Here is a 57671-nt window from a genome sequence, read left to right on the forward strand (position 1 = left end):
TTGGGGCCTCCAGAAATCACTAAGCCTGTTGCATCTAGGGCAGTTGTGCCTGCCTTTAAGCTCGTTAATGTAACATCCTTAGCTAAATCAAATTTTACCTTATTATCCTTATCACCTTTTGTAATGTTAAGATTTGTACTTCCAGTGGAAAAATCTACTCCGCTATCCATAATGACTGTTTTAGCATTTTTACCGTCAACAGACAGTTTCCAACCATTTTTTCTTACGACATCTTCTAAGTCTTGCAATTGTCTTAGATTCACTGCGTCTGCATCTTCACTACCAGCCGCTACACCTGTAATTTGGCGCGTTTTTTTAGTATCAGCATCACCAACACTGACAGCACCTAATGTAGATTTCCAATAAGATACCTCATTCGTTGCAGGCCCCTGCAGCATAGAAGTATATCCTGAAACACCAGCAGCCCTATTGGCTACAGAATTGCTTCCTATAGCAACACCCCCTACTACCTTCACTTGCGATTTAAAGCCTAAAGCTGTACCGCTGTCCACCTCCACCCGTACAAAACGACCAACAGCAACCGCGTCATTCTTTAGTGCCACTATATCTGCACCAACAGCAACGGATCCACCTCTATGGATCTCAGATTTAGAACCTATGATAACAGATGCCGCTAGATTTTTATCTCCTTCAGCTAATACCGCCTTCGCTTTATAACCAATAACAACACTGTCCACGGTTTTCGCATTAACATTTTCACCAAAGATGACATTACTTCCCGATACACCACGTTGCATTCCCTCTGTTGAACCACTCCGTAAGATATTAGACACATTAATAATATCTGTATTTTCATCATCCTGTACAAGCTGTTGGTTTAAAGAGCTATCAACCACAAATGACCGTGGACTGACGAGAGACTTTTTATATTGCCCTCCTGCATCTAGGGTTCTTGCCAATACATTTTTGCTATCCGCCATCAAAACATTCACGACAGGACTATAATCACTTACACCAGAGAGGGTTTTAGTTAAAAAATTTGCATAGTCATCGACAGCATTAATCTTTTCTAATCCCGCTTGATTGAGTGCTGTTAAATAATTGTCTTTTGAAACAGAAGAAGCATTCAAACCAGCAACAGAGATAATGCTTTGCGGATAAGAGACACCAGCACTGTTAACACCTTCGAGAAAGGTGTTTCTAAAATCAGGATTTGCTGAAAAAACAGGTGTAACATTCGATAAAAATGTAGCCGCTGTAGCCAATGAAAGAACTTTAACAAAAGAAAAACGAGAAAATTTTAAATCGCTCCCTACTAATTTTGTATATAATTTTTTCATAATGAACTCCCCAATGAAAAAATAACTATAACCACAAAAAAAACACATTTAAACGCTACAAAGTTCTCTGAAATTGGTTTTTCTAAATATATTCAAAAGCTTAATGACTGATTGAAAAGATAGAGAAGTTGATGTTTTGTAGTTAACGTGCTTTGTTCTCTTACCTTTCCTAAAAAGGTAAGTTTTCTTGTGGTGGTTGGTTTTTTTAATCTTTAAACCTGTTGGTTGTTTTTTGCAAGGGGTAGAATTGGTTTAGTATATTGTTTTTATAACTTCCTCCAGTAAAATTGAAATACATTTAAATATATACCTTTGTATTACTAGAAAGTTTTTTAATAGATTTTTAGAGAGTGGAAGATTTTTTAGATTTAAAAGTTAAAGCAGAAAATAATGGACTTATAATTTATGAAAAAACTCATTATCTTATTTTGAAATAAGAAGTTCATTTTGTTGAAATCGTCCGGTTTTTCTGTTTTTTAAACCTGTATTTATCGTTATAGCGCTTATCAATTTATATATATATATGTATTTTTACATACGTAATAACAATTCACCCCTGCCTCATGAGACAGGGGTGAAAAGGAATTTTTTATGTATTTTGTTTATTATCAATTCAATGTCATATTGAATCCCGCACCTACACCCCAGTGACCTCCAGAAGTTGTTGCAGATATGTTAGAGCGGTATTTTCCATTTTCTGAGGTGTAACCTGCACCAAAGGCAAATGCAGACTGACTACGCCATAAACCAGTACCAAATCCAACGCTTAATTTTCCAGGTGTATCATTGTAGCGTAAGTTAGACACCGCAAGACCAATAGCCGCTGCTTGTCTTGCCTCTTTTTTCACACTCTCAATACTATAGTTTAAAACATCAAACTTCATATCTGTATATTGCTTAGCCCGATCAACAGCATCATCAATCGCATCAATCACAATATTATTAACCCGTTGATCTGTATACTGCTTGGATTCATCAAGAATAATCTTCATCTGTTCTTTAGTATAATCATGAAGTTGACCACCATTTACAGCCTCTTTCGAGCCTTTTTCAATTTTACCATCAGCGACATTATCAATCAGAACAGGTTCACTGGCATCCCCCCCCGCTAATGTGATTTTATTGGTTTTTTTGCCGTTTTCATCTCTATCATAACGAACAGCGTCCTCTTCAATGCCGTCAACTCTATTATTGATGTTATCAACTTTGGCATCAATATTGATAACTGTATCACCAATATCAGCAATCGTATTGGAAATGGTATCAACTCTGTTGGTAAGATGCTTCACATCTTTTTCGACACCAGTGACACGTTCATTGGTTTCCCAAAGTTGCCCACCATTGACGGCATCTTTCGAGCCTTTTTCAACTTTACCATCAGCTACATTGATAATTTTATTCGGCTTTCCATCGCGACCAGCATCATAGGCTTTTTCTTTATCATTCCACTTTAAAGCATCTGAATCGACCTTGTTGATGACATCATCAATACGGTTATTAATATTTGACATATTTTTATTGACGTCACCAAAAGCATCAGCGACATTATGGTGCTCTGTCTCAACAGTCGTACCATCAGCATTGACTTGAACAATCTTAAAAGTAGGATCTGTCCATTTGCCATTCTCATATTTAGCACCGCCACCGAAATAATTCGCAAGTTGGTTATTCATGGAATAAAGTTGGTTGCCCGTAATGGCATCTGTTGAACCTTGAGCAATCTCACCATCTAAAAGATACTTCAATTTGCTGTTTGTTTTCTGCCCATCTTTTTCATGACGTGCAACAAATGCTTCTTCCTCATCATCCCACAGTAAAGCATCTTTAGAGAAATTTTCAATTTTCTGATTAAACTCATTGGATACATTCGTTAAGCGTTGATTCACATCTTGAACATTATTATCAAGACCTGTTAAAGCATCACCAACATTGTAAAAATTAGCCTTCCCTACTTCACCACCTACAATAGCGGATAAAGTATATTTCAGCCCTTCAAAAGCACCGTTAATGAACTTTGCACCACCGCCAAAAAACTTTGCAATATCTGCTGATATTTTATTAATCTGACTACCATTGATTGCATCGTTGGAATTTTCAGAAATGCTACCATCTTTCACGTTACGAAGAGCAACTGGTCCGTTGTTCTTATCGCCGCCCAAAGTTACACTACCATAATTAACACTATTATCGTCATTCTTATCATAGAGAACCGCAGCAGCAGTTACTGTCTCAATATCTTTCGTAATATCCTTTATGCTTTTATCAAGTTGGTCTTTGTTAACAGCTTCATCCCCCTTCTCTGCTGCCTTAACACCAGAAATGGAACGCGCTACACCAGCATATCCCGCAATATTGATCTCAGTACCAGCTGTATCCTTACCTATGGTAATAACATCTGTATTTTTCTCTTGCTTAACAAGACTATTTTTTACCACTTCGGAAATCTTATTATCAATATTTGTGATAGAAGTATTAACACCTGTAAACGCTTCCGTAACATTATGATAGGTCTCCCCCTGAATAAGGAAAGCTGGTTCTATACCGTTCAATACATCTGTACTACCACCAAAATATTTCGATGTATTTTGAGCAACTTTTGATAAATTATCAGTCACAGCAGTAACATTCTTATTCGTAGCAAACAACTGTGAACCATTTACCGCTTCCGTTGATGTTTGAGAAAGTTCTCCATCTTCTACACCGGAAAGTGTACGATCCATACCACTTTTATTTACAATGCTGATTTCAGTACCACCTGTTGCCTTACCGATAGTGATAAGACCTGACCCATTTTCTTGCTTCACAAGACTATTTTTTGTCACATTATTAATCTGATTATAAATATCTGTGATAGAATTATCGACACCTTCAAAAGCATCAGCGACATTATGGTGTTTTTTCTGAGTAATGGTACCATTCGCTTCACGCTGAGAAATTTTGAACGTAGGATCTATCCACTCTCCATTCTCATAGCTCGCACCACCACCAAAATAATTCGCAATCTGATCACCCATCGTATAAAGTTGGGAACCATTTATTGCATCTGTTGAATCTTCTGAAACATCACCATCTAAAAGATACTTCAGCTTGCTATTTGTTTTCTGTCCATCTGTTCCATGACGTGCAACAAATGCTTGATCCTTTTCACTCCACAGTAAAGCATTTTGAGACAATTTATCAAACTCATTGGTTACATGCTGTATATTTTTATTTACATTTTTAACATTTGCATCGAGCCCTGTCAAAGCTTCGCCAACGTTGTAAAAGGTCTTCTGTTCTACTTTACCATCTGTAGAAACTCTAGATAAGTTATATTGTGGACCTGAAAAAACTCCGTTATTAAATTCTGTACCACCACCGAAAAATTCTGCAATATCCTTGGATATTTTATTAATCTGGCTACCATTTATCGCGTCTGTTGACTCTTCTGAAATATCACCATTTAAAAGGTGGGTAATCTTACTATCTGTTTTACGTCCATCTTTTTCATGACGTGCAGCAAATGCTTGTTTACCATCATCCCATAATAAGGCATCTTGAGAGAACTTATCAAATTTATTATCTACATATTTTATACGACTATTCACATTTTTGACATTCGCATCAAGCTTTGTTAAAGCATCACCAACATTTTCAGCTATATACTGAGCTACTTCACCATCTGTAGAAACTGTAGATACGTTATATTGTGGACCTACAAAAGCACCATCCTGAAATGCTGCATCCCCACCAAAGAATTTTGCAATATCTCCAGAAATTGTATTAATCTGGCTACCATTTATAGCTTCTTTCGAGGACTTTCCGATATTACCATCCGCAATACCAGAGATAACTCGATTTTCACTATTAGAATTGGCAACATTGATTTTGGTACCATCTTTTTGCGCACCAATTGTAATGAGCTTTTGCCCTTCATCCCATTTAACAAGACTATTTGCTGTTACATTGTTAATCTGTGTATAAATATCTGTTATAGAATTATCGACATCTTTAAAAGCATCCGTTACATTATGGTGTTCGTTACCCTGAACAGTAAAAGTTGGCTTGAAACCATCAATCACATCTGTACTACCACCAAAATATTTTGATATATTATCAGCATAATTGAAAAGCTGATGACCATTTATTGCTTCTGTTGAATCAGAACTGACTTTTCCAACTGCAACGCCAGAAATAATTCGATCCTTGCCTTCAGAGTTGGCAATATTGATTTCGATACCTTCTTTTTCAGCACCAATGGTAATATTTTTTTTACTTTTACTCCATTTAACAAGACTATTGTCTTCTATCTCAAACTTCATTTTATATAATTGTGAAAGATTAACAGCATCATGCTCATTGCTACCATCTGCGACTCCTGTAATTTTTGTATTGGCGGCATGAATACCACCCTTGGTCATTCTTGGTCCATCTTTGATCATGAAACCGGCATTACTCATTCTGCTATCCCCTGTTTCTACACGACCAACTTTAATATATTCGCTTAAATCAAACTTTACTTCATTGTTATCACCTCTGGTAATTTTTATATTTGTGTTCTCACTCTCATTATTATCATCGTCTTTCTGCTTAACTGCAACAAAATTCACCGTACTATCAGCTTTAACATCTGTAGCATTATCACCATCAACAGAAAGCTTCCAGCCTGTTTTAATTCCTGCTGTAAAATCTTGTAACTGTTTATAATTTACTGCATCAGTATCATCAGTACCAGCTTTCACTTTTGTAATCTTTTTACTACCAGCATCAATACCATTGGCTGTTATGCTTGGACCACCATCAACAAACTTAAAGCCATCGTTGCTCATAATGCTGTTGCCTGTCGTAACACTCGTGAGCTTAAGAGTATCATTCAAAGAAAATGTGACTTTGTTATTGTCTTTTACAATTTTGATATTTTTGCTTCCATCATCACTCGCACCAGCAACAAGATCTACTGTACTCCCAGCTTTAACATCTGTAGAATTGTTACCATCAACAGAAAGCTTCCAGCCATTTTCTGCAAGTGTTCTTACCTCTGTCAACTGCTTATAATTTACAGCATCGGTTTCTTCTTCTCCCTTAGCTACTCCTGTAATTTTTTTATCACCAGCATTAATACCATTCAAAGTTATGCTTGGTCCATTACCATCAATAAACTTAAAGCCATCGTTGCTTATAATGCTGTTGCCTGTCGTGACACTCGTGAGCTTAAGAGTATCATTCAAAGAAAATGTGACTTTGTTATTGTCTTTTACAATTTTGATATTTTTGCTTCCATCATCACTCGCACCAGCAACAAGATCTACTGTACTCCCAGCTTTAACATCTGTAGAATTGTTACCATCAACAGAAAGTTGCCAGCCCGTTTTCATTCCTGCTGTGAATTCTTTCAGTTGCGCAACATTCACTGCATCGGTATCATCTTCTCCTTTTGCCACTCCCGTGATCACTTGCTCTCCAGCATCAATACCATCAATAGTCATGCGTGGCCCCTCATTAATAATAAAGCCATCACCGCTCATAGAGCTTGTTCCTGTAGTGACACTTATCAATTTAAGATTATCACTTAAAGCAAAGTGCATTTTCTGCTTCTTGTTTTCATTGTTTTTTTCAATCGTTAAGTTATCTTGCCCTACTTCACTATTTTTCACTGAAAAATCTACGGTATTGCCTGAATTCACATCTGTAGGATCGGTATCGTTAGCAGAAAGTTTCCACCCCCCTCCCCCTGCTATGATATCTCTCATAGCTTTTAGTTGCGCCACGTTTACCGCATCAGTATCTTCACTTCCAGCTGCAACCCCTGTAATTTGTCGTGTTAGCGTACCATTACCACGACCACCAACTTCACCAACGCTAAAAGCGCCTGTGGTGCTCTTCCATGCTATACTGGTTTTTGTTGTCCCTTTACCTGTTGCAGGATCATAACCAGCAACCCCCTTCTCTCTATCAGAGATAGCCCCACCACCTACAGCAACACCATCTTTAACAAGCACTTGCGAATTTACACCAATGGCAACCGAATCTTCTTTTTCAGCATAAGCTTGCGTGCCTATAGCTATCGCATTTTCAGCATTCGCGATTACTTTTCTGTTAGGATCATTTTCTTCGGTTCTGTCAGAGCGCCTGCCCCCTATTGCAATAGCACCTGAAGCTTTAGCTTCAGCATCTGTACCTATAGCAATCGTATAACTCTTTTCTGCCTTTACCTTTGTACCTAAAGCAATACTACTGTCACCAGAAGCAGTTGCAAGCCCTCCAATAGAAACTGAAGATTTGCCCGATGCTTCTGAGCCTACACCCATAGCAACACTTGCTATACCACTTGCAAGTGCGGAAACACCAAAAGCTTGTGCACCCCCTGCCTTTGCTGTCGCACCTGCACCAAATACGGTTGAATAATTACCCGTCGCTGCAGATCCACAACCCGTTGCAAAAGAATAAACACCATAAGCCTCAGGCATTGCATTAACGATACCACCAGTCGGTGTCCCCATATAACCACCTAAAACTCTACCATTAGCGCTACTCGTGTATCCATCACCCGCCCAATTAACCTGTTCAGTCGTCGTGCCATAAGGTTTACGATTTCCAAAAACTTTCTCACCAACAAATCTCTCATATTGTTGCTCTGCGGTTATTCGTTGACTATCAGCAATTCCTTGTTGTTGTTTGCCGCCACGACCAATAACGTTGTCTACACCACAGAAATCATCATCACCAGCAAAAACAACACTACCATGACTACCGTGTGGATACATGACATTACCACCATTTGTGCTCCTAACTGTCTGTCCTGTTATTGAGAGATTCGCAGCAAAAACAGGAGAAACACTCGATAAGAGTGTGGCCATTACCGTACTAAGAGAGACAACTTTAATTAAATTTGGTGTGGAATATTTTTTTTTCATAAGAATCTCCTCCTACAGAGTTCAACATCATCACAACGCGCGAAAACACACATGGCAAAACCCTTAGTTTGCGCACTTCAAAAACCAATAAATCAAGACAAAACTCCCCCCTACGATACCGATACTTATCGGGCATCGACCTAAAATCTCTGCAACAACATCGAATCTAGAAAAGTCCCCAACCCTTTTAGCTAGAGGGATTCAAGCTAAAAAATAAATAAAAACACAAGACTTTGAAAATATACCGTAATCTCCATTCAAAAACACTGCGATTTATCTCTTAACAAAAATAGTTTCACTAAAGAGCAATTCTACTTTTCAAATAAAGCGCATCAGAAGAATGGCAAGAGTGTAAAAATAATTTTTTATAAATTTGTAAAAATACTTCTCAATAAATTAGCTGTTCTTATAAGCACAAATTTATGATTTTTTTAACTTATCGCACAATGTAATAATGACGATTATCATGATAATCTCACTTTTTGTTGCGAGGTAAACTGTTTCAATATATTATACATCCCTTTGAAAGAAATCTGTCTTAAATATAATGATGCACGCTCTGTAAAAAGTTTTAACGTACTCATCTTATCATCTTCATAAAAAGACAAAAGTGCATCTATAAATAGTCTTTCGTTCTTCTCTCTTATATATCTGTTACCCTTCTATAGGAACAAAACATCGTCATTGTATTTTCACTATTGTATAAATTTTTTAATATCACAAACCTAAAAGAAGCTGTTTTCTAAACTCTTTCCTCTCACATAACCCACTGTATTTTCACTGTTGTCCGTATCTTTTCTTCAACCAACAAATATTTCAGGAATGATGCTATACTCGCTTCTTTTTGAATCAATTTTGTTTGTATTGCTACCTGTCGTTCTTTTTATGAACCGTTTTATTTTTAATCAGAACAGTCTATTGATTTATAATGATAGTTTCTCGTTTTTCAGGTTGAATAAGAGACTCGAAGATCGTGAGATTCTCACATTCCAAACTTGGTTATACAGCAGAAAACCAAAAAAGTTTTATTTTTTAAAAGGCTGTTCATTCGTATCTTATGAAATTTCTAGATGTGCTTTTCAGTTTCGATTTTACGCTTTAAATGTAATTTTAAAAGTGGCAAAATGGCTTCGACTTCTTCTATATCATTGAGGTTTTGAATAAGCTCTTGCAATCTTCCATAAAGCTCTGCTGCTAATTCCGCAACATCTTCAGGAGAAAGTGTTATTTTTGCATCATGATAGGTCGTATAAACTAAATGTCCAAGCTTTTTCATCAGCCCAACAGGTATCGCTTGCGGTTTAAAACCAGCTGCTTTTGCCTTTGCCATATCTGAAAACATCTCGCCATTTCCCGTTACTAGCCAATCTAATGAAACACCACAAATTTCTTGATATTTGGAGAGCGCAGAGGCTGTAGGCTCACTTATACCAGTTTCATAAGTTCCTATAGAGCCAGCAGTGATACCAAGATGTTCAGCAAACTGCTTACGCTCTGTAAAACCAAGAGCGTGACGCACTTCACGAAAACGTTTTGCCAACTCAGTTTTAGGTTTTGCTTCCGGACGAGCCAAAAAAACACTCCAGGATCAATATAATTGCTGACTAAATAATTATATTGATTTATATCTATTATTACTGCCCCTTAAGAAGAGCAGTTATCACATACATAACCCCACAAAAACGGATGTTACAGCATCCATTTAAGCAGGAGCGAAAATTATGACAATTACAAAAAAATGCAATCGCCGTGGTACTTTTCTGAGCTGCGCCCCTGTAATATAACCTTGGAAAAACTCAAGCCTATCAGAGGCTATTTTCCAGAGTCAAAAACATTTGGACACAGGCCAATGAAAAAACTAAATGCGCCACTGCCAACTCTATCAGTTTGCATGCCAAGCCAATTCTTGCCAACTGCTTTCTCAAAAGTTGCAGTCATATTCTTTCAAAAGCAAAAAGCCTAATACGATTCTCTTCATTTCATGCTGTGCAATATACCACTGAAATCTTATTACAAAAATATGCTAATGCATTTCCCATAGGTTTTTATAAGGTAAAAAGTTTATCAATGTCTAAAAATCAATATAAAATAGGCAAAATAATTGGTATTCTACAAAAAACGAGATTATCACTCGTTATTAAAAAGTTAGACGTTTACAAACCCTGTTTGCTTATTTTATATATTAATGGCACTGATTTAGCTGTAACTGGTAATAGAGATTTCAGGGTGTTTGGTTTATCGTCAGAATACTCTTCCTCTACGCATATTAAAAGCCTTTTGGCAATGTATTTTAAATGCTATAAATTCTATAGTAAACACATTGCCATCCATATTTACAATTGGGCGCTTCAAAATCTTGGAGTAATAAAATCTTTAATAGGCTTTGATTTAAAAGCGCGTATTTTGCAGAAAATTGACAAAACCATGAGGTTCGTATACATGGCAATTCTAAGTGATGATAGTGGAGTGATACTTAAAAAAGCTGCATGGAAACCCGCAACGTTGAGGAATTAAGCATGACCTCTTTATGCGATAAAGAATTATCTGATACACTGGTTGGTCTTTATGACGACTATCAACGCGGTTTCGACATTGGAGAAGAGCTTAAATTGTGCGTGGATTTGGCGTTATCTCTTGAATTGGAACTCAGTATTCACCGTTTAAGTGAAACAGATGCTGTTTTAAAAAAAGAGATTGTGCAAACCTTGCATCGTCGTAGAAATACTCATTCCAGTGAAGATGAAATTGATACAATTTTTCATATGGATTTTGAAAAACAAAAATAATACAATACTCTCCCCATATGATACGATATTACCTCATTGCTTTACTTTCTACTACGCTTAAAAAAAAAACTTTCAAGAAGATTTAAAGTGTTACGTTTTCGTCTTCTTAACAACAGTGAGATGAATTAAAGAAACGCATCAATTCTTTTAGATCATTATCAAAAAATAGAGAGTATTCTCTAGCATACATCAATTTATGCTTTGTTCATTAAGCACCAACTTTTACATTTTCTCAACTCTCCTTTAAAAGCAAAATATGAAATGTGCTGCAGCGTAAATGTTTAAAAATAGCGTATATTGACCACTCTTAAACGTAATTTATTGTTTTTCATGTTTATAAAACAGCACTATGAGTATTCCAACAAACGCAACAATGCTTTGAAAAAAATATATCGATTGAGGTGATATGTTACTGTTATCGCTTGCCATGATGAGATAGACTCCGAGGATCAAGCATCCAGAGATACCATTAAAACTTGCCTGCAATCTTCCTTGGTATTCAGGATCACAAGAGAGTTGTGATAAAGAAATCGAAAGAGCCCAACTCGAAAGTCCAAATCCAATCATAAAGTAAACAGGAAAAACAACAAAATTGTGTGTATTAACAGATAAAATAGCGAGGCCAATAGCCATAAAAGCTAATAAAATGGCTAATGTTTTCCTGATAGATAAAACTTTACAAAGAAGTGGTGAAAAAAACGCACCTGTCAATACGCCCATAGAATAAAGCACCTCAAATATTGCAAAGGTCCTGTTATCCGCATGTAAAACCTCTTGTATATAAGGAACGAGAATAACAGGAATGGTCATCAAAAGAGTCATAATAATCATCTGGCTTATATAAGGTACAAAAAGAGCCGGATTCTGTTTAAAATAATGAAGGGATGCTGTATAATTTTCCCACCAATTTTGCTGGTTTTGTTTTTTAGATCTTCGGTTTTTAGGTACCTTCATTGCAAAATTAAATAAACCAGCAATGATAAAGAATATACCACCTATTAGAAGAGTTCCTTTTGTTCCTGCATAGGACAGTATAAATCCACTTAAGCCCATACCTACGATAGTGCCAAGTTCATAAACCATATCGATGGTCGCATTTGCATTGATGAGCTGTTCCTTCAGCACAATACTTTGAATTAAAGAAATAGCTGATGGCATATAAAAAGGGATAAAAATACCCAAAAGAGCAGATAAGACCATCAATTCAATTTCTATACCAAAATGCCAAAGCATTACCCAGCTTACGATTACCAAACCTCTCGCAAGATTTGAAATAATAATCTGCGTTTTACGGTTATATTTATCTGCCAATATGCCAAAAATAGGCGCAAAAATAATGCTAGGCGTCCAAAGAAAAAGCATCATCAACGCTACACCACGGATTGAGCCCGTCTGATTGTAAGCGATCCATGACAATGTAATATAATTTAGTCCACTTCCAAATGTAGCAAATAAGCCGCTCAAAGTAAAATAGAGAAAAGTTCTATTTTCAAATAAAGCAATGCGTTCCTTCAAATTTGAAGTGAACATAAATTATCCTCTAAAATGAATACCAGTCGATATGCATAATACATCCTGTTTAAAAACAGGCATTCTTACAATTTTCATTTTAGATCATTAAATTTAAGAAAGCAAAATTTCTTTTTTGAGGCTTTTACAATCTTTGTGCTGTTGTATGATTAATTCTTCTATGAAAACAGAACATTTATGGACAAAAACAAATTTAATATTTTATGTGCGTTTTATTCAGAAGCTACACCTTTATACATATGTGAAACAATTTTACGGTATGGAAGCTTCACTCACATCATTGCCCTTATTATTCCGTGCACTAAAATATGTTCGAGTATATCCTTCCATGTCGTTCTTCTATCACCACACTTCGTCTCTAAAAGAATAAACATACTATTATCCTCACAATAAATACTGCTAACTTTTCTACTCCCCTTCTCTAAATCTTTTAAAACAAGCCCATTACAGTTAGTTTTCTAATTAAAATATATAACGTAATATCTTCCTGAGCAGTTAAATTATTGCAATCATATCTCTAAAGTTTCAGATTTAGAGTACAAATACATAAAGGAGGATTTATCGTGGATAACTTGATTAATAAATGATTTTATTCATAATCAAAACAAACCTTATTTATATGATGTCGTATTTGATGATGAATTAAAGAAATAGGAGCAGTTCCATCAATTGTTATAAACTGCTCATCTATTTCCGATAACACTTTGTATACTTTGTAAACTTTTTCAATAAAAGAGAGTTTTTCTTCGTATTTTAAGTTTAAACCATCCCTTTTCTGCAACCGTTCCAGTATAGTAATGGGCGGATCAGCTCTATCTTTTCTCAAACCACTGCCCTCGCTATAAGCATTTGATATCCGATCCCGTCAAAAAGCAGCAGAGCAATTCTTGGAAAACATCGCTGAGATATTGAAATATGCCTTGCAAAAGCGTTTAAATCAAATGTTTCACTATATTTTTCGGTATATTCATAAACTGAAATTAAGAATATTATAATAAGACCTCAAACAACGACGACGCCCAAATCAGCCGTAATAAAGCCTCCTAAAACTGAACCAATAATACCTCTCTATCAGACAGACTACCATGTAAAGGTTTTAATACAATACCTTAGCGCTAATGCCATAAATGTTTCTGATAGATAACGAAGTTTATTGTCACAACAACATCTAACAACGGTCAATAGAAAAACCTAAACCTTGAGTATAAATAAAATCAACTTGAAAGCGCAAAATATATCTCTAGGACATAGTTATATTCGTTATCTGGCTTTCCCCTTATTGGCAAGCCTCCGCAACAGACGCAGTAAAAATACCAGCCTCTATCGCTATTCATTCTCCTGAATAATAAGCTATCACTACCATAAACATCAGCGTTCAAATTTTTCCTACCGAAAAAACTTGACATGCCCAGTAATATGTGTGTATTCATTATTTGTAAACATGATGTGTGCTGATTTATAATACTGCGTGTTTTTAAGAGATTCCGAAATGGGGGGGATAATGTGCACAAGAAACTGATGTTTCGGTTTTATGGGCTTGTTGTCTTGCTATATCTTTCTGATATGGTTTTATTTTTAAGTAATCTGTGGAATGCTTATCGCATAACATCCTCATCGGTTTTCCTAGGCGTAACCATGGCTTTGGGCACCATTATGCCCTATCTTTTGAAAAAAAGCGGTCTTGTGCGCATTAAAGCCTCATTGCGGTTGGTCGATTTATACAAAAGGCGAATCATTATCTATAGCCTTCTTTTATTGATTGCACTTTTCCATTACGCTGATTCCCCCTTTGGTTTTATCGCTGTCTCTATCTCTATCGGCTATCTCTCTTTGATTACCTTAAGCACACTCGAGACTTATAATACTAAACTAGCACTTAGTGGTTATATTAGCGCCCAAAAGGCTTCCCGCATTATGCAAACAGTGGTGCAAATTGGCGCCTTTTTGGGAGCAGCATTGAGTGGTTATCTCTTAGAAGCGACCAGCCCTCGAGGGGCAGCGGCTGAAATTGGCTATAATGGTTTGATTGTGACACTTTGTTTGTTTGACATCATTATAAGCCTTATAGCCGGATATATTATCTTTTGCGATGAATACAACGCTACAGATACCACAGCACCTGCAACCGATAAGAAGACAGCACCTATACCGCAAGCGGATGGACTCTCCCGTGAGCTTAAACTTTTATGCGTCTGCATAGGGCTTATTGGCTTTCATATTTGCGCTTATAATACGCTGGCAACCATTCTTTTTCAGAGTGTGAAAAATTTTGGCTCTGAATATTATGGACTTTGCAGTGCGGTTGCGGGCATGGGCGCTTTTTTGGCTGCTTTTATCAAAATCCCTCGCTTTGAATTTATTCTCCCAGCCCTTATGTTGAGCGTGGCTGATCTTATTTTTAGCACCACACAATCACCCTATTTGGCTGTGGTCTTTTGCTTTTTTATTGGCTTTTCAATGAATACCATGCGAATTAATGCCCGCAAACATACGATTGAAGCGACTAAAACAGAGGCTCAAGCAGAGCTGGTGGGAAGCTATAGCGGTATGCTTTATACTCTCTCCCAATCGGCAGGTTATGTTATCCTTGGTCTTCTTACAAGCTCTGCCCTTATGGGTCCTCAAGCAGCTGTTTATCTTCTCCCCCTTATAGGGCTAATAATCTTTATTTATATTCTTTTCCTTTTATTGCAGCGGAACAAAGTATGAGAAAACCTATTCTTATTGTCGACCCTTTCTCCACGGGTGCCCTCTATGCCCCTGCTTTGCAAAAATTAGGCTATGCTTGCTATGGTGTTGTCTCTCAACAAGCTCCTTTTTCACACTATATGCTTTCTTATCAGGGAGAGGGCATGGCAGAAGCGAAGCTTCATAGTGTAGATGAGATAAAGAAACGCTTTCCTATCGGCGCGATAGAGGCCGTGGTCGCAGGCGCCGAAGGGGGTATTTATTGTGCAGATCAATTGGCGGCTTATTATGGTTGTCTTGGGAATAACCCCTTGACTACCGATTGGCGACGGAAAAAAGCAGCGATGCAAAAACGCCTTTGTGAAAATGATTTATCTTACATCCGATCAAAGATTCTTACAAAAAACGATTGTACTCTCGATGATTTTGAAAGCCACAGCGGCTATGTGGTAAAGCCGAATGATTCTGGTGGAAGCGATGGTGTTTTGTTTTTCTCCAGCCGTGAGAAAGTGGCGGCATGGTCCTCTAGAATCGACTGGACACAAAAAAATATTTTTGGCGCACCTAACGATGCTTATTTGCTCCAAGAAAGATTGGAGGGAGAGGAATACATCGTCGACGCCGTTGTAAATGGAGAGGCTATAAAGATATGTAGTTTGTCACGATATAAAAAAGGTATTCATAATGGAAGTACTTTTGTTTATGAAACGCTTGATGTGCTTGATGCTCAAGATCCCTCTTATGCCCCTCTTATCTCTTATGCAAAACAATGCATTCGCGCACTGGGGATTGAATATGGACCTGCGCATATGGAAATCATGCAAACAGCTCGTGGTCCAGTAATGATCGAAGTAGGAGCCCGTCTCCACGGAGGAATTGCACCCACCTTGTTCGCGCATTGCTATGAAGATGATTTACTTGAAAGCTCCGTTAACCTTATTGCAGGCGTGTTTTCGCAAACCCCAAGTCGCTTTAAGAAAAAAGGGCGTATTATCTTCCTTATCAACGAGATCGACGGTCATATTATAAAAGATGTTAACGTATGGCGGCAAAAGCTTCATTCTTGGGAAAATGTGGTTCATTTTACGCTCTTTTTTAAAGAAAACGAGCCCCTCCCCCTAACCATCGATTTAAATACCTGCCCTGCCATTATAGCAATTTGGGGACACAGTGATGATGAATTATCAGCTTTGGAGAGGGTCATTCGTAGCAATTTCTTATAAAATACAACAATTGGGAGGAAAACATGGATTCAGCAGCGCAAATAATTGAAAATATAGACAAATATGAAAAATGGAAGCAGGTCGTTTTTAAAGAATTCGATGCAACCATGAATAACACAATTAGACCTTTTCCCTGCCTATTCGGTGTAAATGGATACTCAAAAAATATGCTTAGATTTGGGTTCTACAATAAGTTGACCGCAAAAAATATGATGGAAGACCTGATAACTTATTGCGATAACTATAAAAGTTTTGGAAAGAACACATCTTTTGTTGCATTCGAGAAGCCTGCCCCCGTACAAAGTATCGAAGTTTATAGAGAAAAATTCTTGTCTATACTTAAAGATTTGCGAACTCTTGATGACCAAGAATGGCCTAAGCATATACCAAAAAATATGGACAATCCTTTATGGGAGTTCTGCTTTCATGGCGAGCCTATGTTTATAGTTTGCAATACCCCATCCCATATAAACAGAATAAGTAGGAGAAGTTCTACATTTATGTTAACTTTCCAGCCTAGGTGGGTTTTTTCTGATCTGCTCGATACAGAACAAAAAGCAAAAAATGCATTCTCCGCTGTAACAAAAAGACTTGAACCTTTTGATATTATAACAAAATCTCCTTTTTTAGGAAAATATGGCGAACCCCAAAATAGAGAATGGACGCAATACTTCCTGCAAGATAATAATATTGAATCCCCACCTTGCCCATATCATATAATGGAGCACGATAATGACTAAATTTTCTAAAATTAAATTAAATAAAAATATCTATGATATATTCAAAATGATGCTTCCAGAGCAAGGATCAATAGAGATACAAAGAGATTTTCCCAAAAAAAATACACGATTGGCATATTCACCAGGTCGATGAAACTCTCTTAATTATAGAGGGAGAGTTAGATTTTTTCTATAGCGAAAAACATATAACCTGTACACCAGGAGATATTATACATCTACCTGCCAATACAAGGCACAAATCAATTGCGGCAGATGTAGGATGCATATATGCAATTGCTACAGAAAATCTCACTATTGGAGATATTAGAAATGGGTAACCGCACGCTCTTTAATGGATTCTTTCTCATACAGGATTTTATTCTTTTACTCCTGCTTCCCATAATGCGCCCATAGATTCTGCGGAAAATAAGGCTATGAAGTTTACGTCCTCTACCCAAACCAACGTAGAAACTTTTCAGAAACGACATTTTACAGTACAAAATAGAACGTTATTCTTTAGGAATAAAAAATGGATCAAGCTTAACGGATTAAACAAAAAGGAAATAATTTTGTTTACAGCTTTATTGTCGAGCATTCACGAATGGATTCTGGTATTATCTCTATCTGAAACTCCCTACAAGCATGAAGCAGAAAAGTTATCAAGCATATTTAGTATACCTAATGAAAACTGCTATTACCATGCGTGATGGCTCTAAAATGTAGATGGATTTGAATTTTTAAATAATTTTTAACTATTACATCACTTTATTTTCATACTTTTTAAATAATATTCAATAACTTAAGTAAAATAAATATTTTTATTTTGGGTTTTGTTGTGTTGTTAATCTAAAGCATGTGAAGAGAATATATTAAAGAATTAAAATATTTATATATCGAAATTGAAGATGTCCTATTTTACCCAAAAAAGAACTATTATGACATAAGTGAATTTAGCTATTAATCTTTTGTTGCCAACAAGTGGAAAAATGATGCTGAATGTAGAAAAAATTGCATAAGAACCTTTAACAAAAATGATTAAAATTTAGATAGAATTACAAGGTATAAAATAGAATTTATTCCATCAGCGCTGCAATTTTTTCTGGTTAATTTATTCTACCAATATCATTAAAGCTTTCTTCTAATGACATCGTCTATCATTGGAGGGAGATATATGATTGTTTTTCGAATTGTGACAGCACACAAATTTCGTGATTTATTTTGTCCATTAAAAGATGTTTGTTAGTTGAGTAAGTTAAAAAAATACATAGAATTCCGTATAATGAAGTGTGTATGTATAAAACTTCTCAGGATGATCGTATTAATAGCAATGTTAAAGGGGGGCTTTTTTTGGAAAAATTGTAAAGAAATTATGAGTATCTCTAGGAGAAAAAACTCTGATTTTTAAAACAGAGAGAAACATTGATTATAACAGCTTATTAAGCTAAACGCAGAATATTTATCCTAATAATTGATGGTTAATTGTAACGGGATAGTTTTTTGATAATCATAAAGAAAAAGGTATAGAGCGTGTTTCTTTTAGTTAAGAAAGAGTGTTGCTCATTTTTTTTCTAAAAGTAAGCAACTTCAAAGCTAATTTTTTGTTCTTATAGTGGTGAGAAAATAATTGTCGAAGTCAGTGAAGGGAAGCTTCCAATAGATTGTTACAAAGTTTAATAAAAGTTGGAATACTTAAAAATTCTTTAGTTTCTATTATGATTTAAGAATACCAGGTTAGGATACGGAGAATTCAAGAGCTCAAAACTTTGTGATAATATTGGTTTAGAATTACATCTTGTTCATTCAGACGAGATGAGCCAATTATTATATGTCATAGAGACATATGGGTGGAAAATTTAAAAAAAGCTTATCCAGAATCTGACTTAAAGGTTATTGGAACTTTAGTAGTAAGATTGGCTTGGTCTCATGTTTCTCAAAAATTAGTAACCAATCTTGTTGTGACTAGACTAAATTTGGAAGATCTGCTCACTGAGCGTTTTTATAATATTATGAAATGATAAAAATATTAATATTTCTTCTTGTCCGGGACATGAAGCCGGTGCTATTTGTATTTATTATCCGTTGCACCATTGTCCGAAATATATTTTAAGTGGTTGTCACTTGAAATATGCCTTGGAAAATTATTTGGCAAGAGAGCGTACCTATATGTATTGGAAAGTAATTTCCTATTATTTGTCTCAATCTATGGGTACAACGTTGCCAAGTATAGAATTCATGCTGACAGATGACTTTCAAAAAATAAGTGCCTATAACGCATTTGAACTAAACTTTTATGAAAAACTGGAATTTAGTACCGAACCATATTCGACAATGGAGAAAATCATAAAATGGCTTGAGTCTCTGTTTAAGAGGGGGGAGGCTATTGCGTAATTCTGTTTTTCTTATGATTGTGATTGGTTGTTTGACGAGTTTTTGTGCTAGTGGTGTATTATCTATTGGCCTTTCTTTGTTACAATTCCAAGATACAACGGGAGAAGCGTCTGCTACTTTAAATGTCGTTAATTTAATCGCAATTGGAATTGCTGGCTTATGTTTGGGAAATGTGTTGGCGTACTATCAAGGCTTTATAATTGGGTTTTATAGTCAAATTATTTGCGCTTGTTTATTGTCTTTCTTATTATTTATGAACAATCCGGTACTTATTTTATTTGTATTTTTTTTACTTGCTCTCTTGATGGGGGCTGATAACCCAAATAACAATAGTGCCTTGAATCAGCTGGTTCCAGCTCCCAAACAAAAAGCTGGAATTTTTGCATTTTACACTAGTTGCTGTCAGTTTTTTGTTATTATATCCCCATTGCTTATATATTTTATAATTGCGCATTTGGGGCACAAAATAGCCATAGCCTTTATTGTATTTATCTATCTTTTGAATGCCTGCTTATGGTTTCGTATAAAGTCTATACAACAACTAAACAGAGCAAAAGAGCTATTAAAAAAGCCATCTCAAAAAGCTTATGGAGTTGGGTTCAGGTGCCTTTGGCGGATTTCTGCGTTGCGTTTTTTAACGATTAATCGTATTTTGAATAATTCTCTCTATACGGGGCCTATTGTTTTATTGCCACTTGTTCTTGCTTCTATAACATCAGATAATATAAAATTTACAGCTATTCAAAATTCTATTTTTGCTTTGTTAGCACTGGGTTTTGTGATCAATGGTCTTATCTCATCTTATTATTTACGGAAATTTCCATCTTTAATTCGTTTTTTTGTATGGGGGGCACCGGCTTTTGCCGTGATCGCAATCTCTTTTGTTTTATATTTAAATTTTACTCAATATTCCCTTTATATTATGGGTTTTTTATTAGGTATTGGGCAATTTTATTTTAGGATATCGGGAATAACAATTGGACAAGCTATAACACCTAGTGAAAATTTAGCCGAGGTGATTTTGGCAGGCGATGCCAGTGTACGCATCATAACAGCTTTATTTTCTATTGTGCTTTTATATGCAGGAAATTTTTTTTCATTTTCTATATTATACATCCTATGTGTATTTATAGGCTTTTGCGCCCCTTTATTTATTTTGCACGGACTATCTATTTACATACAAAGCTTAAAGATAAAAGAAAGCGCCACATGAATGATATTCAATTATTACGTCAGCCTTTTTTTGATTATCGTATAGATAAAAATTTTGTACAAATATTCATGACATTAATTTTAAATAAGCACATTGCGTGAGAAAAGCTGAGGTGTTCGTTACCTCTCATGTGGATAAAACGCATTTAGCCCGTTAAGCAACGAAATTGCAAATAGCACTATGATCACCATTAATTCTAAAAGCTCTACCAGAAGTTAGTGATAATGGCAAAAATCCTTTAATGATATTTGAAGAGATCGTTTATGCTAGATCAGGTTATCTAAAGATCGAGAGGAGAGGAGCTTAAAAAGTATAAAATTCATGGAAATTCAACAGCAATTTCTAGGTGTACATAATGATAGGTATAGATCGACGCGAACTGGTCAAATTCAAACAATAAAAAATCCTGCAAATGCTGAGCTTTTTAAACTATGTCATATCAAGCATATGAAAGTTCGTTTTAAATTAATGGCGGAGAGAGAGGGATTCGAACCCTCGATATGGTTTCCCATATACACGCGTTCCAGGCGTGCGCCTTCAACCACTCGGCCACCTCTCCAGAAGTTTGCACTATACCCAGAAAGAAATAACGTGCAAGTCTAAACTATACATTCAAAACCCAAAAAACAAATTCATTTATTAAAGTAAGAGCTTTTATCTGTTGAATAACAAGCACATCCCTTCTTTTTAAGAAAAAACTTTTTTCGTGGATAGGTTTGTAGAATACAATAATGAGAATAAAAAGATTGTCACCAGTTATAAACTTTCATGCTCATTTACGCACTTTCTGCTTCACAAAAAAATACTTCTCTTAAAATTGGCATACAGTCCATAGTTTTACACAACCAAATAATTAAAATCACTTACTTATACGTCATAGGAAGGGATGGTATGTGGGGAAAGAACATTTTAAGAGAGGATAAGTGGCTCTTATGCATTTTCTTAAATAGCACGAATTTTTGCAACATTGAGAGCTGTAAAATAGTGTGATGGTGTCAGTTTTCTCTTTCATAGGATTATATAATAAGCCCTACTCTAAATCCTCTATTCAATTTCACACTTCTATATTTAGTTGATACTAAAGAAAATAAAATTCAGAAAAAAACTTTGCATTTTTAATTTAATATGTATGAATATATTTTATTTTCTGAAATGAAAAAATAGTCTCATTTTGATCAAATACAAAATAATAAAAATGCAAACCTGTTTTCATTTTTACCATATACTTTTAAATTCAGCTTTACAGTTTTCAAAATATCTAAAGTAATCTCAATTATTTAAAAGAAATTACGTATTACTTCATACTTTTGATTATCGCATTCTTTAAGCGTGATATGGTCTCATCACAAAACAGAATACTCTAAAAATACTATTTTCTTTCTCATCCACACGTTTGTAAAAAAACATCTCTTAAAGCTTGCCACATCTACCTCATACGGTATCTATGAATGGTATAAAATCTATTGGATAGCATCATCTTTCCTTAAATAAAAAGTAAAAGCCAAGTACTATCAAGCTATTTGTCGCCTAATGTTAAAATATCTATTGCTATTTGAGAGAATGCATAAAAGGAATTTATTCTTTCTTAGAGTGTTTTTATCCATACATTACTCCTCCTTGTAATGTATAAAAGAGTAATTTTTATTAATTAAATATAGAGAACTTTAAAACGAAAAAACCCTACAATATTCAGGGTTCTCATTATGTAAAACGATAAATTACCACTATAAATTAATATACTGTATTAATGTTTTACAGCACTAAAGATCTGATTAGTCTGCAAAATGAGCTCGTTCTTTCCCCTTAATGTTCTTTATCACCTTATATCCTTGCTTAGAGCACGTACAGCTCGTGCAGTTTCACATTGTAATGCTTTTTGTGCTAAAATTTTCATATCTTCAAAACTATGAGTCTGTAAACACGCCTTTACTGGAGAAATATCGCAAGATATCATAGAAAGCTCATTAATTCCCAATCCAGTCAAAATCATTGCACCAAAAGGATCTCCAGCCATACCACCACATACACTAACCCAACACTTATGTTGTGCAGCTCCCTGAATAGTCTGATAAATCATACGCAAAACTGCTGGATCAAGGCTATCAGCTTCAGACACAAGGTACGGATTTTGCCGATCAACAGCCATTGTATACTGTGTTAGGTCATTGGTTCCAATTGAAAAAAAATCAACATGGGCGCTCAATACATCTGCCATAATGGCCGCTGCTGGAACTTCGATCATAATACCAAGTTTTAATTTTGGTGCATTAATATCGTTGCGGATTTCTTCTGCAATCTTTTTTATAGCGACAATCTCTGAAACAGACATGACCATCGGAAACACAATCCATAGATCTCCACCCTCTTTTGCCGCTCGATATAAAGCACGTAATTGAGGCACAAAAAGATCACGTCGACGTAACAAAAGCCGCGTTCCTCGAACACCTAAAAAAGGATTGTCCTCTTTAGATAAATGTAAATGCGTAACCTGTTTATCTCCACCAATATCAAGTGCACGAATAATTAATGGCTTATCTCCTACAGCTGTAATCATCGCCCGATATATATTAAATTGTAGCTCTTCATCCGGAATATATGGATTCTCTAAAAACAAAAATTCCGTGCGCATGAGTCCAACACCTTCAGCCCCTAAATCAAGCGCAACAGGAACCTGATTTGCGTAGTTGACATTAGCCATGATACGAATTCTTTGACCATCTGTCGTTTGCGCTGGTAATCTACATGCATTTATTTCACTGACACGTTTTTGCGCAACAGTATCAATATGCCTTTGAGCATCTTCAACGTCTTCAAGCGTAGGATCAAGATAAATAAACCCGTTATCGCCATCAATAATAGCCTGAATATCAGACTGAATTGCTAAAATATCATCACCTGTAGCAACAACCATTGGAATACCAAGAGTACGCGCCAAAATAGCTGTATGAGATAATGGACCTCCCCATGCTGTTGCTAATCCTTTTACCCTTGTACAATCAAGTTGTGCTACATCAGAAGGAGAAAGGTCATTTGTAACCAGAATTACACCATGTGGAATATCATTTAAAAAGAACGATCTATAGGATGGATTGATTTCACCTAAAACACGTCGACCAACATCAACTAAATTAACAGCACGTGCTGCTAACAAAAGATTATCTACCTTAAAAAACATATCTGAAAATTGACGAACCGCTCTATCCCAAGACCAAGCGACACCATGACCTTCCGCTATAAAACGACAAGCTTGAGCTATTAAATTTTCATCTTCAAGCAAAACCATTTGCGCAGAAAAAATCGCAGCAGAATCTGCTCCCATACGCACTGTAATATCAGAAATCACAGATGCCATTTTATGTTTTGTTTTTGTAAGAGCATTTTCAAGACATGCTGCACCAGCTGCAAAATCAATTGGCTGATCTATTATGGAAATATCATTTTGCCTTAAAACAAAAATCTTACCAAATGCTAATCCTGAACTCGCTCCAACACCAGAAATGCCTTTTTGCATAGAGCGTGGATACCAACCATGAAAAGCCTTTGTTTGAGATTCCATTGCTCTCATCAGACATTTTTCACTAATACTCACTTTTTTTGCAATAGCAATGGCATCATTGAGAAGTTGTGCTCCTTCTGCAGCATCTGTAGAAAAAATCAGAACATCACCATTTTTTGCTCCTAATTGCAATAAACCAACCAAATTTTTCATTTCAACGGTATATTGACCATGGCGAACTCTGATAGAGTTTTGAGCCTTTTTCGCAAAATCAACCCATAGAGAAGCTGGTCGTGCATGAAGACCACTTGGATAATCTAAAGTCCATTCCTGACACACCGAAAGGTCACCAATAAAAGTTTTTTCTATCTTCATCTCTTGGTCAAACAAAGTTGTAACAATTTGCTGTTTGTCCATAGTTGTTGCAAGTACTTCAAGCTGTTTTTTATCAAATAAAAGAGACGTCAATTTTTTACAAATTTCTCTATAGCGATCTGGACACGCTGCAATGGCAATAACCAAATATGCTTTCTTGCCATCCTGCCACTCAACACCAGCAGGCACCTGTATAACAGCAACAGCATCCTTGATAATTAAATCACGATTTTCAGCCATACCATGAGGAATGGCTATACCATTTCCAAGCCAAGTATTGGTTGTTTCTTCACGTGCAAGCATACTTGCCAGATAACACTTATCAACTGCACCAACCTGCACAAGCAATTCAGCAGCAGCATAAATTGCATCATTTTTATGATCAAAAGCAGCTGCAAGTTGTACAGATCTTATAGACAAGATTTCACCATCAGTAAAATCTACATTCATTGTTTCTGCTTTCTCATATCTCATCATGAATTCAAATTGCCTCACATTTGAACACCAATATCTCTGATACATTCCTTTTCAAAGCTGCATTTCCCAAAATACAAGCTATAAATACCACCACAGCTCTCTTTATATTCTACAGAATATAGCTAAGTGAGGTGCTTAAATACCTCAATATAACCGATAAAACAATTAGATATTATTATCCACCTAAGTGCTTAAAACCATCATAAACAAGTCTGCCTCTTACTCTTTTACTTTACAAAGACAAAACCCCATTTTTTACAGCACCAATCACCTGAAAAACTATGCTTTCAAAATGCTCTCATTATCCTAAGTTATCCAACATAACTTTTCATTATTCTCCCTACAAGAAAGCATCCTTCCTAATCATCCGTAACTTCAGCTAATATTTTAATTGATTCCTCAAAGTTTATTTAACCTATTATCCCTCTTTATAAATTCATTACATAATTACAAATTGCTCCATGCAACTTATCATCTTTATTCCGTGCTACCCATCTCTTATGATATCAAACTCTCGATATATAATATTTATATATTTTAAGCTACACCTTTACTTCAATCAATATCGCAAATACACAATGCCCTCTGTCGCACATTTGCAAAGTACGACATCCCCCCCAAGCACCATCACCAACTACTAAAATCAAGAAAAACTCTACAAATAAGATAAATAAAGTAAAAAATGAAAAGCAATTATTGCCTTAACCCTAGCTCTTATGCTTGTTTATTTTCAACAATACACAATAATAGTGAAATCAGAAAAAATATTCTTGAAGGGCGCTGATTGCACGTTGGTTATTTTTATATCTTTAAACACCGTACTCCTTAAAAATATAATTTCACTCTCGATTTACCGAAAATTCCTTAATGCACGTCACTTTCAAAGTAGTTTTGACTACCTTCTTATGGATTTTTATCCCTATGTCTTTTTAAATGAATAGCCCCACCTATCCACACTACCACCTAAAAACAGTATGACAACTCATCAATACCACAATGCCGATAAAAAGACCCATCTTTATCAAAATGATTACATCAATAATGCTCTCATTAAATTTCTCATAATTTTCTGAAAACAAACTGCTTCTCTTATAAGAAATTACTCAACCCTTCTTCATACATAAAAAGAAAGTCTCTCCTCACTGATTATTATACAGAAACTTATCAATAAACTCTATCATAATATCAATATGTTCAGTATTTAAATACTAACATAACAGCGCACAAACTTTTTCCCTCATTGAGAAAAGCCATTTCCCCAATTCTACCTTTTTATCTTCTACATTTATTATAGTACCAACGCAAAAAGGGAAAGATGAGATTCATCTTTCCCTTTGAATACTTATAAAACCACAACTACAATTCAATGAAATCCCGTTGATGGCTAGAGAGTGTTACAGATTACTCTGCTGCCTCCACCATAGGAATGACTGAAACATAGGAACGATTACCCGCTTTGCGTTGAAAAGAAACCTTTCCATTTGATAATGCAAAAAGCGTATGGTCTTTTCCAATGCCGACATTGTTTCCAGGATGCCAACGTGTACCACGCTGGCGAATAATAATATTTCCGGCAATAACGGTTTCACCACCAAATTTTTTAACGCCTAGACGTTTCGATTCTGAATCACGACCATTACGCGAGGAACCACCAGCTTTTTTATGTGCCATAGACGCTCTCCTTTAATCTTTCTTACTCTTTGATGCTACAGATGCTTTCTTCTGCGGCGCAGTCTTTTTTTCAACCGTTTTTTTAGCCGTCTTCTCAACAGAAGCAGCAGCTTTTGTTTCTTTTGGTGTAGTTTCTTCTTCTTTTATAGGTTTCGCAGCAACTTTTTTAGGTTTTGAACCACCCATTAAAATTTCTAAAACACGAAGCCTCGTAAATTCTTGACGATGGCCACGCGTGCGTTTAGAATTTTGGCGACGGCGCTTCTTAAATGCGATAACCTTGCGCCCACGTGCCTGTTCTAAAATCTCAGCTGTCACCAATGCATCAGCAACGACAGGGGTACCAATAACCGCATTACCTTCTTGCCCAACCATTAATATATCATTGAATTCAACCACATCACCCGCATTTCCACTAACTTTTTCAACTTTTACCACTTGATTAGCAACAATGCGGTATTGCTTACCACCAGTTTTAATGACTGCGAACATTTTTTATCCTTCCGTTCACTCCAGCTCTTATTTAATTTCTGCCTTGAAATAAGGGGAAATAGGCTGCTTTTTATCAGTCGTAATAGATCTCAAAGAAGGATAAAACCTTCTTTAACACAAATATGCGCAGATTTCCCCGCGCTTATATTTTGTATATATGAAGGAATTTCTATTCTCTGTCAATAAAGTCCCATAAAAAAGAAAAAAAGGTTGTACCAAAAACAATTGAAGGTTATCTACCCCTTATACACTCAAATAGTGCCAATTTTTGTTTCACTTTATTATGGAGAGATGGCTGAGTGGTTGAAAGCACCGCACTCGAAATGCGGCATAGGGGCAACTCTATCGGGGGTTCAAATCCCTCTCTCTCCGCCACAGTTTATAAAGCGATATTGTAGCTTGTGTAGCTTGACAGCAGGTTTTGTGTATGTAGCTTGCCAGCGGGTTTTGTATAATTTGCCACTAGGTTTTGTACCAATTTATTTTTTTCGAAGGATTTTAAGGGGGGTCTCAAAGGGTCTTCAAAGACCTCTCAAAGGTCTTTATCGTTTTTGCGAATAAATTCTCATTTTTACAATTTTTGCACTTTTTTGATTTTCTGTTACATAAATCTAATCCAGATAATAAGAGAACGTATAGTAAAATTAAAGAATTATCTCATATTTCTCTCTCATTCTACTTTTGCTTAGTCAGTACAAAAACTACTGTAAAATTATATTTATTTTGCACGTCTTGCTTGAATATGTGCTAGCAACCCTAATGTTGAACTATCACGATTATCCGCTTTACTTTCTCCACGAAGAATTGGTAGTAACTCGTTTGCTAATTCTTTACCAAGTTCAACACCCCATTGATCAAATGAATTAATATTCATTAAAATCCCTTCAACAAAAGTGCGATGTTCATAAAGCGCAATAAGACGACCGAGTGCAAAAGGTGTTAATGAATCTTGAACCAGCGTAATGCTGGGACGGTTTCCTTTAAAACTTCTATGACGTGCTAAATGGTCTGCTTCACCCTCATCAACTCCATTTTTTATCAAGATATGCCGAGCATCTTCAATACTACGCCCCTTCATCAAGGCTTTTGATTGTGCTAAACCGTTTGCTAGCAACATCTCATACATAGAATGTAATTTTTTCTCATGCCCTTTTATAAATAAAATAAATTCTACAGGAATAATATCTGTTCCTTGATGCAGAAGCTGAAAAAAAGCATGTTGACTATTTGTTCCTGAATCCCCCCAAACAATTGGACCACTTGAAAAACTTAATGGTTTTCCATCCAGCGAGACTTGCTTACCATTTGATTCCATATCAAGCTGTTGTAAATAAGCTGGAAAATGTATTAAACGCTGTGCATAAGGAATGATAGAACGTGATGAATAACCACAAATAACACGATGCCAGAATCCTAAAAGAGCAAAACGAATAGGAATATTTTTATGCAAAGGCATTGTTTTAAAATGTTGGTCCATTTGCAATGCACCATTGAGAAATTGGCGGAAATTTCCACCACCTATTGCAAACATAACAACAAGTCCAATGGCTGACCAAATTGAATAACGTCCTCCCACCCAATTCCAAAATTTAAAAACTCTTGTGGAATCTATGCCAAATTCTGCTACTTTATCAAGCGCACTTGAAACAGCAACAAAATGCGTACCAATGGCTTCTTCTCCTAAATGTGAACAAATCCACTGACGTGCAACTTGAGCATTGACCATTGTTTCAGCCGTTGTAAAAGTTTTAGAAGCAATGACAAACAGCGTTGTTGCTGGATTCAAAATAGAGAGAGTATCAGAAATATGGGCACTGTCAGCATTCGAAACAAAATGACACTGTGGACCATCATGATAAGGTTTTAAAGCATATGTGACCATTGCAGGACCAAGATCAGAACCACCAATACCAATATTGACAATATCACTTATTCTCTCGCCACTGCTTCCCTTATAGCTTCCATCACGCACCTTTTCAGAAAATCTTTCCATATCTTCAAGGACGTCTTGAATATCGCGAATAAGATTATGACCATCCAACATGAAAATTTCATCAGCAGGTAAACGTAATGCAATATGAAGAACTGAGCGTTTTTCAGTTGTATTAATCGCCTTACCAGAAAACATTGCATCACGCCGGCCTAACACATCTGCTGCGACCGCTAAATCATCTAGAAGTTGCAATGTTTTAAATGTCACACCACATTTTGAAAAATCGAAAAGAAGATCATCAAGTCTGAGGGAAAAATGGGAAAAACGCTGTTCATCTTCTACAAAATGCCGACGAATATCATAGACCCCATCCTTTGCGGCATGGTTTCTTAAAGCTTTTAATGTGGCTTCAAAAGCCATTTCATTTCGAATCGAAAAGCTATCTCCCATAAGCTTATCCTATACGGTTATTGATAATGAAATCTATGCCCAAACAATAACAAAGCAGAAAGCATCTCCTTTATTGATCGCTATTTTCACTGCTCACATAAAAATGAAGGAATATACAAAATATAAAGGATAAGATCCGAAAATGATATTTTTACAAGAATAAACTTTCAAATCTTTTCTATCATATACATCATTTAACTTGATTGAGTTCTTTTGTTAAACGTAAATTTTCTTCTGCTTTTGGTCTTATAAAACGCCCTAAAAAAAGATAAACAACCGGTGTAACATAAAGCGTAAAAATAGTTGCTAAACCTAAGCCACCAACGATAACCCAACCTAAAGCTATACGAGCTTCTGCGCCAGCACCTTTGGCCAAAACCAAAGGAATACCTCCTAAAATGGCACAAATCATTGTCATACAAACTGGACGAAGGCGAATGTTTGCTGCTTCTTCTACGGCTTCACGCACGCTTCTTCCCTGATCGCGTAATTGATCTGCAAATTCAACAATGAGAATACCATTTTTTGCCATAACACCAATTAACAAAATTAATCCAATTTGGCTGTAAATATTAAGACTTACACCACTTAATAGCATAGCAATTACAGCACAACCAATCCCTAATGGGACAGTGGCCATGATAATGAATCCTGAAATAAAGCTTTCAAACTGAGCAGCCAAAATCAATAAAATAATCAAAAAGGCAATGCCAAAAACAATCATAAAATTGGAAGATGTTTCATTAAGCGTTTCGGCTTCCCCTAAAGGAACCAAGTAGGTTCCTTTCGATAACAAAGGAGAAGCAATTTTCTGTACAGTTTGGTAAGCTTCCCCTAAAGCAATATCTGGAGCAAGATTTGCGCTTAAAATAACAGCACTCATGCGTTTTTCCCGTTTTAGTTGGGGAGCAATAGCTTTTTCATGTAAACGCGCAATAACCGATAAAGGAACATATCGATTGTCTTTGGTTTTTAAAAAAATATTTTCTAAATCGCTAGGACTCTTCATAGAATTTGTACGCGATATCAATTTAACATCGTAAGAATGATCATCCACGTTAATGGAACCAATCTTTTTACCATCCAACATTGCTTGTAATGTATCGCCCAAATTCGTGATATCAATCCCTAAATCGGAGGCTTTTTTTCGATTGATTTCAATAAAAAATTGCGGTTGTGTTGCATCAACAGTAAGGCGTGGGCGAATAAAACGCGGATCATCTTGTAAAGCACTAACCAGCTTATCAGCAATGGGTTGTAATGTTGCATAATCATTGCCAAGAATTGCAAATTGCAACCCTTGCCCAGTTCCACTCACACCTAGAGAATTTCCCTGCGCAGCAAACACAAAAACTGCGGGAAACTGTTTAACCTTTGCATTAACATCTTTCACGATTTCTTGCTGACTACGTAAACGTTTATTCCAAGATGAAAGCAATAAAATCAAAAAAGCAGTATTGGGTGAACCTCCAATACCCGCGATAGAGTAACTGTTAGCAATCTCCCCTGCATCACGTAATGGCTGTAGACTTGCTTCAATTTGCTCTACCTGCTCGTTCAAATATTGTGTCGAAATACCTTGTGGTCCATTAATGACCAAAAAGATAAGAGCTCTATCTTCTGCTGGCGTTAATTCCTGTTGCAGTTTCATATAGCCCCCAATACAAAGCCCCCCAAAAATAAGTGAAGCAAAAACAACAGCCCAAGGTTTTTCTAAACACTTATGCAAACTGTACGTATATGCCTTATGAAAAAAAGTACCTAATTTATATAAAAAAGTAAAATAATGATGGGACTTTTCCTCTTTCTCCTCAATATGTTCTTTGAGAAAACGTGAAGCCAACATGGGACAAAGCGTTAAAGCAACAATTGAAGAAAGCAAAATAGAAATTGCCAAAACAAAACCGAATTCTCTAAAAAGTCCTCCAACTTGCCCAGGAAGAAAGGAAATAGGAACAAACACAGCCACTAATGTCAATGTTGTTGCTAAAACAGCAAAAAATACTTCACGTGTTCCTATCACCGCTGCTGCTCTGGAACCTAATCCCATGTTGCGCCACCGAACAATATTCTCAAGAACAACAATGGCATCATCCACAACAAGCCCTGTTGCTAAAACAAGTCCTAAAAATGTGAGAATATTCAATGAAAACCCTACAAGATAAATAGCTGCAATGGTACCAATCAAAGCGACAGGAAGAGATAAAGCAGGTATCAGCGTTACACGAATGTCTCTGAGAAAAAGAAAAATGACCAAGATAACGCTCAAAATAGCAATGACCAAAGCAACTTCAACCTCATGAAGAGCGCTTTTAATAAAAATTGCATCGTCATTAATAACGTCTATATTTACAGAAGAAGGAACAATACTTTTGAGATTATCAACAACGGCTCTCACACCTTCAGAAATATTAAGAGTGTTGGATTGTGCTTTACGCACGATACCTAATCCAATACCTGTCTTTCCATTGATACGAAGAATAACTGTTTCTATATCCGGCGATAAAGTAACATGCGCAACATCACCAAGATGCACATGAGGCTTTAAAACAACTTGTTCAAAAGATTCTGGTGTTGTTAAACGTGCAGTAGCACGTACAACTAAAGTTTGCTTAGAATTGCGTAATGACCCTACTGGCACATCTGTTGTCATATCAGCAAGAACACGTGAAATATCTGCTACAGTTAATCCATAACTTGCAAGTTTTGCTTGATCTATATCAATCTGAAAAATCTTTGTGCGAGCACTATCGACCTGTACATCACCAACACCATCAACAGCAGAAATAGCATCAACAATCTGATCGTTTACAATCGTGGTTAAATCATCAACACTCATTGTTGGTGACGTTACAACCAAATACATCATGGCAGCAGCATTCGAATCTGCTTTAATAATCAAAGGCAAATCCGCATCTTTCGGTAAAGAATAGGTAACACGAGAGAGAGCATCACGAATATCAGATGCAGCAACATTCAAATCAACACCGACATTAAAGTTAATCTTCACACGGGAGCGTCCAAAAGAAGACGTTGAAGAAATCGCCTTAACACCTGAAACACGAGAAACAGCATCTTCTATAATTTTTGTAACTTCACGATCAATTGTTTCCGCCGATGCACCAGAAAACATCGTCACAATCGTTGTTACGGGAGTATCAACATCGGGTAATTCTCTTACATCAACATTTAACCATGCTGCAAATCCTGCAATGATGATCATAGCATTCAAAACAAGAGTAAAAACCGGTCTGCGAATAAATAAGGTAATGAGACCACCTTGCTCCACCTTTGACGTAGGCTGTTTTGTGCTCAATTCTTGGCTCATTGTATATCCGTTCCATAACCTACTGATAATTGCTGTTGAAGAGACTTTGGATCATCAATAGTTACTTTACTTCCTGGATAAAGCATTTGCACCCCTTGAATGACAACTTGATCACCATTTTCTAGGGGAGCTTTCACGAAAACCTGATCCGCTTTATGCTGAATAATTGTTACGGGAATAGACTCTACTTTTCCTTCTCTCACACGCCAAACGAATGATCCTTTACTATTCCATTGAACTGCAAGAGGATTAACGACAGGAAAAGAACCACCATGAAACTGCAAGGAAACAGAAAAGGACATACCAGACATGAGCGTATCTTTTTCATTATTGATTTCAACCTGAACATGAAGTGTGCGACTTTCTGGATCAACGATATTATCAATCGCATAAATATGACCAACAAAAGATCTATCTGGCTGCGCGATTAACGTTGCCGTTACCTCATCTCCTTTATGGATGCGCGACACATATCGTTCAGGGGCCCATATATCGACCAAAATACGTTCTCTATTCTCAATACGGCCTATTACAGTATTAAGGTCCACGTTATTCCCCGCATCAACGGGCAAAATACCAACAACTCCAGGAATCGGTGCTCGAATTGTTCGCCGATCGAGATCTAATTCAGCATTACGCAAAACTAAATTTGCGTTATCCAACTCTAAGCGTGCCATAATTTCTTGAACTTCCGTTGCTGTATTGCTGGCGCGTAATTTAAGAATGCGTGAAAGTGTTAACGCATTGTTATCACGTTGCACTTTTGCTTTTGCAGCCGCTATTTCTTCTTTTTTAGAATCAAGCTTTGCAATCACATCATCGGCTTGTACTTTTGTACCCGCTGATACAAAAAGCTTATCAATAACACCTGAGGATAAAGGGGTAAGCTCGACTTCTGCAAGAGCTTTTCCACTCCCAAGAACGTTAAGTTGTTCATAAAGATCTTGAACTTTTACAAGATCAACGACAACATTTACCGGTGGCCTTCCCATTTTTTCATTTGAAGCTTTATCCGATACTCTTGTTTTATCCACCATAGAAATGGGTTGGTCCGCACTCTTTTTTCCAGCCCAATAGGTAACCGTTAAAACAACGATTAAAAACACCAATGGAAAGCTCTTTTTTAATAACGCCATACATCCGCCCTTGCTGTGCCATCTTCATCTGAAATAGTTTTCAACAGTAATATCGGCGTTTTACACAAAAACCCAACAGCGGGTGTATATATCTTACCCCCACCGCAAAAAACACATCTCATCTCTGCTTGACTATCTTTCATAGATTAAAACGTCAAGTTAACTATCGTTCATATTGCTTTGTATGGTCATGACAAAAAAATGTTCATATCAAAACCAACTGAAGCCATAATATATTATATCTTTTTTTAAAATATCTCATAAAAAAGAGAAATTTTTTTTATTACTATCCAAGTTTCACTTGCATTTCTTTAATGAAACGATTAGGAACCCTTTGTCTTAGACAATGTAAAAAATTGAAATGTATGCACCCGTAGCTCAGCTGGATAGAGCACCAGACTACGAATCTGGGGGTCAGGAGTTCGAATCTCTTCGGGTGCGCCATCATCAACAATATCTTCTTATAAAGTCAGACTTTTTAAATTCTTTATTTTGTGATTTGTTATTTTGTATTTTGTCATTTCATTTTGTTGTGAGTCGTTTCTTTAGCCATTTTGCTAAAATAAGATGTTATGAGTCCTTCAATTCAGCTCTAAGGTGCTTTTATTAGCTTATAATCGTAGCGATTGCATGAGTAGCGTGTGTTGTTGTTTTCTTTTTTCAATCTATGCGCTTGTTTTTGGTCTCTTCCGGATTATACTCTCTACTCAGTTAGGTAATTTTTTACGTGCTTATTTCTAATTATTCCATAACTGGATGCTTCTGGATATTTTATTCCTAGCAGTCCCATCTTAAGAGGGACTTCAGATGTGCCGCCATAAATTCCGGTTTACCACCATGTGAAACTTTTTCAGTGTGTTGTTGGAAAGAATAAATAAACTACTTCTCAAACGTACTACTATGAAACACTTATGGTATCCATTAATATCATCAGCATTTGTTGCAAACCAAAGATTCTTTTTCCTAAAAAACAATAAAACTCTTCTTGTGCTTCTTTAGCATTATCTCTTGCATGGCATATCATCGATTTCTATGATATCTTAATATTTTTCTGTTCTCTATGAATTTTTCTAATTAATCCATGGGGTACAGATCCCAAACGTTAATAAAAGCTAAGTTTAAAGAATTTTTCCATGCCTAAAACTGATATTGAAATTGCTCGCACTGCTAAAAAGCAACATATTATTGAAATTGCACAAAAAATTGGTATCTCACATGAAAATCTCATTCCCTATGGTCATGATAAAGCTAAAATTTCTTCTGAATACATAAAATCGCTTAATAAAAATCCAGATGGTAAACTTATCCTTCTCACAGCTATCAATCCCACACCTGCCGGAGAAGGCAAAACAACAACAACAGTTGGACTAAGTGATGCTCTTAATCTTATTGGTAAAAAAACAATAGCTACCTTGAGAGAACCATCTTTAGGTCCCTGTTTTGGTGTAAAAGGTGGTGCTGCTGGTGGTGGTTATGCGCAAGTCATTCCAATGGATGATCTTAATTTACATTTTACCGGTGATTTTCATGCTATTACAGCTGCTCATAATCTTCTTGCCGCAATGATAGATAATCATCTTTATTGGGGAAACACTCTAAACATTGATCCACGTCGCATTGTTTGGAAACGCGTTCTTGATATGAATGATCGTGCATTGCGCGATATTGTCATTTCATTGGGGGGCATAACAAATGGTTTTCCACGCCAAACAGGTTTTGATATTACTGTTGCATCAGAAATTATGGCGCTTCTTTGTCTCTCTGAAAATTTAGAAAACCTTACACAAAGACTCAAGAAAATTATTGTTGCTTATCGTTATGATAAAACGCCCATCACCGTTGCTGATCTCAATGCGGAAGGTGCAATGGCAGTTCTTCTCAAAGATGCTATACAACCCAATCTCGTACAGACAATTGAAAATAATCCTGTTCTCGTTCATGGAGGACCTTTTGCCAACATTGCTCATGGTTGCAATTCAGTTATAGCAACAAAAACTGCTTTAAAACTTGCTGATTATGTTGTCACAGAAGCAGGGTTTGGAGCAGATCTTGGAGCAGAAAAGTTCTTCAATATCAAATGTAGGCAAGCAGGTATTGTACCAAATGCTACAGTGATCGTCGCAACTATTCGTGCATTAAAAATGAACGGTGGTCTGGATAAAAATAACCTGACAGAAGAAAATATTACCGCTTTAGAAAAAGGAGCTGCCAATCTTTTACGACACATAGAAAATATGAAGCACTACGGTATTCCTTGTGTTGTGGCTATCAATCATTTTGACAGCGATAGCGATGCTGAAATAAAAACATTACAAAAAATAGTTGCAACAACTGGACACAAAGCTATTATCTGTAAGCATTGGGAACAAGGTGGAAAAGGCGCTATAGAACTTGCACAAGAACTCGTTACCTTGATTGAAAAGCACGATTCTGATTTTAAAGTTCTCTATCAAGATGATATTCCACTCGTTCAAAAAATTAATTGTATTATAACAAAGCTATACGGTGGACGTGGCGCCATCATCCCAGCCCCTATTCTCAAACAACTTGAAACTTGGGAAAAAGAAGGTTTTGGCGTCTACCCTATTTGTATGGCAAAAACACCTTATTCTTTTTCTTCTGATCCCAAGCAATACGGCGCTCCTGTTGATTTTGAAATTCCCATACGAGAAGTTCGTCTCTGTGCGGGAGCCGGCTTTATTGTTGTCATTTGTGGAGATGTTATGACCATGCCGGGACTACCCCATTATCCCACGGCTGAAAAAATTCATCTTGACGAAAATGATCAAATACAAGGACTTTCATAAATTTATAACCGTAAATTCTATCATTCATTATAAAAAGCGTTTTATTATAAAAAAAATAGAATTTTAAAAAGCGATATAGACAAATGTCTTATTTATATGATATAAGCGTTTGTCCTTTTGGATATGCCTTTAAAAGGACGTAGGTTTTTTCCTATCATTTATGACACTGAAAAAAGCAGGATAGATAGTGCAAGTACTCGTTCGTGATAATAATGTTGACCAAGCGCTCCGTGCGTTGAAAAAAAAGATGCAGCGTGAAGGTATCTTCCGTGAAATGAAAATGCGTACTTATTATGAGAAGCCATCTGAGAAGCGTGCTCGTGAAAAAGCTGAAGCTATTCGTCGTACACGTAAGCTTGCTCGTAAGCGTGCACAAAGAGAAGGTTTTGTTAGTAACGGACGAACTGTTGCGGTAAAGTAATATACTTTATAATATTATATAATTGCATAAGCAATAGATAGTAAACTACTAGAAAATTTTATCTTCATAGTTGATTGCAATAAATTGCTTGTGTGGAAGTTTTTGTGTACAATGTTATCTAATATGTTAGTTATTTGAAAATAATAAGATTTCTATCATAGAGGTGGTTTTTATTTCACTCTTATATTTCAAAAAATAGATAACAAACTACACTTGAGGTATTTAAGCGACTTTTTCCTATGTAAATTGAGTGCGGGGTGTTTTATTATCACTTTTCGCTATAATTTTCTCCTTCTGGATATCTCTTACATCACTGCTTCTTATGTACAAGTTTCATGATGAATTTCTTTTTTGTCATTAAATATTCTACATCTTTCGATCATCCTAGGTCTGATTACAAAACAAAAATAACTATCGCAATATGCGATTGTGTGTAAAATATAATATCAAATTCATAATCCTCTTTCCCTTCAGTTATGTAACGAAACGATATAATTCCATAACTTTTTATATCTCTTGATTCTGTCTCTCTAAAGGATGACGAATTTCAACCACTGCACTATAGATTCTTTTTTCTTGATAAATTTCTTCTATTCATCACTTATGTAATTACCCTCATCAGTGTATCGAATAAGCCTTTCTATTTCATTCAACTTTCTTCTATACTGAGTTAGAGAAAAAAAAATTGACAATAAACAGAGAAAACACTGTGTTTTAATATGGATGAATGTGCCTTTTATTACCATTTTTGATGGAAATGTTTTTAAAATTTAAATAACGAGTTAAAGTTTCTCAACACTTTCTCATATTGAATCAATGAAGATTATTTTCTTGTACATCATAAGCGGGATTCGTCCGCAAATAGAATAAAAGCTATTTAAGAAAAAACAAAAAGGCTTCTTATGAATACCATAAATAATAGGAATAGCATAACATTGAAAGCTGGTAAATAGAACGATGAAGCCAGCTTATCTACCATACGGATAAGCATTATCATGGCATAAGATTAGAGTGTAGCAAATTTTATAAATGAATTATCACGAAAAAGTATCCTGTTAGCCCTTCATATATCAATCTACTCTATAAATGTTGCTCATATTTTTACGCTTAAATGTTTTATTTATCGTATTATTTTGTTCATTCAAAACTTCTTTTCAAGCCACACAATAATCCCTTTACTGAACAGCTCTTTGTTCATAATATGCATACATGCACTTTTACTTTGAGAAACAAACTCAGAAAAGAGATGCAATACTTTAGCCCTAATTTCCTGTACAACAACTGCTAAGGCTCCAGTATACTTTACTGTTTTATCACGCCTACAGCTACATAAAAATCTCATGTTTATTTATATCTACCCCCTCATAAACAAGATAAGCACTAAGAAATACAAACCTTTTGTTTTCCTTATTTTGATATTTTTGTAGCAATTTTTTCATCGTTTAGATCTCTTTAACGAGCAATGTGTCATACTTTTTATCAGTTTCCAGTCTTATCTTTCAGATTTTAAATTTCCAATATATGACGAAATAAAGGAGTTCGGTGTGCAAAATTCTCGTTGGTTTCGCGTTTCAATACTCATATCATGTATCTTAATAGCAATAGTCATTGTATTGGGTTCACCTCATTTGTTGCATGCACAAACATTTAATCAAAATTTAGGGCCCAGTGGTTTACCACTTCCGCGATTTGCTTCGATTAAACCCACCAGCGTTAATGTACGCGTCGGACCAGGAAGCAACTATTCTATCATTTTCACCTACAAAAAGAAGGGCTTACCTATTGAAATCATTCAAGAATATGATCAATGGCGCAAAATTCGTGATGCAGAAGGCGATGAGGGATGGGTGTATCAATCGCTTTTATCGGGAAAGCGAACTGCTATAACTATTCCATGGCAAAAAGATAAAACAAAAAGGCTGATGCTACGAAAAAAACCCACCGACAACGCAGAACTTGTGGCGGAAGTAGAACCTAACGTCATTGGTAATATCCTCCAATGTGATGGACAATGGTGCGAACTAAACATTAATAATACACGTGGATGGCTTCAGCAACCCCAGTTATGGGGAATCTATCCTGATGAAAAAGTAAAAGGTTGGTGAATACTCAAACTCAACAAGTTTAATTTTTATTCCTCATTGAATATCCTCACTGCCTATCACAAGATTGATTTTTTGGTTTCAATCGCACGATTAAATCAACATGTGAAATTTCCATACCTTCTGGTGGCTTAGGCAAATTTCTAATAATGGGAGCTTCTTCCAAATTATAAGGAATATCAAGAATACGATTTTCGCCTTCTATATAAAAATGGTAGTGATCAGAGGTATTGGTATCAAACCAAGTTTTTGAGCCTTCTACGGCAATAATCCGTAATAATCCCGCTTCCGTAAATTGATGAAGCGTATTATAAACCGTTGCTAAAGATACAGGTACACCTGCCCTCACCGCTTCCTCATAGAGCTCTTCAGCAGTAATATGACGATTTCCTTGAGAAAAAATCATATGTGCAAGTTCCAACCGCTGACGTGTTGGACGCAGACCATTTTGACGCAAACGTTTTTCTAACATAGAAATGGAATAATATTGCACAATTTTTCCACACTCTTTTGTGAACTGCTGCTCTTCATTCATATCTAAATTGTCTGCACTCACTGACATATTACAAACCCAAATATATTCCTGCTAAATAAGATCAAAATACAAAAAAATGGGAATAGTATGGTGTAATCTTGTATTCCATTTTTAAATAATTACCTATGTAGAATACATAAAAAAAGGCTTTTGTCATTAAAAATGATATAAAATCATTTCCCTCTCTTTAAAATTTGCTCTAAAAGTAGGTTGGGAAAAGCGCAGAAATAAAGATATATGCAAATAAATGGAGTAACAATGGCTGAACAAAAGTCTCGCTACACTTATGAAGAGCTTCTAAGCTGCGCTCGCGGCGAAATGTTTGGTAGAGGTAATGCGCAATTGCCAGCACCGCCAATGTTAATGATTCATCGAATCACTCAAATTAGTGAAACTGATGGTAAATACGATAAAGGAATGGTTCGCGCTGAATTTGACATTACACCAGACATGTGGTTCTTTAATTGTCACTTTATAGGCGATCCCGTCATGCCAGGATGTCTCGGACTGGATGGTATGTGGCAATTAACAGGTTTTTTTCTTGGTTGGCTAGGCGAACCAGGCAAAGGAAGAGCAATATCAACAGGTGAAGTAAAGTTATCAGGGATGGTAACTCCACAAACCAAAATTCTTGAATATGAAATAGATTTTAAGCGTATTCGACGTGGAAATTTAGTCTTAGGAATAGCTGATGGGTGGCTAAAAGCAGATGGAGAGACTATTTATAAGGCGAACGATTTACGCGTTGCTTTATTCAAAGAAGATTGAACGTTATTTCCGTCAGAAAGAACTTTTCACTATTCTGTATGGAACGAGGAGGTATGAATGCGTCGAGTTGTTGTAACCGGAATGGGAATTGTCTCCGCAATTGGAAATAACCCTGGAGCTGTTTTAACCAGTTTACGTGAAGCAAAATCCGGAATTTCTTACGCACCTCAATATGCTGAATTAGGCTTTCGTAGCAGAGTTTATGGCAAGCCCGATATTAATATAGAAGAACTCGTAGATCGACGTGCTCTACGTTTTCATGGGCGTGGAACAGCATGGAATCACATCGCCATGGATCAAGCAATTGCTGATGCGGGTCTAGAACCGCATGAAGTGTCGAACGAACACACGGGTATTATTATGGGTTCTGGAGGTGCTTCAACACATTCAATCGTAGAAGCTGCTGACATTACACGCCAAAAAGGTCCAAAACGTGTTGGACCTTTTGTTGTCCCTAAAGCGATGAGTTCTACAGCATCTGCAACATTAGCAACTTTCTTTAAAATAAAGGGGATCAATTATTCAATCTCTTCAGCTTGTGCTACCTCCAATCATTGTATTGGTAATGCTTACGAAATGATTCAATATGGTAAACAGAAGCGCATCTTTGCCGGTGGCTGCGAAGATTTGGATTGGACACTATCTGTTTTATTCGATGCCATGGGCGCTATGTCCAGCAGATATAATGACACCCCTCACAAAGCTTCACGTGCTTATGATGTTAATCGTGATGGTTTTGTCATTGCTGGAGGGGCTGGCGTTTTAGTCCTTGAAGATTTAGAACTTGCTAAAGCACGTGGTGCAAAAATCTACGGAGAAATCGTTGGATACGGTGCGACATCCGATGGACATGATATGGTTGCCCCATCAGGAGAGGGAGCAGAACGATGCATGCGCATGGCTCTTGCAACAGTCAATAATAAAATTGATTATATCAATCCCCATGCGACAGCAACTCCTGTTGGTGATCCTCCTGAGATAGAAGCTATCCGTCGTATCTTTGGAGCAGGTGATCAATGCCCCCCCATTTCCGCTACCAAGTCTCTAACAGGACATTCCTTGGGAGCAGCAGGTGTTCACGAAGCAATTTATACATTGTTAATGATGAATCATAATTTTATTTGTGAAAGTGCCCATATTGAAGAACTTGATCCAGCTTTTGCTGATATGCCAATCGTTCGTGAACGACGTGATCATCAACAACTGAATACCGTATTGTCGAATACTTTTGGCTTTGGCGGTACCAATGCAACGCTTGTTTTCCAACGTTATGTATAAACAAAAGCTCTTAGTAATTGAAAAAAGTACGGTCTTACGGAGAATAATATGAAAGGTTTGATGGAGGGCAAACGCGGCCTTATTATGGGAATTGCGAATGACCATTCAATTGCTTGGGGCATTGCCTGTCAGCTCGCACAAGCAGGAGCGGAATTAGCGTTGACTTATCAAGGAAATGCTTTTGGAAAACGTGTTCATCCCCTAGCAGATAAACTTGGCTGCAAATTAGTGCTAGAGTGTGACGTTGAAAAAAGTGAAAATATTGATTACGTCTTTGAGCAACTTGAAAAAGAATGGAAAACAATTGATTTTATTGTCCATGCCATTGGTTTTTCAGATAAAACTCAGCTAAAAGGGCGTTACGTTGATGTTACAACACGTGAAAACTTTCAACGCACGATGGTTATTTCAGCTTATTCCTTTACTGAAATTGCCCAGCGCGCCGGTAAGCTTATGCCCAATGGAGGAACACTTTTAACTCTTACCTATGGTGCTTCACAGCAAGTTGTGCCTAATTATAACATCATGGGTGTTGCTAAAGCAGCTTTAGAAGCTATGGTACGTTATTTAGCTGCGGACTTTGGTCCTCAAAATATCCGTGTCAATGCGATTTCCGCTGGTCCTGTTAGAACTTTAGCAGGTAATGGTATTGCAGCTGCACGTGCAATATTTTCACATCAACGGCGTAATGCCCCATTACGGCGTACCGTAAATATTCATGAAATTGGAAAATCTGCTCTTTATCTACTCTCTGACTTATCATCAGGTGTTACAGGTGAAATTCATTATGTTGATTCAGGATATAACATCATGTCTATGCCAATACTTGAAGAACTGAAAAAAAGTGACGATTCCCAAGAAGGATAAATTTTATTTCATTGCACTAAAAAATAAAATCAATCATGTGCATAGTGCTTTAATCGGGTATTGAGTACTTTCTCAGCTATATAATAGTGTATTGACTTATAATAATATGACGTAAGGAATATGTGCAAATATTTGTAAGAATAAGTCAATACAAAACCAGATGTACGATGCCCTGTTTCGCAAAATATTTTATAAAAATCCGGAATATTTCTTCAATCCATGGTTGATAAATTTTGTATTTTATGACGTTATTTACCTTACTAAAGCATACGCTTTTGTCGTTGCTTATAAATCAATCCCCAGCCCTCATGCCATCGTAGTTTGAAAAAGAGATTAGAGAATTATTAAAATCCTTAGTTTCAGCTTTTGTGTAGCAAATTGAAAAAAATATTCCTACCGTTTGATTTATTCTTGAAACGCAAATACAATCTAATTTAGGATGAATATGAAGGCGTAAAAAAATCAATCATTAATCTTACTATATTCTTTAATGAAAGCATTTCTTCTAATGTATCAGGTAAAATAGAACGCCCAAAAATACTATAGCGGTTGCTCTTTCATGCATTTTTTAAAGATATCGCTCAATGCACGCCATTCCATTTCACAATGGTACCTGTAAAACGTATAAAAATCCCTGTGAAGTACATAAAATCCTTTTTTCACCACCATTTTAATGTTTATACAGATGACAAACCGACACCGTCATTTTACTTGCCATGTTCTAATATTGAAACAACACTTGAGATGATTCATTAGAAGTATCTTTAATAATTTTTATCCACATATTAATCTACTTGTGACAAGTAAACGCATATTTTTAATTAATTCAATACAAAAATAAATTATTCATATAAACCAATTTATTATCTTTATAATCAGATTATTCTTTCAGTTTAAATGACAGCCACAAACAAGCACAATAACATTTTTTTCAATCTTAGACTTTCAAAGTTATAATTCCAAAAATCATTTCTTGCATATAAAAAACAGAATTGATATGTGAGAAAATAAAAGGCTTAAATATCTCTACTGAACAGCTTCAAGTACCTAGAGCTGTCTCAACATTGGGGGGTGTAATGATGATCGGCTTCCTCCTTCATAAACGTAAAAATGGGGATGTGCACAATGGCTTTATCGTTACACTATTTACGGTCACCGTCGCGAATTAGACTTGGGAGTTTTAAGAGAGATCTCTTTAAAACAAGCGCGTGAATATATAACAGCAATCGTGTTTTTTTGGGCGTTCTATTTTACCTGACACATCAGGGAAATGCTTTCATTAAAAAATGAGAAAAATAAAGGTGTGAGATAATCTCCATTATTTAAAAGATATTGCTTTAGATAGCGTAAAACTGAATTTAAAAATGATTGTAGAAATGGGAACTAGTTTTCATCTTTAAAATTTCATCTTCTTCCCAAAACAGATTGTCTTCTTGTTTTAAAGAATTACAAAAACAGAGATACACAATATCCCTGCCCCGATATTCTTAGCTTATACGTTATATAAATAAGATGCTTCTACCTAATGAGTCTTGTATTATTCTGTTTGCAAATATCATTGTGAGATGAATTTAAGAGACAATAAAAATATCTTGTTCATTACATTACACAAACATGTGTAAGTGGAAACGGATAATTTATCTTCAAAGAGATAGCTCTTAGACAAAAGCAAAAACTTTTATATTTCAGCCATGTTTCATAAAGAATCGAATGATATGAATCTATAATTTGCTGGAATATGACTGCCTTATACAACCATCAATACAATCTATTTTATATGTCTATCATAGCATGTTTCTATTTTTTATGATTTGAATTATTAAAAAACAGGATATTATTGTATTTCGTCCTTGAGGGCGCGGCTTAATAATGTGTTTGCTGCTTCAGTTATGTTTTTACCACAATAGAGAATTTGATAAATTTGTTCTACAATGGGCATTTCTACCCCAATACGCTGCGCCAACGTATGTACTTCCTTGGTATTCAAGTATCCTTCCACAACCTGACCAATTTGTTTTTCCGCTTCTTTTATATCTATTCCTTTACCAAGAAGTATTCCAAAACGACGATTACGTGACTGATTATCAGTACATGTCAAAACCAGATCACCTAAGCCTGTCATTCCCATAAATGTGGAAAGCTCAGCACCCATAGCCCCCCCTAAACGACTGATTTCAGCTAGTCCTCGTGTGATAAGAGCTATTCGTGCATTTGCCCCAAAACCTATGCCATCTGATATTCCTGCACCAATAGCAATAACATTTTTGACTGCTCCCCCTAATTGAACACCAATCATATCTGAACTTTTATAAACTCTAAAACTTTTGTCACAATGAAAAAGTTGCTGCAATTCTTTACCAAACTCAACATCAGAAGCTGCTATCGTCATTGCAGTAGGCCAACCAATAGCTAGTTCTTGAGCAAAAGTTGGTCCAGAAAAAACAGCTAAAGGAATTTTTTCACCTAAAATCTCACGAGCAACCTCTTGTAAGAAACGTCCGGTACCATGTTCTAAACCTTTTGTCGCCCAAATAACGCGTGAATGCTGATCTAAATAAGGCTGAATATTATACAAAACTTGATGAAATACATGGCTTGGAACAGCGATTAATATATTGTGACTTGCTGTTATAGCAGTTTCAAGCGAAGCTTCAAGTAATAAATTGTCAGGAAATCGAATATCGGGTAAATATACTTGATTACAACGTTGTTCCTGTAATTCTTTGATATGTTGAGGACTATATCCCCAAAGTAAAACATTATGACCATTACGGGCAAGAGCTATCGCTAATGCAGTACCAAAAGAACCAGCACCTATAACTGTCATTGCAACGGTTTTCATTAAATTTTCTGATTATTCTCTAAATTTTTGATTTCAATTACATATTATTATTACAAATAATTTTAATGCTATCTTTAATATAAATTCTTTAAATCTAAAAATATTACTGCTTCGTAGCTTTTTTATCTCACACAATATAAAAACTTGTTTCGCACATTCTCTTTCTTTGTAGTAAATTTTACAAACATAACTTTTTGTATATTCTACAAATAGCTATTTGTCTCAAAAATTAAAGATTGACTAAATACCCCACGGACTTTCTCTTTTAAATTAAAAGTATATTCAAAATAATGATACTCATTCCACTGATATCTTGTACTTATCTCCTGCTTTATATCCTACGAATTTCTTCTACGAAGCTGATACATGCCGCATCAGAGCTCCGTAGATATTTCTAACAACTACTCCACAGGAAACTGCGTATTTGGATCTTGCTCCATGGGCATTTCTGAACCAGGTGCTTGATCTACAGGAATTTGCGTACCTAGACCCTGCCCCATGGGCATTTCTGAACCAGGTGCTTGATCTACAGGAGTTTGCGTACCTAGACCCTGCCCCATGGGCATTTCTGAACCAGGTGCTTGATCTACAGGAGTTTGCGTACCTAGACCCTGCCCCATGGGCATTTCTGAACCAGGTGCTTGATCTACAGGAGTTTGCGTATCTAGACCCTGCCCCATGGGCATTTCTGAACCAGGTGCTTGATCTACAGGAGTTTGCGTACCTAGACCCTGCCCCATGGGCATTTCTGAACCAGGTGCTTGATCTACAGGAGTTTGCGTACCTAGACCCTGCCCCATAGGCATTTCTGAACTAGGTGCCTGTTCTACAAGAGTTTGCGTACTTGCACCTTGCTCCATCGAAACCTCTGAGCCCTGTATCTTTTCTGGCTGTTTTCTTACGGATATATCTTTGGTTGATAACTGCTCAGACACTGAAGAATCATCTCTACTTGATATTTCCGGTTCAATAACACGTCCTGAACCACCCATCATATTATAATTCAAATGAGAAATAGCCCACCAAGTTCCCCCAATAATAACAAAAACGCAAATAGCAGCAAACCACAACGCGCTTAAATTCCACTTGGCGTCTGGACCAGAATTCAAGTGCAAAAAGAAAACAATTTGTACTATAATCTGAATAATCGCCATCCCAATAAGATACGCAACCTTTGTACTAACTGCCCAACTTTCCATCATTCCATACATCACAGGAATAAAAGAACCCAAAGTGAAAAATACAGCCAGAATAAAACCAACCAAATAGGAACCAGTACTGGGACCATGTGTTTCATTTTGCACGCTCATCACAACGCTCCTAATAGATAAACCATGGTGAAAACACCAATCCATACAATATCAAGTAAATGCCAAAAAATGGAAAGGCATGCTAAACGTGTCTTATTGTTCTGATCCAAGCCATTACGACGAAGATGAAAAAACATCACAACCATCCAAAGAAGGCCAACACTTACGTGAAGTCCATGGGTGCCAACCAAAGCAAAAAATGCTGACCAATAAGCAGAGAGAATTTCCCGTCCAAAAAGCTGTAAACCTGTTGCAGGATCAATACCCGCATAAGCATTTGGATCGAAATAAAAAACCTCACTCAAAAGTTCATGAAATTCGTAAAGTTCCATACCAATGAAGCAACACCCCAATACAAAGGTAATAGCCATCCATAAACGCACACCACTGATGTTATTTTTATGTGCTTGTACCATTGCAAAGCCATAAGTGACGGATGAAAACAACAAGAAAGCAGTCTCAACCAAAACAAACTTTAAATCTATAAACTCACTGCCCGCTTTACCACCACCATAAGAAGCAGAAAATACAGCAAAACTTGAAAACAGTGTCGAAAACAGGATTAAGTCTGAAAGAATATAGACCCAAAAACCAAACGTCATTACCGAGCTACTATCGTGGTGAAGTTCATCTATAGTGCTCGCGTTATTCATTGTTACAGCACTCATACTATTACTCCTCGTTCTTTAAGAACAGCCGTAAAGGCATCTTCAGTTTTTTGCACTTCTTCAGCTGGAATATAGTAACCATGATGATCACCTGTTAATGAATGACACACAAGCGTTGCGATAAAACCAACCAGTCCAACCGCAACAAGCCACCAAATATGCCAAACAAGCGCAAAACCAACAACTAATGAGAAGAAGCCAGCAATAATTCCAGCCGATGTATTCGAAGGCATATGAATTTTTGTAAATCCACTTGTCGGCCGTTGATAACCACTTTTCTTCATATTCCAATAAGCATCATCAGACTGTATCTTTGGAAGGAGGGCAAAATTATAGGAAGGAGGCGGTGAAGAGGTAAACCATTCAAGTGTACGTGCATCACCCCAAGAATCATTTAATGTTACCGGTAAGTGCCCTTTATGCTTAATACCGTACCAAATCGCCAAAACAACCTGTAGCACGAAACAAAGGATACCAAGTAAGATAATACAAGCACCCAATGCAGCAATAATAAACATCGGCTGCCAACTAGGTTCCATGTAATGCTGAAGACGACGCGTCGCCCCCATTAAACCAAGCGCATAAACGGGAAAAAAGGCAAGGTAAAAACCAATAAACCAACACCAAAAAGATGTAATACCTAGTATGCGATTTGGTTTATAACCAAAAACTTTTGGAAACCAAAATGCAATCCCCGCTAAGTACGCAAAAACCACACCTCCAATAATTGTATGATGGAAATGTGCTATCAAAAAGAGCGAATTATGAAACTGCCAATCAGCAGGAACAATAGATAATAAAACACCTGTTAATCCACCACCAACAAATGTAAAGATCATACCCATGCACCAAAGCATAGGAGGCTCAAAGCGAATCCGACCTCTATACATCGTAAGCAGCCAATTAAAAACTTTTACACCGGTTGGAACTGCAATAATCATCGTAGCAATACTAAAAAAGGTATTTACAGCTTCACCCCCACCCATTGTGAAGAAATGATGTCCCCAAACAAGAAGCGAAAGAATCAAAATAACCAACATGGCCCATATCATTGAAGTATAACCAAAGAGGCGTTTTGAAGAAAAAGTTGATACAACTTCAGAAACAATTCCAAAAGCAGGAACAACCAAAACATAAACCTCAGGATGACCAAAAACCCAAACATAGTTAATCCATACCATCGGATTTCCGCCACCAACATTGGTAAAGAAATTCATGTTCAAATAACGATCACATGCCAAGAGTGCAAATGCTACAGCCAAAACAGGATAAATGACTACAATAAGAACATTGCTGACAAAAGCACTCCAACAAAAAATAGGCATTCTCATCATTGTCATTCCAGGAGCACGCATTTTAATCATCGTTGCAATGAAATTCACTGATCCCATTGTTGTTGCAATACCAGAAAGCTGAAGTGACCATAAATAATAATCTACCCCTGTATCTGGACTCGTTTGCAATTCTGTAAAAGGTGGATACATCAACCAACCACCACGACCAAAATTCCCAACACCTAGGGATATGTTAATCAATATCGCCCCTGCAGCCGTAATCCAAAAACCTAGATTATTTGCAAAGGGAAAAGCAACATCACGCGCACCAATTTGAAGTGGTATAAGATAATTAAAAAGACCAAATAAAATAGGCGTGGCCATGAAAAAAATCATGATCGTACCATGCGCCGAAAAAATTTGATCAAAATGCTCAGGGGGCAAATAACCTGCTGTTTCACTCCCAAGAGCTAAAGCTTGATGCGTTCGCATCATAAGTGCGTCCGCAAAACCGCGAACAAGCATAATAATTCCAAGAACGATGTACATAATACCTATGCGTTTATGGTCAACCGTTGTAATCCAATTTCGCCATAGAATCCCCCACCACCCAAGTACTGTTAGAGCAATAACAGCAATTAAACCAACCAAAACAATCGCAATACATGTATACAAAACGATCGGTTCATGTGCAAGCGCATGAAAAGCACCTGCCGTAGGATCTGTAAGTCTTCCAAACATTTCTCAACCCATTTCAAATGAAATTCAAGTTTAAAAGAAACCTTTGTTAAAAGGGCTCTTTACTTTATTGACTCTGTTAAATAACATCAGGATCAAATACTGAACATAGTGCACCCCATAGCGTCTGAACAGCAGCACGTTTCATTAAATCTTCATTACATACCGTCTTTTCATCGACACATCGATTAACAACACGATAGTAAAGCCGCTTCTCAACAGGTGCAAAATAACGAACTTCAGCATCTTTTTCCTTCGCAGCAATATCACCCATACGAGGCGCAATAGAAAGTTGACGATAAGATGAACGATCAAGTACTCGACCATTAGCCCGAGCTTTTACAATCCAATCCTCAAAATCCTGCAAAGACACAGAATGCCACTTAAACCGCATACCCGAAAAACCATCACCACTATAATTTGCTGAGGCTCCTTTGAATACTCCTTGCTCTTCAGCGACCAAATGCAACTTAGCATTCATCTGCGGCATAGCGTAAAGAACAGTACCCAATTTGGGAACCCAAAAAGCATTGACAGAATTCTCTGACGTCAATTGCAATAAAACTTGACGTCCTTCAGGCGCATAAATCTCATTAATCGATGCAACACCGTATTCAGGATAAATAAAAAGCCATTTCCAATCAAGAGCAACAGCATCAATCTGTAATGGCTTTCCTTCACCTACAACTTCCACTGGAAGAGGATTTGTAGGTTCAAGCTTATAGGTATAATAAGCTGTTAATGAACCTAAAACCATTACAATTACAACTGGAATACCCCACATCAATGCTTCAATTTTATTTGAATGTGCCCAATCAGGAGAATAGTCCGCTTTCATATTCGATGCACGATATTTTATAGCTAAAAATACCACACTCACCATAACTGGGATAACAATACAAAGCATCACCACCACACAAACAACGATCAAAATGAGCTGTTGACGTGCAACATAACCTGATGGCTGCATAACATCAATTTTACAACCAGACAAAAGCAGTGCTCCCCCTAAAATCACAAGCATTTCTAATTGTCTAACAAAGCTTTTCATCTCTATTTACCCCCGTCATACGCACTAAAAACTGTCATAAATATATACCTCACATTGTACAGATTTGAAAATAATTATCAAGAGAATTAAATGCCTATATTACTCTTATTAAACGCTTACTCTTTACCTATCACAATTTAATTGTTTTGCTTAATTGTTTTGCAATATACTCAAGTGCAAACCGATATCCATCACCTCCACACCCAGTTATGATAGCGTCTACACCTGCAGATGTATAAGAATGGTGACGAAAAGCTTCACGCTGATAAATATGAGATAAATGAACTTCTACTTTCGGCCCTGAAAACATTTTTAGGGCATCAAGAAGTGCAACAGATGTATGACTGTAAGCCGCTGGGTTAATGATCAATCCAGAACTTGCCTCTATTGCTTCTTGTATCCATGCTACTAATTGCCCTTCACAATTACTTTGATAAAAATTTATTATGATATCATTTTTTTTTGCCCATTCTCTGCATCTTTTTTCAATATCTTCTAGAGTTTCAGTTCCATAAATTTCTGGCTCACGTTGACCTAGAAAATTTAAATTAGGACCATTTAAAATCGTTATTATCTCTGACATAGCAAGCCTTTTCTTTCAGATCTATCACTTATTAAAAAAATATTTAGCATGTTTTTACGGCAATAAAGCGCCATCCTTAATCTCAAAGAATTCTGCGCGTCCTTTTAAGTCATCAAATAAAAGACGATCTGTTCCTGTCATAAATGTTTGTACAGCTAAATCATCAAGAATATCAAATAGAGCAGCACGTCGATGCGAATCAAGATGGGCAGCCATTTCATCAAGAAGAAGAATGGGAGATCTTTCCGACATCATACCTGTTAGACGTGCATGACACAAAACTAAACCTGTTAGCAGCGCTTTTTGTTCACCTGTTGAACAAGATGTTGCTGCTCTATTTTTATCAGCATAAAAAACCTGCAAATCTGCACGATGTGGTCCTTCTAACGTCCGACCAGCAGCACGATCCATTGCGCGATTATGCCGCAATCGATCACAAAATTGTTCTTCAACTTCAGTTGCTGATATTTCACTAAGAGCTGTTTCTAAAAAACCATCAATTTGCAAAAAAGCTCGTGGAAAAGGTATCTGTGAGGGCATTTGTGTAAACATGTCATTTAAAAGACGAATAACATCAACACGCGCCGCAGAAATAGCTGTCGCCAATTCTGCCATTTGCTTTTCTAAAGCATCAAACCAAGCACAATCTTCATTTCCATCTAAAAACAAACGATTACGTGCGCGCATAGCTCTATCATAATCGGCTATGCGGCGCCTATGCAAGGGATCAATCGCCAAAACCATACGGTCCAAAAAACTACGGCGCTCAAGTGAAGGACCTGTAAAAAGACCATCCATAGACGGTGTTAGGACACTAATATGACAATAATCTGTTAGGCAATCACTCGACTCATTCACACCATTAATATGGACCTTTCGACTGTTATCGCTAACCTCAAAAGCTGTACCAATCTTTACTTCACCATAAAGAGCGCATTCAAGACGCGCAAATACAACAAATCCTCCACCACCACCATCTACAAAGCTAACGTCAGAATAAACAGCACGCCGCAAACCACGACCAGGAGAAAGAAAAGATAACGCCTCTAAAAGGTTCGTCTTACCAGCACCATTATGGCCAGTAAAAACCACATGCTGACCAGAAAAATGAATATTGAAAAAAGAATAATTGCGATAACGTAAAAGCTTCAGCTGCCTCACTGCCACTTTGTGCACATGACTGGCCATGCATTGCAAAACAACTGCCCCTAAACGCGAATAGGCATCAGTACATAGAGCACATTCGCATCATCATTATCACGAATCAGAGCTGGTGCTCCAGCCTCAGCCAACATAAAAACCATCTCATCACTTGAAAGCTGCCCAGCAATATCCAAAAGATAACGTGAATTAAATCCTATCTCAAGCGGTTCAGATGCATAAGTTACTGATAATTGATCTTCTGCACTGCCCGAATCTGGGCTATTAACAACAAGCCTTAACTGTCCATGCTCAATCGTTAATTTAACTGCACGCCCCCGATCACTTGAAATCGTTGAAACACGATCAACTGCAGAAGAAAAGTCCTGCCTATTAACAATTAATTCTTTATCATTTCCAAGAGGGATAACACGTTGATAATCTGGAAATGTTCCATCAATTAATTTTGATGTAAAAATCACAGAGCCTATAGAAAAACGAATTTTTGTCTCCGAAAGCTCTATACATACATCGCTATCATTTTCTTCTGAAAGAAGTTTTTGCAATTCTCCTACAGCTTTACGGGGAACAATAACACCAGGCATTCCCTCAACTCCCGAAGGAGCTTCCATCTCAACTTGTGCCAAACGATGACCATCAGTTGCAACCAAACGCAATTTCAAAACACCATCATTAATAATATGGAAATAAATACCATTAAGATAATAACGGGTTTCTTCAGTAGAAATAGCAAATTGTGTACAATCAAGTAAATGTTTTAAGCCTGATGCCGATAGAGAAAAACGATAACCAAATTGCCCAGGAAGCGACTCTGGAAAGTCTGCCTTCGGAAGACATTGAAGCTGAAAATGTGCACAACCCGAAACAACGGACATTGTACCTGCTTGATTCTCATCGAGGGATAATACAACTTCATTGCTATCAGGAAGTTTTCGAATGATATCATAGAGCAAATGTGCCGGAACAGTTGTTGCTCCAGCTTGTTTAACATTAACTGCAAAAGATTCCATAACCTCTAAATCAAGGTCTGTTGCTTTTAACTGTACACGGACATTTTCTGCATCAATCAACACATTCGATAAAATAGGAACAGTATTACGGCGCTCTACCACACGGTGAACCCGACCAAGAGACTTGAGAAATTGACTGCGATCAACTGTAATACGCATAAAAGCCCCGTATGATTTACTAAAAACTATAAGAATTCCTTAGAATTAAAGAATAGATCCCTTTAGAGAATCGCCTGCTAGAGTTTATTAAACCTCTCTTAAAATGGCAAGTCACTCCTGCATAAGAAAAAATAAATCTTTTCATTAAATTCTTTAAAGTCTCTCCAAAGAAAGAAACGATAAACACTATACAGCCTGTTCTCCAATCAACCGCTTAAGCAACTCAAGTTCCTTAGCCAAGGTCTGATCACCACAAACCAAATCTTCAATTTTACGCACAGCGTGTAAAACTGTTGTATGATCACGCCCACCAAAACGGCGCCCAATTTCTGGCAATGAGCGAGGAGTTAATACTTTTGCTAAATACATTGCAACTTGCCGTGGCTTCACAACCGTACGTGTTCGACGATTAGATAACAAGTCCTGTTTAGAAACATTATAATGGCGTGCTACCGTACGCTGAATTTCTTCAATCCGAATACGCTTAGGTTCACCAGGACGTGTCAAGTGACCTAATAACTCATCAATCCGCTCTAAAGATAAATCAGACTCAAAAGATTGACGAAACAAGAGCTGATTAAATGCACCTTCAATATCACGCCCAGACCCTAAAACCGTTTTCGCAATATATTCCAAGATATCATCAGAAATTGATACCATGCCATCATCTTGTTGTGCCACCTTCAACCGCTGGCGCAACATTTGCAAACGCATTTCATAATCTGGTGCTTCAATTTCAAGAGCGACCCCTCCCTGAAGACGAGAGCGAACGCGAAGATCAAGCGATTCTAATTCTGCTGGTGGACGATCTGCAGCGACAACAACCTGTTTTGCACTATCAAGCAACATATTAAGCAAATGGCAAAACTCATGTTGTATCGACTTACCCTGCAAAAACTGCATATCATCAATAATCAAAAGGTCGATATCACGAAGCTGTTCTTTAAAAGAAAGAGCATCATTATCACGAATAGCTGTTGCAAAACGCCACATAAAATATTCAGCAGTTAAATAAATAACGCGCGCAGACGTTAAACGCTTCAATGCAGAAGCAGCAATCGCTTGAAGCAAATGTGTTTTTCCTAAGCCAACAGATGCGTGAATAAAAAGAGGATTAAAACGTAAGGCACTTTTATGCCCTTCTGCAATGGAACGCGCTGCTGCTAAAGCAACACGATTAGAAGCCCCCTCAACAAAACTTTCAAAAGTATAGCGAGAATCAAGTGGAGATCCAAAAACTCCCGTTTGAGAATTCTTAACTGAATGCTCTGCGCAACTTTCAACAAAAGATGAAGTCGCCTGCTCCTCTAGCACAACAGGAGGAACACTTCTTTTACAAACGACATCTCTTGAAACGCGTTCCATACCACGAACAATAACTTCAACACGAAGAATTGCTGAATTCTCTTGTTTCCATAAATGTGTCAGAAGAGAACCATAGTGATTATTAATCCATGAACGTAAAAAAGCAGTAGGAACAGAAAGCTTTACAAGAGTATGACTATATTCAGCAAGCTTCACACGTCCAAACCAACTGGTATAAGCCTCAACACCAACCTGCACCTTTAATTGTGCCATAACACGTATAAAAGCCGCCGCACTTTCCTCCTCTGAAACAATAGAATGCCCTATAGAAGCATTTCTACAAACGTTCTCATCACTTTCCGTCATCCTATTCTTTATTATGTTCTCTGCCGACAGGATATTTACCGAAACCCTTTTAAAGGAACTAGCTTTAGAGTTCAATTTATCCACCATCTTCCATCCTGATAAAAATAAAATTTTGTCCTGCCAAACAACTAAAATAAATCTAGCGAAGGCAAAACGCCCTACCCCAAATAAGATTACTCACCCTCCCCTAGGATAGCCTCATCACAACCCCACTAACAAAGATGACCAATAAGATTTACTTGCACTCATGATATGACCCACCCTTCTAAAATGGTAAACATATCCATTAAGAAAACTAAAAAACCGTCAGAAAACCTCTCCAACACAAAAGTTTCGAAAAGCCTAAATCAAAACATCTTGTATTCAACAAAATACAGAATAATGCGCTGATGTGACCCCTTCATGCTTCTTAGTCTTCATAAGAACCATACAAAACAGCAGAGGTAAAATGCAAGAGGTCAAAATAAAATCAAAAAACCCGAAAAAAATGCTTATATTAATGAGGACTGAAAAAAATATTGATTCAATTCATTTTTTTTCTCTAAATTTACCAATAATTAAAGAATCTCTTCAGATTTAAAAAAAAAAATAAAATACTTGACAAAAAAGACTCTGTACAAATCCACAAAGCTTGTGGATAACCATACCTCCCCCTATAAACTTTCTCTCCTTTTTCAAGTGGAGAATCATTATCGATTCTTATTTTCAATAGAAACTTTTTGAAATAATAAACAAAAAGCCAGCATCCTCATGGATACTGGCTTTGTTCTCAATTAAAGGAGAAAAGCTTAAACGCTGAGAGCCTTCAAACGTTTAGCTAAACGCGATACTTTCCTCGCAGCAGCATTTTTATGAAAAACCCCTTTAGAAACTGCACGCATAATTTCAGGCTCAAAATTCTTAAATGCAATCTCTGCAGATGCCTTATCGCCACCCGCTAAAGCATCATCAAACTTACGTATAAAAGTACGAACGCGTGAACGGCGGGCCTTATTAACCTGTGTGCGCGCCGCAACCTTGCGCACCGCTTTTCGAGCAGAAGGTGTATTCGCCATAAATATAATCTCTCTTTCAACACCTTGGTAAAATGAGTCTCAATAACAACTCTACCAATATAAATAAATCCAACCCAAGCAAAACTATAAAGCTGCCTATAACTGTGTGGTTTATAGCGCAATCCTAAAGCTAACGTCAATTAGATTTTCAAAGATAGCCATAAAAAAACGAAGCCAAACTCTTTGATCCGCAACTTTATAGCTTAATAATAGATATTCCTTAACAAACAAAAGAATTTAAACGGCTAACTTACGCAAGACATATTGCAAAATTCCACCATGATGCAAATAATCTAGCTCATCTTCAGTATCAACACGGCATAATAATGGAACGGTTTTTACCGTACCATCAGAAAAAGTAATTTTCGCTACAGTCTTTTGACGAGGTTTCAAGTTATGAATCCCTTCAATTGTCACCTTTTCATCTCCCTTTAAGCCTAAAGATTTCCAACTTAGTCCCTCTTCAAAGACAAAAGGGACAATGCCCATACCAACAAGATTAGAGCGATGAATCCTTTCAAAAGACTGCACAATCACTGCTTTGACACCAAGAAGATTGGTCCCCTTGGCAGCCCAATCGCGGGATGATCCATTACCATATTCAATACCTGCAAAAACAACGAGTGGAATACCTTCTTGTTTATACGCCATTGCTGCATCGTAAATGGTTTGTTCTACCGCTGACGGATAATGAACCGTATAACCTCCTTCTCGACCATTTTCCCCTAACATGAAATTACGAATGCGAATATTGGCAAAGGTCCCACGCACCATAACTTCATGATTCCCACGACGCGTTCCATACTGATTAAAATCAGCCACTTTAACACCATGATCCATTAAATATTTTCCGGCAGGAGAAGCTGCTTTAATAGAACCAGCAGGAGAAATATGATCCGTCGTGATTTTATCACCAAATAAACCTAAAATCCGTGCATCTTTAATATCTGGTAAGATATCAGGTGTTTTCTGCATATCATCGAAATAAGGTGGATTGCGTACATAGGTGGATTGCTCATCCCAAGAATAGGTAGAACCCGTAGGAATCTGAACTTTTTGCCAATTTTCATCTCCCTTAAAAACATCTGCATACTTTTCGGCAAAAACCTTCCGCGTGACATTTTTTTCGATAAACTCCTGTATTTCTTGAGAAGTTGGCCAAATATCTCTCAAATAAATGGGGTGGCCATTTGAATCTTCACCTAGAGGCTCCTTGGTTAAATCTTTACACACCGTCCCGATGAGCGCATGTGCAACAACTAACGGTGGTGA

Annotated in this window: 36 protein-coding genes, 3 tRNA genes and 1 pseudogene (1 of these 40 running past the window's edge); 16 read left to right on the forward strand and 24 right to left on the reverse strand. The window is 36.7% G+C overall.

What is annotated here, in order from left to right:
* The 3 genes and pseudogenes from ACFINZ_RS02420 to ACFINZ_RS02430 form a co-directional block, all read right to left on the reverse strand.
* Nucleotides 1-1301: pseudogene (locus ACFINZ_RS02420) on the reverse strand (hypothetical protein); the annotation flags it as partial.
* Between the two features lie 608 nt (nucleotides 1302-1909).
* Nucleotides 1910-8194, reverse strand: coding sequence for a Vomp family autotransporter (locus ACFINZ_RS02425; RefSeq protein ID WP_375701148.1), 6285 nt, complete (start codon nucleotides 8192-8194; stop codon nucleotides 1910-1912).
* A 1066-nt stretch (nucleotides 8195-9260) separates the two neighbouring features.
* Complete coding sequence (locus ACFINZ_RS02430) at nucleotides 9261-9767, reverse strand: helix-turn-helix domain-containing protein (protein WP_375632714.1); 507 nt, start codon at nucleotides 9765-9767, stop codon at nucleotides 9261-9263.
* Between the two features lie 494 nt (nucleotides 9768-10261).
* Between ACFINZ_RS02430 and ACFINZ_RS02435 the strand changes: the two genes are divergently transcribed.
* Both ACFINZ_RS02435 and ACFINZ_RS02440 read left to right on the forward strand, forming a co-directional pair.
* On the forward strand, nucleotides 10262-10708 hold the full coding sequence (locus tag ACFINZ_RS02435; RefSeq protein WP_375611456.1) for a hypothetical protein: 447 nt from the start codon (nucleotides 10262-10264) through the stop codon (nucleotides 10706-10708).
* A 2-nt stretch (nucleotides 10709-10710) separates the two neighbouring features.
* Nucleotides 10711-10980, forward strand: coding sequence for a hypothetical protein (locus tag ACFINZ_RS02440; protein WP_375634046.1), 270 nt, complete (start codon nucleotides 10711-10713; stop codon nucleotides 10978-10980).
* A gap of 318 nt (nucleotides 10981-11298) precedes the next feature.
* On the opposite strand, the gene ACFINZ_RS02445 is transcribed toward ACFINZ_RS02440, so the two are convergent.
* Together ACFINZ_RS02445 and ACFINZ_RS02450 are read right to left on the reverse strand one after the other, a co-directional pair.
* Nucleotides 11299-12510, reverse strand: a complete 1212-nt coding sequence (locus tag ACFINZ_RS02445; RefSeq protein ID WP_375701149.1) for an MFS transporter — start codon at nucleotides 12508-12510, stop codon at nucleotides 11299-11301.
* Nucleotides 12511-13099: 589 nt separating this feature from the next.
* A complete protein-coding gene (locus ACFINZ_RS02450) occupies nucleotides 13100-13336 on the reverse strand; it encodes a hypothetical protein (RefSeq protein WP_375632718.1) in 237 nt (78 codons plus the stop codon).
* Nucleotides 13337-14028: 692 nt separating this feature from the next.
* On the opposite strand from ACFINZ_RS02450, the gene ACFINZ_RS02455 reads away from it, so the two are divergent.
* From ACFINZ_RS02455 to ACFINZ_RS02480, 6 genes are all read left to right on the forward strand, one after another.
* Entirely contained in the window at nucleotides 14029-15219 is a 1191-nt protein-coding gene (locus ACFINZ_RS02455; protein ID WP_375632732.1) for a hypothetical protein, read from the forward strand.
* A complete protein-coding gene (locus ACFINZ_RS02460) occupies nucleotides 15216-16421 on the forward strand; it encodes an ATP-grasp domain-containing protein (protein ID WP_375701150.1) in 1206 nt (401 codons plus the stop codon). The genes ACFINZ_RS02455 and ACFINZ_RS02460 overlap by 4 nt, the downstream gene beginning before the upstream one ends.
* Before the next feature lie 23 nt (nucleotides 16422-16444).
* Nucleotides 16445-17161 carry a YqcI/YcgG family protein gene (locus tag ACFINZ_RS02465; protein WP_375632722.1) on the forward strand — a complete coding sequence of 239 codons (717 nt, stop codon included), beginning with the start codon at nucleotides 16445-16447 and terminating at the stop codon, nucleotides 17159-17161.
* A gap of 146 nt (nucleotides 17162-17307) precedes the next feature.
* Nucleotides 17308-17478, forward strand: coding sequence for a hypothetical protein (locus tag ACFINZ_RS02470; RefSeq protein ID WP_375632734.1), 171 nt, complete (start codon nucleotides 17308-17310; stop codon nucleotides 17476-17478).
* A gap of 1506 nt (nucleotides 17479-18984) precedes the next feature.
* Entirely contained in the window at nucleotides 18985-19155 is a 171-nt protein-coding gene (locus tag ACFINZ_RS02475) for a hypothetical protein (RefSeq protein ID WP_375632726.1), read from the forward strand.
* A gap of 365 nt (nucleotides 19156-19520) precedes the next feature.
* Nucleotides 19521-20741 (forward strand): MFS transporter, encoded by a 1221-nt coding sequence (locus ACFINZ_RS02480; RefSeq protein WP_375636329.1) that lies wholly within the window; start codon nucleotides 19521-19523, stop codon nucleotides 20739-20741.
* 469 nt (nucleotides 20742-21210) lie between these two features.
* On the opposite strand, the gene ACFINZ_RS02485 is transcribed toward ACFINZ_RS02480, so the two are convergent.
* The 4 genes from ACFINZ_RS02485 to rplU all read right to left on the reverse strand — a co-directional run bounded on the left by ACFINZ_RS02485 (nucleotide 21211) and on the right by rplU (nucleotide 27252).
* Nucleotides 21211-21300 (reverse strand) — tRNA-Ser (locus ACFINZ_RS02485).
* A 1257-nt stretch (nucleotides 21301-22557) separates the two neighbouring features.
* On the reverse strand, nucleotides 22558-25089 hold the full coding sequence (gene ptsP, locus ACFINZ_RS02490; protein WP_375701151.1) for a phosphoenolpyruvate--protein phosphotransferase: 2532 nt from the start codon (nucleotides 25087-25089) through the stop codon (nucleotides 22558-22560).
* 1401 nt (nucleotides 25090-26490) lie between these two features.
* Nucleotides 26491-26760 carry a 50S ribosomal protein L27 gene (gene rpmA, locus ACFINZ_RS02495; RefSeq protein WP_273723965.1) on the reverse strand — a complete coding sequence of 90 codons (270 nt, stop codon included), beginning with the start codon at nucleotides 26758-26760 and terminating at the stop codon, nucleotides 26491-26493.
* Nucleotides 26761-26772: 12 nt separating this feature from the next.
* The gene (gene rplU, locus ACFINZ_RS02500) at nucleotides 26773-27252 is read right to left on the reverse strand and encodes a 50S ribosomal protein L21 (RefSeq protein ID WP_375633223.1); all 480 of its coding nucleotides are present in this window, start codon (nucleotides 27250-27252) and stop codon (nucleotides 26773-26775) included.
* Nucleotides 27253-27537: 285 nt separating this feature from the next.
* Between rplU and ACFINZ_RS02505 the strand changes: the two genes are divergently transcribed.
* Nucleotides 27538-27627, forward strand: a tRNA-Ser gene (locus ACFINZ_RS02505).
* Between the two features lie 343 nt (nucleotides 27628-27970).
* Here ACFINZ_RS02505 and pgi read toward each other — a convergent pair.
* The 3 genes from pgi to ACFINZ_RS02520 all read right to left on the reverse strand — a co-directional run bounded on the left by pgi (nucleotide 27971) and on the right by ACFINZ_RS02520 (nucleotide 34099).
* Nucleotides 27971-29635, reverse strand: a complete 1665-nt coding sequence (pgi, locus tag ACFINZ_RS02510) for a glucose-6-phosphate isomerase (protein WP_375701152.1) — start codon at nucleotides 29633-29635, stop codon at nucleotides 27971-27973.
* A 190-nt stretch (nucleotides 29636-29825) separates the two neighbouring features.
* Nucleotides 29826-32963, reverse strand: a complete 3138-nt coding sequence (locus tag ACFINZ_RS02515; protein ID WP_375633708.1) for an efflux RND transporter permease subunit — start codon at nucleotides 32961-32963, stop codon at nucleotides 29826-29828.
* Nucleotides 32960-34099, reverse strand: coding sequence for an efflux RND transporter periplasmic adaptor subunit (locus ACFINZ_RS02520; RefSeq protein WP_375633707.1), 1140 nt, complete (start codon nucleotides 34097-34099; stop codon nucleotides 32960-32962). Before ACFINZ_RS02520 ends, ACFINZ_RS02515 begins: the two co-directional genes overlap by 4 nt.
* 367 nt (nucleotides 34100-34466) lie before the next feature.
* Here ACFINZ_RS02520 and ACFINZ_RS02525 point away from each other — a divergent pair.
* From ACFINZ_RS02525 to ACFINZ_RS02540, 4 genes are all read left to right on the forward strand, one after another.
* Nucleotides 34467-34543: transfer RNA gene (locus tag ACFINZ_RS02525), tRNA-Arg, on the forward strand.
* Between the two features lie 689 nt (nucleotides 34544-35232).
* Nucleotides 35233-36906 carry a formate--tetrahydrofolate ligase gene (locus tag ACFINZ_RS02530; RefSeq protein WP_375617551.1) on the forward strand — a complete coding sequence of 558 codons (1674 nt, stop codon included), beginning with the start codon at nucleotides 35233-35235 and terminating at the stop codon, nucleotides 36904-36906.
* Between the two features lie 187 nt (nucleotides 36907-37093).
* Nucleotides 37094-37327: a 30S ribosomal protein S21 gene (gene rpsU, locus ACFINZ_RS02535; protein ID WP_375617550.1), complete on the forward strand. Its 234-nt coding sequence runs from the start codon at nucleotides 37094-37096 to the stop codon at nucleotides 37325-37327.
* 1544 nt (nucleotides 37328-38871) lie between these two features.
* Entirely contained in the window at nucleotides 38872-39432 is a 561-nt protein-coding gene (locus ACFINZ_RS02540; RefSeq protein WP_375697327.1) for an SH3 domain-containing protein, read from the forward strand.
* A 46-nt stretch (nucleotides 39433-39478) separates the two neighbouring features.
* Here ACFINZ_RS02540 and irrA read toward each other — a convergent pair whose 3' ends face one another.
* The gene (irrA, locus tag ACFINZ_RS02545) at nucleotides 39479-39991 is read right to left on the reverse strand and encodes an iron response transcriptional regulator IrrA (RefSeq protein WP_375610040.1); all 513 of its coding nucleotides are present in this window, start codon (nucleotides 39989-39991) and stop codon (nucleotides 39479-39481) included.
* 231 nt (nucleotides 39992-40222) lie between these two features.
* Between irrA and fabA the strand changes: the two genes are divergently transcribed.
* Genes fabA through fabI form a run of 3 tightly spaced genes read left to right on the forward strand, consistent with a single transcriptional unit; the run spans nucleotide 40223 to nucleotide 42877 of the window.
* Nucleotides 40223-40732, forward strand: a complete 510-nt coding sequence (fabA, locus tag ACFINZ_RS02550) for a 3-hydroxyacyl-[acyl-carrier-protein] dehydratase FabA (RefSeq protein WP_273722474.1) — start codon at nucleotides 40223-40225, stop codon at nucleotides 40730-40732.
* Between the two features lie 57 nt (nucleotides 40733-40789).
* The gene (fabB, locus tag ACFINZ_RS02555; RefSeq protein WP_375633704.1) at nucleotides 40790-42010 is read left to right on the forward strand and encodes a beta-ketoacyl-ACP synthase I; all 1221 of its coding nucleotides are present in this window, start codon (nucleotides 40790-40792) and stop codon (nucleotides 42008-42010) included.
* Nucleotides 42011-42058: 48 nt separating this feature from the next.
* Nucleotides 42059-42877 (forward strand): enoyl-ACP reductase FabI, encoded by an 819-nt coding sequence (gene fabI, locus ACFINZ_RS02560; RefSeq protein WP_375634021.1) that lies wholly within the window; start codon nucleotides 42059-42061, stop codon nucleotides 42875-42877.
* A 1834-nt stretch (nucleotides 42878-44711) separates the two neighbouring features.
* Here fabI and gpsA read toward each other — a convergent pair.
* The 11 genes from gpsA to acnA all read right to left on the reverse strand — a co-directional run.
* Nucleotides 44712-45719 carry an NAD(P)H-dependent glycerol-3-phosphate dehydrogenase gene (gene gpsA / locus ACFINZ_RS02565; protein ID WP_375633702.1) on the reverse strand — a complete coding sequence of 336 codons (1008 nt, stop codon included), beginning with the start codon at nucleotides 45717-45719 and terminating at the stop codon, nucleotides 44712-44714.
* A gap of 401 nt (nucleotides 45720-46120) precedes the next feature.
* Nucleotides 46121-47029: a cytochrome o ubiquinol oxidase subunit IV gene (gene cyoD / locus ACFINZ_RS02570; RefSeq protein WP_375634017.1), complete on the reverse strand. Its 909-nt coding sequence runs from the start codon at nucleotides 47027-47029 to the stop codon at nucleotides 46121-46123.
* Nucleotides 47029-47697 carry a cytochrome (ubi)quinol oxidase subunit III gene (locus ACFINZ_RS02575; protein ID WP_375617543.1) on the reverse strand — a complete coding sequence of 223 codons (669 nt, stop codon included), beginning with the start codon at nucleotides 47695-47697 and terminating at the stop codon, nucleotides 47029-47031. The genes cyoD and ACFINZ_RS02575 overlap by 1 nt, the downstream gene beginning before the upstream one ends.
* Nucleotides 47694-49712 carry a cytochrome o ubiquinol oxidase subunit I gene (cyoB, locus tag ACFINZ_RS02580; protein WP_375617542.1) on the reverse strand — a complete coding sequence of 673 codons (2019 nt, stop codon included), beginning with the start codon at nucleotides 49710-49712 and terminating at the stop codon, nucleotides 47694-47696. Before cyoB ends, ACFINZ_RS02575 begins: the two co-directional genes overlap by 4 nt.
* Nucleotides 49713-49788: 76 nt before the next feature.
* Nucleotides 49789-50760, reverse strand: a complete 972-nt coding sequence (cyoA, locus tag ACFINZ_RS02585; RefSeq protein WP_375634015.1) for a ubiquinol oxidase subunit II — start codon at nucleotides 50758-50760, stop codon at nucleotides 49789-49791.
* Between the two features lie 130 nt (nucleotides 50761-50890).
* The gene (aroQ, locus tag ACFINZ_RS02590; RefSeq protein WP_375632160.1) at nucleotides 50891-51343 is read right to left on the reverse strand and encodes a type II 3-dehydroquinate dehydratase; all 453 of its coding nucleotides are present in this window, start codon (nucleotides 51341-51343) and stop codon (nucleotides 50891-50893) included.
* A gap of 54 nt (nucleotides 51344-51397) precedes the next feature.
* Nucleotides 51398-52531 (reverse strand): DNA replication/repair protein RecF, encoded by a 1134-nt coding sequence (gene recF / locus ACFINZ_RS02595; RefSeq protein WP_375611469.1) that lies wholly within the window; start codon nucleotides 52529-52531, stop codon nucleotides 51398-51400.
* Nucleotides 52532-52551: 20 nt separating this feature from the next.
* On the reverse strand, nucleotides 52552-53673 hold the full coding sequence (dnaN, locus tag ACFINZ_RS02600) for a DNA polymerase III subunit beta (protein WP_375633700.1): 1122 nt from the start codon (nucleotides 53671-53673) through the stop codon (nucleotides 52552-52554).
* A gap of 186 nt (nucleotides 53674-53859) precedes the next feature.
* Nucleotides 53860-55431: a chromosomal replication initiator protein DnaA gene (gene dnaA / locus ACFINZ_RS02605; RefSeq protein WP_375611430.1), complete on the reverse strand. Its 1572-nt coding sequence runs from the start codon at nucleotides 55429-55431 to the stop codon at nucleotides 53860-53862.
* A 701-nt stretch (nucleotides 55432-56132) separates the two neighbouring features.
* Nucleotides 56133-56399, reverse strand: coding sequence for a 30S ribosomal protein S20 (gene rpsT, locus ACFINZ_RS02610; protein ID WP_273790272.1), 267 nt, complete (start codon nucleotides 56397-56399; stop codon nucleotides 56133-56135).
* Between the two features lie 237 nt (nucleotides 56400-56636).
* Nucleotides 56637-57671, reverse strand: partial view of an aconitate hydratase AcnA gene (gene acnA, locus ACFINZ_RS02615; protein ID WP_375683907.1) — the 3' end only. The gene runs 1653 nt beyond the window's last position; the window shows 1035 of its 2688 coding nt (coding positions 1654-2688); its start codon lies beyond the right edge, outside the window; the stop codon is at nucleotides 56637-56639.

This window comes from Bartonella sp. AA81SXKL, from assembly GCF_042196945.1.
Classification (GTDB): domain Bacteria; phylum Pseudomonadota; class Alphaproteobacteria; order Rhizobiales; family Rhizobiaceae; genus Bartonella.

Coding starts and splice junctions, on each gene's coding strand:
- ACFINZ_RS02435 (WP_375611456.1), top strand. CDS start 10,262: ATGTCTAAAAATCAATATAAAATAGGCAAAATAATTGGTATTCTACAA.
- ACFINZ_RS02440 (WP_375634046.1), top strand. CDS start 10,711: ATGACCTCTTTATGCGATAAAGAATTATCTGATACACTGGTTGGTCTT.
- rpmA (WP_273723965.1), bottom strand. CDS start 26,760: ATGGCACATAAAAAAGCTGGTGGTTCCTCGCGTAATGGTCGTGATTCA.
- ACFINZ_RS02425 (WP_375701148.1), bottom strand. CDS start 8,194: ATGAAAAAAAAATATTCCACACCAAATTTAATTAAAGTTGTCTCTCTT.
- ACFINZ_RS02530 (WP_375617551.1), top strand. CDS start 35,233: ATGCCTAAAACTGATATTGAAATTGCTCGCACTGCTAAAAAGCAACAT.
- ACFINZ_RS02460 (WP_375701150.1), top strand. CDS start 15,216: ATGAGAAAACCTATTCTTATTGTCGACCCTTTCTCCACGGGTGCCCTC.
- ACFINZ_RS02520 (WP_375633707.1), bottom strand. CDS start 34,099: ATGGCGTTATTAAAAAAGAGCTTTCCATTGGTGTTTTTAATCGTTGTT.
- ACFINZ_RS02515 (WP_375633708.1), bottom strand. CDS start 32,963: ATGAGCCAAGAATTGAGCACAAAACAGCCTACGTCAAAGGTGGAGCAA.
- aroQ (WP_375632160.1), bottom strand. CDS start 51,343: ATGTCAGAGATAATAACGATTTTAAATGGTCCTAATTTAAATTTTCTA.
- ptsP (WP_375701151.1), bottom strand. CDS start 25,089: ATGATGAGATATGAGAAAGCAGAAACAATGAATGTAGATTTTACTGAT.
- rplU (WP_375633223.1), bottom strand. CDS start 27,252: ATGTTCGCAGTCATTAAAACTGGTGGTAAGCAATACCGCATTGTTGCT.
- irrA (WP_375610040.1), bottom strand. CDS start 39,991: ATGTCAGTGAGTGCAGACAATTTAGATATGAATGAAGAGCAGCAGTTC.
- recF (WP_375611469.1), bottom strand. CDS start 52,531: ATGGCCAGTCATGTGCACAAAGTGGCAGTGAGGCAGCTGAAGCTTTTA.
- fabA (WP_273722474.1), top strand. CDS start 40,223: ATGGCTGAACAAAAGTCTCGCTACACTTATGAAGAGCTTCTAAGCTGC.
- rpsT (WP_273790272.1), bottom strand. CDS start 56,399: ATGGCGAATACACCTTCTGCTCGAAAAGCGGTGCGCAAGGTTGCGGCG.
- cyoA (WP_375634015.1), bottom strand. CDS start 50,760: ATGAAAAGCTTTGTTAGACAATTAGAAATGCTTGTGATTTTAGGGGGA.
- fabB (WP_375633704.1), top strand. CDS start 40,790: ATGCGTCGAGTTGTTGTAACCGGAATGGGAATTGTCTCCGCAATTGGA.
- cyoD (WP_375634017.1), bottom strand. CDS start 47,029: ATGAGCGTGCAAAATGAAACACATGGTCCCAGTACTGGTTCCTATTTG.
- ACFINZ_RS02445 (WP_375701149.1), bottom strand. CDS start 12,510: ATGTTCACTTCAAATTTGAAGGAACGCATTGCTTTATTTGAAAATAGA.
- ACFINZ_RS02455 (WP_375632732.1), top strand. CDS start 14,029: ATGTTTCGGTTTTATGGGCTTGTTGTCTTGCTATATCTTTCTGATATG.
- dnaA (WP_375611430.1), bottom strand. CDS start 55,431: ATGGTGGATAAATTGAACTCTAAAGCTAGTTCCTTTAAAAGGGTTTCG.
- pgi (WP_375701152.1), bottom strand. CDS start 29,635: ATGGGAGATAGCTTTTCGATTCGAAATGAAATGGCTTTTGAAGCCACA.
- fabI (WP_375634021.1), top strand. CDS start 42,059: ATGAAAGGTTTGATGGAGGGCAAACGCGGCCTTATTATGGGAATTGCG.
- cyoB (WP_375617542.1), bottom strand. CDS start 49,712: ATGTTTGGAAGACTTACAGATCCTACGGCAGGTGCTTTTCATGCGCTT.
- ACFINZ_RS02575 (WP_375617543.1), bottom strand. CDS start 47,697: ATGAGTGCTGTAACAATGAATAACGCGAGCACTATAGATGAACTTCAC.
- ACFINZ_RS02465 (WP_375632722.1), top strand. CDS start 16,445: ATGGATTCAGCAGCGCAAATAATTGAAAATATAGACAAATATGAAAAA.
- gpsA (WP_375633702.1), bottom strand. CDS start 45,719: ATGAAAACCGTTGCAATGACAGTTATAGGTGCTGGTTCTTTTGGTACT.
- dnaN (WP_375633700.1), bottom strand. CDS start 53,673: ATGCGTATTACAGTTGATCGCAGTCAATTTCTCAAGTCTCTTGGTCGG.